This window comes from Limimaricola sp. G21655-S1 (assembly GCF_027213785.1).
In the GTDB taxonomy this organism is placed as follows: Bacteria; Pseudomonadota; Alphaproteobacteria; order Rhodobacterales; family Rhodobacteraceae; genus Limimaricola.
Window position 1 is genome coordinate 1 of the sequence record NZ_JAPWGO010000021.1, and the last position, 56673, is coordinate 56673.

Annotated in this window: 53 protein-coding genes and 2 pseudogenes; 23 read left to right on the forward strand and 32 right to left on the reverse strand. The window is 66.9% G+C overall.

Annotated elements, in window-relative coordinates; translation table 11 throughout:
* Positions 1-74 precede the first annotated feature (74 nt).
* The 14 genes and pseudogenes from O4G76_RS16965 to O4G76_RS22085 all read right to left on the reverse strand — a co-directional run.
* Positions 75-1103: an IS5 family transposase gene (locus O4G76_RS16965; protein ID WP_269398433.1), complete on the reverse strand. Its 1029-nt coding sequence runs from the start codon at positions 1101-1103 to the stop codon at positions 75-77.
* 249 nt (positions 1104-1352) lie between these two features.
* Positions 1353-3137, reverse strand: a complete 1785-nt coding sequence (locus O4G76_RS16970; protein WP_269398434.1) for an ABC transporter ATP-binding protein — start codon at positions 3135-3137, stop codon at positions 1353-1355.
* Positions 3134-4093: an acetamidase/formamidase family protein gene (locus O4G76_RS16975; RefSeq protein ID WP_269398435.1), complete on the reverse strand. Its 960-nt coding sequence runs from the start codon at positions 4091-4093 to the stop codon at positions 3134-3136. The genes O4G76_RS16970 and O4G76_RS16975 overlap by 4 nt, the downstream gene beginning before the upstream one ends.
* 1 nt (position 4094) lies before the next feature.
* Entirely contained in the window at positions 4095-5723 is a 1629-nt protein-coding gene (locus tag O4G76_RS16980; protein WP_269398436.1) for an ABC transporter substrate-binding protein, read from the reverse strand.
* A gap of 45 nt (positions 5724-5768) precedes the next feature.
* Entirely contained in the window at positions 5769-6689 is a 921-nt protein-coding gene (locus O4G76_RS16985; protein ID WP_085895489.1) for an ABC transporter permease, read from the reverse strand.
* Positions 6689-7600, reverse strand: a complete 912-nt coding sequence (locus O4G76_RS16990) for an ABC transporter permease (protein ID WP_269398437.1) — start codon at positions 7598-7600, stop codon at positions 6689-6691. Before O4G76_RS16990 ends, O4G76_RS16985 begins: the two co-directional genes overlap by 1 nt.
* On the reverse strand, positions 7593-8207 hold the full coding sequence (locus O4G76_RS16995; protein WP_269398438.1) for an ANTAR domain-containing response regulator: 615 nt from the start codon (positions 8205-8207) through the stop codon (positions 7593-7595). The genes O4G76_RS16990 and O4G76_RS16995 overlap by 8 nt, the downstream gene beginning before the upstream one ends.
* A complete protein-coding gene (locus O4G76_RS17000) occupies positions 8204-9277 on the reverse strand; it encodes a transporter substrate-binding protein (protein ID WP_269398439.1) in 1074 nt (357 codons plus the stop codon). The genes O4G76_RS16995 and O4G76_RS17000 overlap by 4 nt, the downstream gene beginning before the upstream one ends.
* A gap of 407 nt (positions 9278-9684) precedes the next feature.
* Positions 9685-10328 (reverse strand): annotated as a pseudogene (locus O4G76_RS17005) (IS5 family transposase).
* The gene (locus O4G76_RS22080; protein ID WP_373568049.1) at positions 10268-10615 is read right to left on the reverse strand and encodes a transposase; all 348 of its coding nucleotides are present in this window, start codon (positions 10613-10615) and stop codon (positions 10268-10270) included. The pseudogene O4G76_RS17005 and the gene O4G76_RS22080 overlap by 61 nt, the downstream one beginning before the upstream one ends.
* Before the next feature lie 210 nt (positions 10616-10825).
* Entirely contained in the window at positions 10826-13084 is a 2259-nt protein-coding gene (locus O4G76_RS17010) for a xanthine dehydrogenase family protein molybdopterin-binding subunit (protein WP_269398440.1), read from the reverse strand.
* Complete coding sequence (locus tag O4G76_RS17015; RefSeq protein ID WP_269398441.1) at positions 13084-14085, reverse strand: xanthine dehydrogenase family protein subunit M; 1002 nt, start codon at positions 14083-14085, stop codon at positions 13084-13086. Before O4G76_RS17015 ends, O4G76_RS17010 begins: the two co-directional genes overlap by 1 nt.
* Positions 14086-14088: 3 nt before the next feature.
* Positions 14089-14538, reverse strand: a complete 450-nt coding sequence (locus O4G76_RS17020) for a (2Fe-2S)-binding protein (RefSeq protein WP_269398488.1) — start codon at positions 14536-14538, stop codon at positions 14089-14091.
* 72 nt (positions 14539-14610) lie between these two features.
* Positions 14611-14703 (reverse strand): annotated as a pseudogene (locus O4G76_RS22085) (twin-arginine translocation signal domain-containing protein); the annotation flags it as partial.
* A 362-nt stretch (positions 14704-15065) separates the two neighbouring features.
* Between O4G76_RS22085 and O4G76_RS17025 the strand changes: the two are divergent.
* From O4G76_RS17025 to O4G76_RS17035, 3 genes are all read left to right on the forward strand, one after another.
* Entirely contained in the window at positions 15066-15932 is an 867-nt protein-coding gene (locus O4G76_RS17025) for an XdhC family protein (RefSeq protein WP_269398442.1), read from the forward strand.
* Positions 15933-16353: 421 nt separating this feature from the next.
* Complete coding sequence (locus O4G76_RS17030) at positions 16354-16968, forward strand: glutathione S-transferase family protein (RefSeq protein ID WP_269398443.1); 615 nt, start codon at positions 16354-16356, stop codon at positions 16966-16968.
* A 30-nt stretch (positions 16969-16998) separates the two neighbouring features.
* Positions 16999-17595 (forward strand): SDR family oxidoreductase, encoded by a 597-nt coding sequence (locus O4G76_RS17035; RefSeq protein ID WP_269398444.1) that lies wholly within the window; start codon positions 16999-17001, stop codon positions 17593-17595.
* Between the two features lie 278 nt (positions 17596-17873).
* On the opposite strand, the gene O4G76_RS17040 is transcribed toward O4G76_RS17035, so the two are convergent.
* From O4G76_RS17040 to O4G76_RS17055, 4 genes are all read right to left on the reverse strand, one after another.
* On the reverse strand, positions 17874-19574 hold the full coding sequence (locus tag O4G76_RS17040) for a S9 family peptidase (RefSeq protein ID WP_269398445.1): 1701 nt from the start codon (positions 19572-19574) through the stop codon (positions 17874-17876).
* A gap of 67 nt (positions 19575-19641) precedes the next feature.
* A complete protein-coding gene (locus O4G76_RS17045) occupies positions 19642-20766 on the reverse strand; it encodes a C4-dicarboxylate TRAP transporter substrate-binding protein (RefSeq protein ID WP_269398446.1) in 1125 nt (374 codons plus the stop codon).
* A gap of 31 nt (positions 20767-20797) precedes the next feature.
* Complete coding sequence (locus O4G76_RS17050) at positions 20798-22108, reverse strand: TRAP transporter large permease subunit (RefSeq protein ID WP_269398447.1); 1311 nt, start codon at positions 22106-22108, stop codon at positions 20798-20800.
* Positions 22105-22617: a TRAP transporter small permease subunit gene (locus tag O4G76_RS17055; RefSeq protein WP_269398448.1), complete on the reverse strand. Its 513-nt coding sequence runs from the start codon at positions 22615-22617 to the stop codon at positions 22105-22107. The genes O4G76_RS17050 and O4G76_RS17055 overlap by 4 nt, the downstream gene beginning before the upstream one ends.
* 155 nt (positions 22618-22772) lie before the next feature.
* On the opposite strand from O4G76_RS17055, the gene O4G76_RS17060 reads away from it, so the two are divergent.
* The 11 genes from O4G76_RS17060 to O4G76_RS17110 all read left to right on the forward strand — a co-directional run bounded on the left by O4G76_RS17060 (position 22773) and on the right by O4G76_RS17110 (position 35299).
* Positions 22773-23675 (forward strand): LysR family transcriptional regulator, encoded by a 903-nt coding sequence (locus tag O4G76_RS17060; RefSeq protein ID WP_269398449.1) that lies wholly within the window; start codon positions 22773-22775, stop codon positions 23673-23675.
* A gap of 89 nt (positions 23676-23764) precedes the next feature.
* The gene (locus O4G76_RS17065) at positions 23765-24505 is read left to right on the forward strand and encodes a carboxylesterase (protein WP_269398450.1); all 741 of its coding nucleotides are present in this window, start codon (positions 23765-23767) and stop codon (positions 24503-24505) included.
* Positions 24506-25119: 614 nt separating this feature from the next.
* Complete coding sequence (locus O4G76_RS17070; protein WP_269398451.1) at positions 25120-25269, forward strand: hypothetical protein; 150 nt, start codon at positions 25120-25122, stop codon at positions 25267-25269.
* 71 nt (positions 25270-25340) lie between these two features.
* Positions 25341-25994: a DUF6639 family protein gene (locus O4G76_RS17075; RefSeq protein ID WP_269398452.1), complete on the forward strand. Its 654-nt coding sequence runs from the start codon at positions 25341-25343 to the stop codon at positions 25992-25994.
* A 435-nt stretch (positions 25995-26429) separates the two neighbouring features.
* Entirely contained in the window at positions 26430-27218 is a 789-nt protein-coding gene (locus O4G76_RS17080) for an ABC transporter ATP-binding protein (protein ID WP_269398489.1), read from the forward strand.
* Entirely contained in the window at positions 27212-29581 is a 2370-nt protein-coding gene (locus tag O4G76_RS17085; protein WP_269398453.1) for an ABC transporter permease, read from the forward strand. The genes O4G76_RS17080 and O4G76_RS17085 overlap by 7 nt, the downstream gene beginning before the upstream one ends.
* A 4-nt stretch (positions 29582-29585) precedes the next feature.
* Positions 29586-30797, forward strand: coding sequence for an efflux RND transporter periplasmic adaptor subunit (locus tag O4G76_RS17090; RefSeq protein ID WP_269398454.1), 1212 nt, complete (start codon positions 29586-29588; stop codon positions 30795-30797).
* Positions 30798-31072: 275 nt separating this feature from the next.
* Positions 31073-32185 (forward strand): ABC transporter permease, encoded by a 1113-nt coding sequence (locus O4G76_RS17095; RefSeq protein ID WP_269398455.1) that lies wholly within the window; start codon positions 31073-31075, stop codon positions 32183-32185.
* Between the two features lie 14 nt (positions 32186-32199).
* The gene (locus tag O4G76_RS17100; RefSeq protein WP_269398456.1) at positions 32200-32976 is read left to right on the forward strand and encodes an ABC transporter ATP-binding protein; all 777 of its coding nucleotides are present in this window, start codon (positions 32200-32202) and stop codon (positions 32974-32976) included.
* A 3-nt stretch (positions 32977-32979) separates the two neighbouring features.
* The gene (locus O4G76_RS17105) at positions 32980-34665 is read left to right on the forward strand and encodes an MlaD family protein (RefSeq protein ID WP_269398457.1); all 1686 of its coding nucleotides are present in this window, start codon (positions 32980-32982) and stop codon (positions 34663-34665) included.
* A gap of 10 nt (positions 34666-34675) precedes the next feature.
* A complete protein-coding gene (locus O4G76_RS17110) occupies positions 34676-35299 on the forward strand; it encodes an ABC-type transport auxiliary lipoprotein family protein (protein ID WP_269398458.1) in 624 nt (207 codons plus the stop codon).
* A 2-nt stretch (positions 35300-35301) separates the two neighbouring features.
* On the opposite strand, the gene O4G76_RS17115 is transcribed toward O4G76_RS17110, so the two are convergent.
* Together O4G76_RS17115 and O4G76_RS17120 are read right to left on the reverse strand one after the other, a co-directional pair.
* Complete coding sequence (locus O4G76_RS17115) at positions 35302-36129, reverse strand: universal stress protein (RefSeq protein WP_269398459.1); 828 nt, start codon at positions 36127-36129, stop codon at positions 35302-35304.
* Positions 36130-36143: 14 nt separating this feature from the next.
* On the reverse strand, positions 36144-37034 hold the full coding sequence (locus O4G76_RS17120) for a universal stress protein (RefSeq protein WP_269398460.1): 891 nt from the start codon (positions 37032-37034) through the stop codon (positions 36144-36146).
* 101 nt (positions 37035-37135) lie between these two features.
* On the opposite strand from O4G76_RS17120, the gene O4G76_RS17125 reads away from it, so the two are divergent.
* On the forward strand, positions 37136-37549 hold the full coding sequence (locus O4G76_RS17125; RefSeq protein WP_269398461.1) for a cytochrome c: 414 nt from the start codon (positions 37136-37138) through the stop codon (positions 37547-37549).
* Positions 37550-37551: 2 nt separating this feature from the next.
* Positions 37552-38289: a VIT1/CCC1 transporter family protein gene (locus tag O4G76_RS17130; RefSeq protein WP_269398462.1), complete on the forward strand. Its 738-nt coding sequence runs from the start codon at positions 37552-37554 to the stop codon at positions 38287-38289.
* A gap of 11 nt (positions 38290-38300) precedes the next feature.
* On the opposite strand, the gene O4G76_RS17135 is transcribed toward O4G76_RS17130, so the two are convergent.
* The gene (locus O4G76_RS17135) at positions 38301-38528 is read right to left on the reverse strand and encodes a TCP-1/cpn60 chaperonin family protein (protein WP_269398463.1); all 228 of its coding nucleotides are present in this window, start codon (positions 38526-38528) and stop codon (positions 38301-38303) included.
* Positions 38529-38659: 131 nt separating this feature from the next.
* Positions 38660-40561: an ATP-dependent zinc metalloprotease FtsH gene (gene ftsH / locus O4G76_RS17140; RefSeq protein ID WP_269398464.1), complete on the reverse strand. Its 1902-nt coding sequence runs from the start codon at positions 40559-40561 to the stop codon at positions 38660-38662.
* A 167-nt stretch (positions 40562-40728) separates the two neighbouring features.
* Here ftsH and O4G76_RS17145 point away from each other — a divergent pair, with 167 nt between their 5' ends.
* Positions 40729-41034 carry a hypothetical protein gene (locus tag O4G76_RS17145; protein ID WP_269398465.1) on the forward strand — a complete coding sequence of 102 codons (306 nt, stop codon included), beginning with the start codon at positions 40729-40731 and terminating at the stop codon, positions 41032-41034.
* A 63-nt stretch (positions 41035-41097) separates the two neighbouring features.
* On the opposite strand, the gene O4G76_RS17150 is transcribed toward O4G76_RS17145, so the two are convergent.
* The 3 genes from O4G76_RS17150 to fnrL all read right to left on the reverse strand — a co-directional run bounded on the left by O4G76_RS17150 (position 41098) and on the right by fnrL (position 43771).
* The gene (locus O4G76_RS17150) at positions 41098-41532 is read right to left on the reverse strand and encodes a universal stress protein (protein WP_269398466.1); all 435 of its coding nucleotides are present in this window, start codon (positions 41530-41532) and stop codon (positions 41098-41100) included.
* 464 nt (positions 41533-41996) lie between these two features.
* Entirely contained in the window at positions 41997-43004 is a 1008-nt protein-coding gene (locus tag O4G76_RS17155; protein ID WP_269398467.1) for a zinc-dependent alcohol dehydrogenase family protein, read from the reverse strand.
* A 41-nt stretch (positions 43005-43045) separates the two neighbouring features.
* A complete protein-coding gene (gene fnrL / locus O4G76_RS17160; protein ID WP_269398468.1) occupies positions 43046-43771 on the reverse strand; it encodes a transcriptional regulator FnrL in 726 nt (241 codons plus the stop codon).
* Positions 43772-44013: 242 nt separating this feature from the next.
* Here fnrL and O4G76_RS17165 point away from each other — a divergent pair, with 242 nt between their 5' ends.
* From O4G76_RS17165 to O4G76_RS17175, 3 genes are all read left to right on the forward strand, one after another.
* Positions 44014-45018, forward strand: coding sequence for a 2-hydroxyacid dehydrogenase (locus O4G76_RS17165; protein ID WP_269398469.1), 1005 nt, complete (start codon positions 44014-44016; stop codon positions 45016-45018).
* Positions 45019-45267: 249 nt separating this feature from the next.
* Complete coding sequence (locus O4G76_RS17170) at positions 45268-45717, forward strand: TadE/TadG family type IV pilus assembly protein (protein ID WP_269398470.1); 450 nt, start codon at positions 45268-45270, stop codon at positions 45715-45717.
* Positions 45714-47231, forward strand: coding sequence for a pilus assembly protein TadG-related protein (locus O4G76_RS17175; protein WP_269398471.1), 1518 nt, complete (start codon positions 45714-45716; stop codon positions 47229-47231). Before O4G76_RS17170 ends, O4G76_RS17175 begins: the two co-directional genes overlap by 4 nt.
* A gap of 349 nt (positions 47232-47580) precedes the next feature.
* On the opposite strand, the gene O4G76_RS17180 is transcribed toward O4G76_RS17175, so the two are convergent.
* Positions 47581-48486 (reverse strand): LysR family transcriptional regulator, encoded by a 906-nt coding sequence (locus O4G76_RS17180; RefSeq protein WP_269398472.1) that lies wholly within the window; start codon positions 48484-48486, stop codon positions 47581-47583.
* A 105-nt stretch (positions 48487-48591) separates the two neighbouring features.
* Here O4G76_RS17180 and O4G76_RS17185 point away from each other — a divergent pair, with 105 nt between their 5' ends.
* A complete protein-coding gene (locus tag O4G76_RS17185; protein ID WP_269398473.1) occupies positions 48592-49674 on the forward strand; it encodes an NAD(P)/FAD-dependent oxidoreductase in 1083 nt (360 codons plus the stop codon).
* 15 nt (positions 49675-49689) lie between these two features.
* On the opposite strand, the gene O4G76_RS17190 is transcribed toward O4G76_RS17185, so the two are convergent.
* The 3 genes from O4G76_RS17190 to O4G76_RS17200 form a co-directional block, all read right to left on the reverse strand.
* The gene (locus O4G76_RS17190; RefSeq protein WP_269398474.1) at positions 49690-50202 is read right to left on the reverse strand and encodes a hypothetical protein; all 513 of its coding nucleotides are present in this window, start codon (positions 50200-50202) and stop codon (positions 49690-49692) included.
* A gap of 74 nt (positions 50203-50276) precedes the next feature.
* The gene (locus tag O4G76_RS17195) at positions 50277-51224 is read right to left on the reverse strand and encodes an SDR family oxidoreductase (RefSeq protein ID WP_269398475.1); all 948 of its coding nucleotides are present in this window, start codon (positions 51222-51224) and stop codon (positions 50277-50279) included.
* Positions 51225-51294: 70 nt separating this feature from the next.
* Positions 51295-52320, reverse strand: coding sequence for an aldo/keto reductase (locus O4G76_RS17200; protein WP_269398476.1), 1026 nt, complete (start codon positions 52318-52320; stop codon positions 51295-51297).
* Positions 52321-52440: 120 nt separating this feature from the next.
* On the opposite strand from O4G76_RS17200, the gene O4G76_RS17205 reads away from it, so the two are divergent.
* Positions 52441-53037: a TetR/AcrR family transcriptional regulator gene (locus O4G76_RS17205; protein ID WP_269398477.1), complete on the forward strand. Its 597-nt coding sequence runs from the start codon at positions 52441-52443 to the stop codon at positions 53035-53037.
* Positions 53038-53233: 196 nt separating this feature from the next.
* On the opposite strand, the gene O4G76_RS17210 is transcribed toward O4G76_RS17205, so the two are convergent.
* The 3 genes from O4G76_RS17210 to O4G76_RS17220 all read right to left on the reverse strand — a co-directional run bounded on the left by O4G76_RS17210 (position 53234) and on the right by O4G76_RS17220 (position 55531).
* A complete protein-coding gene (locus O4G76_RS17210; RefSeq protein WP_269398478.1) occupies positions 53234-54220 on the reverse strand; it encodes a zinc-dependent alcohol dehydrogenase family protein in 987 nt (328 codons plus the stop codon).
* Positions 54221-54330: 110 nt separating this feature from the next.
* Positions 54331-55125, reverse strand: a complete 795-nt coding sequence (locus tag O4G76_RS17215; protein WP_269398479.1) for an SDR family NAD(P)-dependent oxidoreductase — start codon at positions 55123-55125, stop codon at positions 54331-54333.
* Between the two features lie 37 nt (positions 55126-55162).
* A complete protein-coding gene (locus tag O4G76_RS17220; protein WP_269398480.1) occupies positions 55163-55531 on the reverse strand; it encodes a DoxX family protein in 369 nt (122 codons plus the stop codon).
* A gap of 130 nt (positions 55532-55661) precedes the next feature.
* On the opposite strand from O4G76_RS17220, the gene O4G76_RS17225 reads away from it, so the two are divergent.
* A complete protein-coding gene (locus O4G76_RS17225) occupies positions 55662-56567 on the forward strand; it encodes a LysR family transcriptional regulator (protein ID WP_269398481.1) in 906 nt (301 codons plus the stop codon).
* Positions 56568-56673 lie beyond the last annotated feature (106 nt).

A 56673-nucleotide genomic window follows, 5' to 3' on the forward strand; every position in this document is an offset into this window, starting at 1 on the left:
GGGCTACGCCCGCCCTCCGGCTGGAGACAGCGGCCATCTTGGTTGTCGATGCCGGACAACTTGGTTGTCGGTCATCACTTTCGGTGCTTGAGGGACAGCTCGTAGCCCTTGTGTCGGGTGGTGCGCCCATCAATCGCTGAATAACGCGATTTCTGTGCGACATGCGGTGTCACGTAGGCTTGGCGTAGGTCAGCAACGAACTCGGCGGCGTCATATCCCTTGTCAGCCCCGAGGGTCAGCTTGCGGGTCGATCCCGGGGAGTGGCGATGAACCATGCCGAGGGCGGCACGCCGTTCAGCATGGCCGTCCGCTTCGGTCAGATCACCCTGGACGATCAGGCCGCTGCGGTTCTCCATCAGAGCATGGCCGATGAAGCACAGCATCGCTCCGGTGCCAGGCGACTTCTTGTAGAGCCGGGCGTCTGGATCGGTGGTCGAAACATGGGTGGCGTTCGAACGCTTCTTGCCCCGGAAATCGACCTCGGCGTTGCGGTGCTGGCGGGTGGGGCGGGGCATCGGATCGGTCTCGGATTGGGGTGGTTCAGGCTGGTCGGTAGCGGTCGCGTCTGGCGAGGGCGGGTCGCTCGGTCCCTCGTCATCAGGGGGTGCGATGTCTGGCTTCGGCTGAAAGCTCTTCATCGAAGCCCAAGCTTTGACCAGCGTGCCGTCGACCGAGAAATGCTCGTCCGACAAGAGTGGCGCGACCTCTCGGTGCGCCAAGATCGCCGCCATCACCTTGCGCGACATCTCGGTCGTCAGCAATCGGTCACGGTTCTTCGTGAATACCGTAGGGACCCAGACTTGGTCGTCGATGCCCAGCCCCACGAACCAGCGGAACAGCAGGTTATACTGCATCTGCTCCATCAGCTGCCGTTCAGAGCGAACTGAGAACAGGATCTGGAGCAGGCTGGCCCGGATCAGCCGTTCTGGCGCGATCGAGGGACGCCCGAAATCAGCATAGAGCGCTGCAAACTCGGCATCCAAGCTGACAAGCGCGTCGTTTACCACTTGCCGGATCTTGCGCAGCGGGTGACGTGCCGGGATGCGCGCCTCCAGATCAACATAGCTGAAAAGCGAGCCGCTCGTCTCGTCCATGCCGCGCATCACCACCCCCGCCCTCGTCGCCCAGAGAGATGAATCATGTTCCTCAAATCAGGTCGAGGGCCGACTTCTTCAGCGGCCTGTTAGATGCCTTCAAGCCCTAATTTTATCTGCCGTTCGAAGCCGATAGGCGACCGCATCTCGCTTAAACTCGTCGCTGAACCCGCTGCTGCCTATCAGGGCCTTCTTGTCTCGAGATAAGCGAAGAAGGTGTCCATAAAACACGGGGCTATTCATACCTCGCGCGTCGCCTCACTCGAAACTGGCCACCATGTGCCCTCCCCCGATGTCGGCCAGCGCTTCGATTTGAGGCTCCGTGCCACGCCGCAATACGGGACTCGGCACCTCGCCCTGTGGCCTGGAGAACGGTGGCAGTACCCGGGTCGGGTCAGGGACCGGCACGGCGGCGATAAGCTGGCGTGTATAGGGGTGTCGCGGGTCGCCAAACAGTTGCGCACGCGTGCCCATCTCGACGATCTGACCCAGTCGCATTACCGCAACCCGGTCGGAGACGTTCTCGACCACGGCCATGTCATGACTGATGAATAGATAGGCGATGCCGAACTCGGCTTTCAGAGTCTTGAGCAACTCAAGAACCCGGGCTTGCACGCTGACGTCGAGCGCCGAAACGCTTTCATCAGCGATGATCAACCGCGGCCGCAGAGCCAGCGCGCGTGCGATGCAGATACGCTGCCGCTGTCCGCCCGAGAATTCGTGGGGATAGCGGTCGAGTTGGTCGCGCTCCAACCCCACGCGCTCGAAGAGCGTCTCGACCTCAGCGCGCTGCTCGTGAGCGGAGCCGATGCCGTGGATCACCAGCGGTTCAGCCACAAGGTCGCCTACCCGCATTCGAGGGTCGAGCGAGGCCATCGGGTCCTGGAAGATCATCTGAACACCGCGGCGAAAGGCCTTTTCGGGCCGCTGCCCGCTCTCGAGCTTGCGCCCCGCCACTTCCAGTAGACCCTCGAACGGCACCAGCCCGGTAAGAGCCTTGGCAATGGTCGACTTGCCGCAACCGGATTCACCTACCAGCGAAAAGGTCTCACCGGCACGGATCTCGAAGCTGACGCCTGCCACTGCATGAACCGCGTGGATGGGTCGATTTAAGATGCCACCTCGAATGTCGAAGCGCACCCGCAGACCCTCGACCCGTGCTACCGGCACTGCCGTGCTGGGTGCGCCTGCCCCTTCCCCGCGCCCCATTCGGGGCACTGCTGCCAGCAGCGCGCGGGTATATGGTTCTTTCGGTGCTGCAAAGATCTCTTGCACCGGCCCCTGCTCGACCATGCGGCCCGCCTGCATGACAACCACGCGGTCAGCCATCTCGGCCACCACCCCCATGTCGTGGGTGATCAGGATAACGGCGGTGCCAAGGTCCCGCTGTAGATCGCGCAGCAGCTCCAGCACCTCGCGCTGCACCGTCACATCGAGCGCAGTGGTCGGCTCGTCAGCGATCAGCACATCGGGTCTGAGCGCGATCGCCATGGCGATCATGACCCGTTGGCGCATACCGCCCGATAGCTCGTGTGGATACTGTTTCAGTCGCGCCTCGGGCTGCGACATTCGTACCGCGCGTAGCGCCTCGATCGCCCGAGCCCGCACTTCGCGCCGCGACAAGGTCTCATGCGCCTCGATCGCCTCGATCAGCTGGCGACCAATGGTCAGCACCGGGTTCAGCGAGGTCATCGGCTCTTGGAAGATCATCGCGACGCGCGCACCACGCAGAGCGCGCATCCGCCGCTCAGACAGACTCAGAAGATCGGCTTCTCCGAGTCGGATGCGACCGCCCGAGACATGGACGGCAGGCGGCGGCAAAAGCCCCATGATCGCCAGCGAGGTGAGGGACTTCCCTGACCCACTCTCACCCGCGATGGCCAGCGTCTCGCCACGCGCCAGGTCGAATGAGAGATCCTGCACCAGTACGCGCGGGCCCTCGCTGGTGCGCACCGAGATCTCGAGTTCCTCTACGGAGAGCACCGACGGCTTGGTATCCGGGGCCCTTTCGGCCCCGGACAGCTTCGTGACAGCGGCGTTCATTCGAACACACAGCGCGGGAAGTAAAAGCTCACCACCCAGTTCGGCTGGTCAACGATCTCCGAAATCCTGAGATCCCCACAAGTTGAGACCAGCATGTAGGCATCGACTGCCGCCATCTGCCGCGTAGCGCAAAGATGGTCGACCATCCCCGCCACAGCATCACGCGAGGCGCTCATCAGATCCGGCCCGATGCCGGTCGTCACCTCGTAGCCCTTGGCATCGAGATGCCGCGTCACCGGCCCCGGCGTGACGAAGCGCGGGAACTTCAGTTGCGCGTCCTTTACCAGGTCGATGGTGAGCACCGCATCCATCGGGCTTTCAATTGCGGTGCCGCAGACTTCTCCGTCACCCTGCGCCGCATGGGTGTCACCAACGGAGAACAATGCCCCCGCAACCTCGATCGGCAGATAGAGCACGGTGCCAGCGGCGAGGTCGCGGATGTCGAGATTGCCGCCCACTCGGCGCGGCGGCACAATCGAATGCGCCCCCGGCTCGGCCAGCGCGTTACCAATAGTGCCGCAGAACGGCTTGAGCGGCACCTGCCCATGTTCGCCAAACAGCGCCGGCTCCAGCGTTCTTGCGTCGTATTTCCAGATCGTCAGCGCCGGGTCGGTAAACTGGTCCGCCAGCAGGCCGAAGCCCGGAATGTTGGCGGTCCAGCCCCAGGCCGAGCCCTCGGCCTCGCGCGGAGCGAAACTGTCGATGGTGATCTTGAGCGCGTCACCCGGTTCGGCACCCTCGACATAGATGGGCCCGGAGACAGGGTTGATCTTACCGAAGTCGAGAGTCTCCACATCTTTGACCGTGCTCGACGGGCCAAGCTGGCCCGCCGATGAATCCATGCAGTGGAAGGCGATCTGCGCGCCGGGCTCCACCCTTTCGGCCGGGGCGATGGAATTGTCCCAGCCGAAATGATGCTGCGCACCGTGGATCGTGTAGTCGCAGTTCTGGCACATCTTACTGCTCGGTCACGTAGACGTAGTCATAGTTCACCGGAATCGAGACCGGGTCGACATAGAGCGCGTCATCGCCGCCCATGCGCTCGGACTTCATGGTGTAGCGCTGCTCGTTGAATACCGGCACCCAGGGCGCGTCCTCCATAACCTTCATGTAGACGTCGGACCACTTGCCCAGTCGTTCCTCGGCCTGCTCGGGATCGGCCATGGAATCCGCCTCGGCGGCCATCGCGTCGAGCTCCTCGTTGCAGTACCAGGACCAGTTCCAGCCGCCCGGGACCGCCCCGGCGCAGCCGAGGATCGGGCCGTAGAAGTTCGACGGGTCCGGGAAGTCGGCGATCCAGGCCATGCCGCCCGACCAGATCATCGGCGCCTGCTCCTTCTCGCCGCCCGCGGCGATCACGTTGGCCTGCGCGAGGCTTTGGATCGAAGCATCGATCCCGATTTGCTTGAGATCCTGCTGGATTGCCTGCGCGATACGCGGATTGGGATCGGTATTCATCACGAACAGCTCGGTCTCGAAGCCGTCCGGGTGACCTGCCTCGGCCAGCAGTGCCTTGGCCGCCTCAATGTCGTATTGGTAGCCCTCGTAGTTCTCGGTGTAGCCCGGCATGGAAGGCGGCAGCGGTTGATTGGCTGGTACGGCGCGACCGTTGATGATCTGGATGATCCGGTCCTTGTTGATCGCCATGTTCACCGCTTGGCGCACCTTCACATCGTCAAACGGCGGCATCTGGGTGTTTATGGTGATGTAACCGGTGTGCAGCTGGCCGCCTTCGACCACGCGCTCGGCCTGGGCCGGATCGTTCATCACTTCGACAAACTTGGCAGGCGGGATGCCGTCACCGGGCACGTCGACCTCACCGTTCTGAAGGCGCAGAAGCGCCACGATGGGCTCCTGTCCGACCTCGAAGGTTATCTGGTCGAGATAGGGCACGCCTTCGCGCCAATGGTCCTCGAATTTCTCGAAAACCAGCCGCTGGCCGATCGTCCACTCCCCGAGCTTGAAAGCGCCGGTGCCGACAGGCTCCTTGCCGAAATCACCGCCTGCTGCCTCGACCGCCTCTTGCGGCACGACGGAGGCGAAGTTCAGCGCCATCACGTGCAAGAAGGTGGCATCGGGCCGGGTCAGGGTGATCTCGACGGTCTGGTTGTCGATCACCTTCACGCCCGACAGTCCCTCGGCTTCGCCGGAAGCAGCGGCGTCATAGCCCTCGATCGCTCCGAAGAAACCGGCGCCGGGCGACTGGGTCTCGGGGTCGGTGACGCGGTCGAGCGAGTACTTCACGTCCTCGGCCGTCATCTCGCGACCATTGTGGAAGGTTACGCCATCGCGCAGCTTGAAGGTATAAGTTAATCCGTCCTCCGAGATCTCGTAGCTCTCGGCAAGACCCGGGCGCAGCTCGGTGGTGCCGGGGATGTAGTCCATCAACCCGTCGAAGATCGACTTGATCATCGACCAGTTCTGCCAGTCATAGCCGATAGCCGGGTCAAGCGTGGCGACATCGTCCTTGTAGGTGATGGTGATAGCCCCACCCGGCTGGGCGTTCGGGTCGGGCGTGTAATCCTGCGCGATGGCGGGCATGGCGAGCGCGGCGATCAGCGCCGTCGAGGTCAGCAGTCGTTTCATTCTCACTCTCCTGTTAGGTCTTTTGTTGGTTGGTCGTGCGGGGTCTCAGCGCAGCTTGATGCGCGGATCGATGAGGGGGGTGACGAGATCGGCCAGGAGGTTGCCCAGCACGATGGCGCAGGCCGAAACCAGCGTGACGCCCATGATGATCGGGATGTCGACGCGCTGGATCGCCTGCCAAGCAAGCTGTCCGATGCCTGGCCAGCCGAACACGCTCTCAACCACGACGATGCCACCCATGAAGATGCCGATGTCGATGCCGATCATTGCGATGACCGGTAGGATCGCATTGGGCAGTGCATGGCGCAGGATCACCCGGCGCCGCGTCAGTCCCTTCGCGCGAGCGGTGCGGATGTAATCGGCGCGGAGCACGTCGACCATCGAGGAGCGCATCATACGGCTGTACCAGCCCGACCCCATGATGCCGAGCGTGAGGGAAGGCAGAACCAGATGCGCCCAGGTTCCGTAGCCACCGATCGGAAACCAGCCAAGCTGCACCGCGAAGACGTAGAGAAGCAGAAGGCCGACCACGAACTGCGGCGCAGAGACGCCGACGAAGCTCGCGATCATCAGCGACTGGTCGGTGGCGGTCCCGCGCTTCAACGCAGCGATCACACCCATCGTGAGCCCCAGCACCAGCTCGCAGCCGATCGCGCCCGCCATCAGCAGCAGCGATGCCGGAAGCCGTGCCGCGATCAGTGTGCCGACATCGGTGCGCTGCAAGTAGCTGCGGCCGAGATCGCCCTGCACCAAGCCAGTGAGGTAGCGCCAATACTGCACCAGAAGCGGCTGATCGAGACCGAGCTGCTGGCGGATGTTTTCGACCGTCTGCGCAGTGGCCGAACGCCCGGCGATCTGGCGCACCGGATCGGCGGGCAGCGCGTAGAGCAGGAAAAAGGTGATGAAGGATACGCCGAGCAGGATCAGCACCGAGACGATCAGGCGGCGGAAGACGTAGGCGGCCATCAGTCACGCCCCCTTTGCGTCGGGTCGAGCACGTCGCGCAGCGCGTCGCCCAAGAGGTTGAAAGACAGCGCCAGGATCAGGATTGCGGCGCCGGGAAAGAACACCAGCCAGGGGGCAGCCTGGAAATAGGTCTGGTTCTCGAAGATGATGTTGCCCCAGGACGGCGTCGGCGGCTGCACCCCGATGCCGAGGAAGCTCAGCGTCGCTTCGAGCAGCACTGTGGTGGAGATGCCGAGCGTGCCCCAAACGATGATCGTCGGCACCAGGTGCGGCAGGATATGGCGTAGCAGGATGCGTGCATGGCCCGCGCCCAGCGTCTTCTCGGCCGCGATGAACTCGCGCTCGGCCAGTGAGGTGGTCTCGGTGTAGAGCACCCGTGCGGTCTGCACCCAGTTCACGATGGCGATAACCATCGCGACGATCCACAATGAGGGCTGGAAGATCGCGGCGAGGCAGATGGCGAGCAGCAGCGCCGGGAAGGCCATCATCAGGTCGGTGAAGCGCATCAGCACCGCCCCGAAGATACCTCGGAAATAGCCCGCCGAGACCCCGATCACCGTGCCGATGACGAGCGCGATGCCATTGGCCACTACGCCAATGATCAACGAGGTCCGCGCGCCATAAAGGATGCGGGTGAGTAGGTCGCGACCGAGCAGATCGGTACCAAGCCAGAAATCCGCATTGGGCGGCAGCGGCGCTCCAGTGATGGTGAGCCCGTCGAACATCTGCTCATTGGGATCGTAGGGCGTGAGCCAAGGCGCCAGCACCGCCCCCGCAATGGTAAGCAGGATCAGCATTAGGCCAAACAAAGCCAGCTTGCGTCTCATCAGTCGCGCCAACGCCCCACGCGGCGCGCGGCGCGCGACCGGCGGCGGCGCGCCCGGCGGCAGAGTTCCGGTCGTGTCAGACATCGCGTCCCCTCTTCGTCGCCAGCGTTGGTCCGCCGGTCTCTCCGGCCGCGCAAATACGCCGCGCGGCCTGCTCAATCGTTTCCTGCCAGGCCATCGCCATGGCCCTCAGCTGGGCATATGCCTCTGCTTCAGAGCGCCCACGCCCCATCAGCGCCAGCACCGCGCGGACGACGGTTTGCCGTTCGGAAAGCCGGGCGCGCAAAGTAGCGATCTCATCGGCGGCGGCCCGGCGCGCCTCGAATCCTTGTCGTGCAATCAGGAGCGCGGAATAGACCCCACCGGCGCCAATCGGCTTAAGCAAATGTGCATCAGCGCCCTGCCCCAGCGCCCATTCGATCCGACCTGGCGCTTCGGAACCGATCAACGCGATCATCGGCATTGGTGCTTCACCCGGCCGCCAGGGAAACATTTCGTCGTGGCATTGGTCCGCATCGAAGAAAACGAAATCCGCGCTAAGCGCAGCTGCATCCAGATGGGGCCAGCAGGGTAGAGCACGCAGGCCGATCGCGGCGAGCTGCCGAGCGAGAGCTTGGGTCGTCGCATGCGGCCGATGCAGAAGCAGCGCCGTGGCGCCACCCAGTTCCGGCGTCGCGATACGGCGGCTCATGTCACCACCCGAAGCGCCGGATGACGCGCAGTGGGCCAGCGCTCACGCCGCGCCAGATAGGGATCGGCCTCAACCGCACCGCTATGCTCAAGAACCTTGAACAGGCCCTCCTCCACCCGAGCAATCAAGACCGGCAGCGCCATGTGACGCGTCTCAGGATCGACACCGCAGCTCCTCAGCCGCGTTCCCGGGTCGCCCGTCCTTTCCTCGAGGGCTGCAAGCGTTGCCACCGCGACATAGGCCGCTGCTTCGAAGGAAGAGGCAGCCTCTGCGCCGTGCCCGGCCCCCCAAAGCGGTGCTCCGGCAAAATGCGGCCCCGCCGCGATCACCCCCTCAGCCGCGGCGCCAAAACCCGGAAGCTCACATTCTGTGAGGTTGCATGACAGCACCGGGCAGCTGCCCTCGGCAAAGGCCGGGTCCTCTTCGCGCAGCACCCGCATCGCATCGAGGAAGGCGCGCGAGGACTGGCCAATCAGGTTGTTGAGAACGAAATCGGGTCTCGCCGCGCGCAACTCATCGATCAGACGTCCTACATCGGCATCGCCCAAGGCCTGATGGCGCTCCCCGGTCACCGAACCGCCTGCGGAGGCAATAACTTCCCGGGCGACCCGGTTCATTTCCCAGCCCCAGATGTAGTTGGAGCCAACAAGATGGCCGCGCCGACCGTATCGACCGAAGGCCCAATAAAGTAACGGCAGCAGATGTTGGTTCGCGCAGGCATGGGTGTAAATCACCCGATCCGAGCATTCGAAACCTTCGTAAGGACAGGCATACCACAATGTGCCACCTGCCTTCTCCAACGCTGGGATCACTTCCTTTCGGCTCGACGAGGTGACGCATCCCACAACGTGGCGCACACGCCCCTCGCGCAGCATTTCCGTGCAGAGCGGCTCATAGTGATCGAGGTTCCCCCCCGGATCTCGTTCGATCACTATGAGCCGGACGCAGCGCTCTGCATCGGCATTGATCGCAGCTACCGCGTTCAGCGCACCACGCCGGCATGCCGCTGCAATCGCAGCATAATCGCCGGACTGCGAATAGAGCAGGCCGATCTCCACATCACGTCGCATGCGCCGCTCCCAACGAAAAAAGCCCGCACGAGAACGCAGCAGAGCGTTTCGATGCGGGCGCGAATGCCATCCGGGCGAACCGGTATTTGCGGCTAACCTGCGACGACACCTACCGACAGGTCAAGGCTTATGAGCAACGGAGCATCTTTCTTGCCCGTATTTCGTGCATCATCGGAAAGTGGTGAGTGAAAAATTCGCAACATTCACAAGCTCTCCCATTTCAGAATGAGCAGCGGCCGGACTTGCGGATCTTTCGGGTAAGACTTGAGACGCGTTTTAAGACGCGCTCAGGCACGCCTTCCCCGGCTCGCTATTAAATGTCTAAAGGTCTCGGTAGCTCACGCCCCTGCATCGGAGTTGTTGCAGAACTCCGACTTGAGTTGGAGTTGCCCCTTTCCCGGATAAAGTCACGCCACGCGAACGATCTCGGCGGTGCCGAGAGCTGAGAAGCGGTTCATGAGGGCGATACGGATGTGGACTTCGGCGGTCTGGCGGTTGGGATCTCTCGCAGCGATGCGCTCCCCGAACGCCTTCAGGCACCGCATCTTGGCGTCAATGCGGCTGCGGAGATGATAGCCTGTCCACCGCTTCCAGAACGCTCGACCAAAGTGCCGTGTCGTCCGAAGGATGTCGTTGCGGGCCGCAGCGGCCGGCCCATTCTCCTTCCAAGGTCGCCCGTTCTTGCGGATCGGAATGATCGCCGTGGCCTGACGCTCGATGATCGCGGTGTGGCAACGGCGCGTGTCGTAGGCCCCATCGGCGGTCACGGTGCCGATCGCTTCTTCCTCGGGGATCTGTTTGAGCAGTTCGGCAGGACCGGGCTGTCACCGTCACGGATGGGAGTGAACTCCACGGCACGAATATCGGAGGTGGCGGTGTCCATTGCCAGGTGGATCTTCCGCCACTGGCGACGGCCCTGCGCCCCATGCTTGCGCGCCTGCCATTCGCCGTCGCCCAGGAACTTGATCCCCGTGCAGTCGACGAGCAGGTTCAGCGGGCCGTCGGCTCGGCGATAGGGATCTGGACGGCCAAGCTCTTTTGCCTGCGGCACAGCGTCGAGTAGTCCGGTACCGGCCAGTCCAGCCCTGCCATCCGCAGCAAGCTGGCCACCATTCCCGCCGTCTGCCTCAGCGGCAGCTTGAACAGGACCTTGATCGAGAGACAGAACTGGATCGCGCCCTCAGAAAAGACCGGGGGACGCTCCGGCCGTCCCGCATGCGGTGCGAGCCATGTCGTCTCCCGGTCCAGCCAGATCAGCAGTGAGCCACGCTTTCGCAGCGCCGCGCTGTAGGCGGACCAGTTCGTCGTGCGATAGCGGGCAGGTAGAAGCTTCGTCATGCCACCCACCTAAGCGGCGGCTTCGCTGTGTAAACCGTAAGGCTGGGAGTTCTGCAACAACGCCTGGGCATCGGCTCGTCGTGTCATTCCGCGCAAGTGGACACTTCTGTCCGTTTGCGCAAGACTTGGCGGACAATTTTGTCCGTAACAGCTTTTTCTACAGGCGCATGGACCCCATGCGATCCGATGAGACCTCAAGGCACCCGCTCGTCAAACCAGATCCGACATCCGCAGCGGCAGCTTCCGGAGGCGCTTCCCGGTCGCGTGGTGAATCGCGTTGCCGATCGCGGCAGCGGTGCCGACAATGCCCAGCTCGCCGATGCCCTTGACCCCGAGCGGGTTCACGTAGTCATCCTGCTCCTCCAGCATCTCGACCCGCACCTCGCGCACATCGGCGTTCACCGGCACGAGATACTCGGCGATGTTGGCGTTGAGAAACCGCGCCCGGGCATGGTCGATCTCGGTCACCTCGTGCAGCGCCGAGCCGATACCCCAGACCATGCCGCCCATGAGCTGGCTGTGTGCGGTCTTGCGATTGAGCCAGGTTCCCGCGGCGAAGGCGCCATGTAGACGCGGCACCCGGATCTCGTGGGTCCAGCGGTGAATGCGCACCTCGGCGAACTCGGCCCCGAAGGCGAACATCGCCATTTCCGGGGTGACCGGACCAGCGACGCCGTAGCCGCCTTGATAGGTCAGCTTCAGGGCCTGATCGGTCAGCGCCGGGTGGCGGTACTCGCCCTCCGCCGTGGCCTCGCCGCGCGGGGTCGCGGCCAGCGCCTCGAGAAGCGGCTGGCTCTGGCCGTCGGGGCCGCGCAGCACGCCGTCCTCGAGTGTGATCCGCTCGGGATCGACGCCGGAAAGCGGGCCGTCCGACATCTGGCTCACCTCGCGCGCCACTTGCGCCGCGAGGTTGAGGCAAGCCAAGTGCACGGCCGAGCCCGCCGAGGCGGCGGTGGTCGAGCCGCCGGAGATCGGCGCAAGCGGCAGATGTGCCTCGCCCATCACCACGTCGCAGGCCGAGACCGGCAGGCCGAGCCGGGCCGCGGCGATCTGCGCGAAGATGGTGTAGCTGCCGGTGCCCACGTCATGCGCGGCCAGCTCGATGAAGGCATGGCCGGTCCCCTGCATCCGCACCCGCGCCGCCGAAGGCGAGATGTTGGTCGGATAGGTCGCCGTGGCGCAGCCATAGCCCACCAGCCAGTCGCCGTCGGTCATGCCGCCCACCTCCGGGTTGCGATCGGCCCAGCCGAAGCTCGCCGCCGCCGCGTCGTAGCACTCCATCAGTGAGCGCGAGGAAAACGGCACCTCGGCCACCGGGTGGGTTTGCGCGTCGTTGACGCGGCGCAGCTCGACCGGGTCCATGGCGAGCTTCAGCGCCAGCTCGTCCATCGCCGATTCCAAACCGAAGAAGGTCTGCATCTCGTTGGGCGCGCGCATGAAGCCGCCGGTGTTGGTGTCCGAGCGCGACAGTCGTTGCTCGGTGTGGATGTTGGGGCTGGCATACATCGCCCGCGTCATGTGGGTGCCGGGGTTCACCACCTCGTCGAACTGCGAGGTCTGGGCGATCTCGATGTGCTCAAAGGCGGTGAGCTTGCCGGAGGCATCGGCGCCGATGCGGAACTTCTGCACGCTTTCAGGCCGGAAGGTTGCCACCGTGTACATCTGCGGCCGCGTCACGATCAGCCGCACCGGCGCGCCCACCGCTTTGGCGGCAGCGATGGTCAGCATGGTGTAGGGGGTTATCCCGGCTTTGGAGCCGAAGGCGCCGCCGACGAAGGGCGAGACGACGCGCACGCTGGTCTCTGGCAGGCCGTAGGCCCTGGAGATGCCGTGCCGCAGCGTGCGCACCGATTGCGAGGGCATCCAGACCGTCAGCCGGTCGCCGCGCCATTCGGCGGTGGCGGCGAACATCTCCATCGGGTTGTGATGCTGGAACGGCGTGACGTATTCCACGTCGACCGACTGCGCCGCCTCCGACAGGCCCGCCGACACGTCGCCCTTGGTGACGGTCATGCCCTTGCTGTCCTCGCCCGCGCCGACGATGAAGCTGTCGGACGGGTCCATGGCGATGTTGGCCTCGCCCTCCTCGTAGGTGGGCTCGACCAGCTGCGCGCCGCGCCGCGCCGCCGCTGCCGTCTCGGCCACGACATAGGCCACGGGCTGGCCCGCATATTTGATCTCGGTCCCCTCCATCGGCCAGAAGCTCGCCGAGCCGGGGCCACCGGCATAGAAGCCCTTGACCGTCTTGTAGTCGGGCAGTGTCTCATGGGTGAACACCGCAACGACGCCGGGCTCGGCCTCGGCCTTGGAGATGTCGATCCCGGTCAGCGTGCCGACCGCGATGCGCGAGGTGACGAGCGCGCCGTGCAGCATGCCCGCCGGCGTGAAGTCGGCGGCGTAATGCGCGGCCCCGGTCACCTTGCGCGGCGCGTCGGTGCGGGTGACCTCCGTGTTGATCGTCTGGGCCATCAGTTCTCTCCCTTCGCGCGGGCATGGGCGGTCATCAATGCGCCTGCGACGACATCGGCGCCGAGCGGGATCTTGTAGGCGGAATGCTCCAGCGGTGTGGCCTCGGCAAAGGCCACTCGGCCCGCCTCCCGCGCCAGATCCTCGCTGAAGGTCTTGCCGCGCAGCACGTCCTCCGCGGCAGAGGCACGCCACGGCACCGAGGCGACGCCGCCCAGCCCGATCCGCGCATCGCTGACCGTGTCGCCCTCCATCTCGAGCCCCACCGCTGCCGAGACGTTGGCGAAGGCATAGCTCTCGCGATCGCGCGCCTTGAGGTAGTGCGAGGCGCGCATCGCGCCGATCACCGGTATCTCGATCGCGGTGATTATCTCGCCCTTCTCGAGGATCGTCTCGATCTCGGGCGTGTCGCCGGGGCGAAGGTGCAGGTCGGCGATGGGGATGGTGCGGGTGCCGCCGGGTCCTTGGGTCTTCACCTCGGCGTCGAAGGCGATCAGCGCCTGTGCCCAGTCGCCGGGATACATCGCCACACAGGCCTCGGAGCCGCCCAGGATCGCGTGGAGCGAGGTGACCCCACCATCGAGCGCGGCGCAGCCCGAGCCGGGCTCGCGCTTGTTGCACTGCACGTAGGCGGTATCCCGGAAATACGGGCAGCGGGTGCGCTGCAGCACGTTGCCGCCCAGACGGGCGGCGTGCCGCAGCTGCGGGCTGGCCGCCTTCCATAGCGACTCCGTGAGGGCCGGACAGGCTGCCGCGAGATCGGCATCGTCGCCGACCTCGGCCATCCGCGCCAGCGCACCGAAACGCAGGCGGTCGGCGCCGATCTCGTAGCCCTCCAGCTCCGGCAGCCCCGTAATGTCAACCAGCCCGTCGGGCCGTTGCACGTCGAGCTTCATCAGGTCGACCATGGTGGTGCCCCCGGCGAGGATGTCACGTCCCTCGGCGCTGGCCTGATCGATCGCCTCGGACAGAGAGCCGGGTCGAAAATAGGCGAAGTTGTCCATGTCTCAGCCCCCCTGCCCGTCACGGACCGCCTCGATCGCGGCGACGATGTTGGGATAGGCGCCACAGCGACAGAGATTGCCGCTCATATATTCGCGGATCTCGTCGGGCGATCCGGCATGGCCCTCCTCGATGCATCCGATGGCCGAGAGGATCTGCCCGGGCGTGCAGTAGCCGCATTGAAAGGCGTCCTTCTCGGCGAAGGCGGCCTGCATCGGGTGTAGATTGCCTTCCGGATCGGCGAGTCCCTCGACCGTGGTGATCTCGGCGCCCTCGACGGTCAGTGCCAGCGTCAGGCAGGAGTTGATCCGGCGGCCGTTCATCAGGACCGTGCAGGCGCCGCACTGGCCATGATTGCAGCCGATCTTGGTGCCGGTCATGCCGATCGTGTCGCGCAAGGCCTCGACCAATGTGGTACGCGGCTCGACGGTGATCGTGCGCTTCTTGCCGTTCAGGGTGAAGCTGACCTTGGGCTGCGCGTCGGGCGCGACGGCGGGCGTTTCTTGTGCCTGGGCCTTCGCACTGCCGGCAAGGCCCGCACTGGCCGCGGCAAGGCCCGAGGTCCCGAGGAAGCTTCTTCGCGACAGACCAGGCCGCGGAGGTGTCGAAGATCGTGCCATGTCGGGCCTCCCGTCACTGCTGGCTGGGGAACGAGTTAGCCCTGGCGTTCAGAAAGGCCGGAACTTTCTGAGGGGAAAGGAGCACGACCCGCGCTGGCCAGCTCAATTTTCCAAACAAACAGCCCGATTTCGACGCGCTTTCTATACAAAAGAAGTCCAGAAACCCTGCTGATCCTTTCAGTGAGCCGGTTCGCCCAACGTCGAACTCAGTATCTTGTCTCATGCAGGGCAGACGGGAGGCAGTCTTGGCCGAGCAACACTGAGGACAGGTGGAACCAACTCCGCTCCCGCGCGCTGAGCCGCGGCGAAGGTCGTCGTGGGAACGTACCGCCTGCCAGATCACCTAATCAAAAGGTCAATTTATGCCCGGTCAGCCCTTCATCGTTGAGCCGGACATCGCGGCACCCACCCCCCTCTGCGCCGCCGAGGCCGTGCCCGCGCTCGCCGCCCTCGCCCGGCGCGGCGGCGTACTGGCGATGCTCACCGGCATCGACGGCAGCTTCTACCGCCCGCTCGGCGCGGTGATGGCCTTTCCCGACGGCGCGGCCCCGGTCGGCCAATTGTCCTCGGGCTGCATCGAGGGCGACCTCGCGCTGCACGCCGCCGAGGCCCGTCGCAGCGGTCGCTCCCGAACGCTGCGCTACGGCCGGGGCTCCGAGTTCATCGATATTCGCCTGCCCTGCGGCAGCGGCATCGACGTGACATTGAAACCGGTCGACCCCGGCCCGGCGCTCGACGCGCCGCTGGCCGATCTCGAAGCCCGGCGCGAGACCCTGCTGCAACTCGACGGCCTGCCCGCGCTGCCGCTCCGCCCCGATCCGCGCATGCTGGTGGCGGGCGAAGGCACCGAGGCCGCGACCTTCGTCGCGCTTGCCCGCGCCGCCGGCTTTCCCGCCGAGTTTGCCGACCGCATCGACCCCGCCGCGATCGATCGCTTCACCGCCGTGGTGCTGTTCTTCCACGACCACGACCGCGAACCGGATCTGCTGTCGGCGGCGCTCGACAGCCCGGCTTTCTGGATCGGCGCGCAGGGCAGCCACCGCGCGCAGGCGCGCCGCCGGGCGGCGCTGGCGGCGGCGGGCTTCGGCGCGGCGGCGCTCGACCGGCTGCGCGGCCCGATCGGGCTCATCCCCGGCACCCGCGATCCGCGCGCCCTCGCCGTCTCGGTGCTGGCCGAGATCGTCGAGGCCGCCGGGTGCATCCCCGGCAATGCCCGGCCTTTCCGTTGACCGGACGGGCCATAGCTCGTCCCGCAACCGCAGCCGACCGCCCCCACGGGCGGCGCCACGAGCAGCAGGCGAGCTGCCATGCAGGACATCAAACCGGACGACCCGATGAGCGACGAGACTGCACCCAGCCCGCTGTCGAGCACCGAGCGGTTGAACAACATGCACGAGCAAATCGAGAAAAGCGTCTCTTGGGACGCCGTCATAGCCGGTGGTGGCGAAGCGCCCGGCCGTATGGGGCACCACTGCCAAGCCACGGCGCAGCCGGTCCCGGGGTGCCGTTCGGTGGTGTCGAGGATTCGGATTCAGGATGCGAGCATGGCGGTTTCGCCGTGGAGAAGACCGTCGATGCGACGGCCGACTTTGCATCTCGACCTCTTAGGTACCGGCTGCCGAACCCACACCTCCAACGAAAGGAGTTTTCATGCTTACCCTGCACTGCCTCGCGTACTCTCGCGCAATCCGCGTGGCGTGGCTTCTCGAAGATCTGGGACAGCCCTATGATCTTGTCACCTACGATCGCACTGCGGATTTCCGTGCGCCCGAGGCGCTACGTCACGTTCATCCGCTGGGCAAGTCGCCGGTGATACAGGACGGCGATCTGCTGCTCGCAGAGTCTTCGGCCTGCCTGCGCTACATCGTCGATACCTATGGCACTGGTGCCCACCGGCCCCCTCGGGACTCGGTCGATAGAATCCGACATGAGGAGATGCTCGACTACGTCGAGAGTTCGTTTGCCGGGGTGGCCATGGGCGTCCTCCTCCCTGCGTTGCAAAGCAAGGAGCCGAGCGAAGGCGCACGCAAGAGGCTCGATACCCATCTGGCCTACATCGCGGGAAACTTGACGCCGGACGCACTGCTTTTCGGCACTGACGTTACCTTGGCCGACATCCAGTTCTCCTACCTCCTGGCCAACCTCTCGCGCATGGGCTTCCTCGAGAGCGCTCCGCGGATCGAAGCCTATTGGGCCGCGCTGCAAACCCAGCCGGGCTACAAAGCCGCGGTCGAGAAGACCGGGCCGATGGCGCCCGAAGCCTGAAACTCCGCGACGAACCAAAGGAGTGACGTCATGAACATTCTCATCGCCGGCGCGACCGGCAAGACCGGCCTGCGTCTCGTCAAAGAGCTGATCTCGCGCGACCACACCCCCATCGCGCTGGTGCGCGAAAGCTCGGACACCTCCAAATTGCCCGAAGGCGTCACATTGCGCCATGGAGATCTGACCGACCTGCAAGAGGGCATCTGCGACGGCTGCGAAGCCGTGATCTTCGCCGCCGGGTCGGGCGGCGACACCGGCCCCGAGATGACCGACAAGGTCGACCGCGACGGCGCAAAGTGCCTGATCGACATGGCCGCCAAGGCCGGCGTTAGCCGCTTCGTCATGCTCAGTTCGGTTGGCACGGAAGACCCCGACCCCGAGCACGAATTGGGTCATTACCTCCAAGCCAAACACGAGGCTGACGAGCATTTGAAAGCATCCGGTCTGACTTACGCGATCGTTCGTCCCGTGCAGCTGACCGATGAGGATGGCGACCGGAACATTGCTCTTGGCAACAACGTCGATCCCAAGGGGAAGGCCGCGCGCGGAGATGTTGCCGCTACCCTGGCTGACGCGGTCGAAAGTAGCGATTGGATCGGCCAAGTGCGCCTGATGCAGTCGGTCTGATCCGGCGTGCAGGGAACGGGCGCCCGACCACGTTCCCTGCATGTATTCCGTGCCGCACAGCTGCCGTTCGGGCGCCCCGCGGCGAACGGCATTTACCGGCCAAGAGTGTCAGCTCCCGGCCCAAAGCGGCCCTTGGCTGTCACCATATGCTCCTGCATTGCTGCACAGAATACCGGGCATTCACTGCAACATGGAAAGCCATCTTCGGCACCATACCTGCCTATGGGGCTTCTGGGGCTTCCGACGTCCCGCCAAAGGACGCCGGAACCGAAGACGCATCAGTAGGCGTACTGCGTCGCCTGTCCCGCCACCACGTACCAGCTGACGAACAACGCATTGATCAACGCGCCTGGCACATAGCTCGCAGTACGGCGATAGGTGTAGGTGCTGATCAAGGCTGCGATCAGCAGCAATGGCACGAACTGGAACATGACGATGGTGTTCAGCGGCTCGGACGGCGTCAGAAGCTGGCCGGTAGAGAACAGAACCCCGTATTGCAGAGACAGGAACACAAGGAATCCGCCCATCAGTGCCAGCGCATTAAGGAGGTATTCCGCCGCCGCACTCTGCCCCGCGACCGACAAACCACCATGCAGCGCCCGCATCGCCAGAAGGAAGTAGAGGCCGAACGGCACGAGGTAGACCAGCGCGATTCCGAAGCGCTCGGCGGTCAGCGGCCGCAGCCCGACGAACCAGAAGCGTGGATCGGTCTTGAAGAAGAAGTCGAGCACAAGGACCGCGACGTAGGCCACGAAGATCGTCGCGAGGGCCAGGGCTACGGCGCGTGGGGTATCATGTTCGAACTCCACCCGTGCCCCGCGGATCACGAAGCCGAGGCCCCAGACGATCACGCCGTTGATGACCGCCCACAGCGCCACCTGCGTGGTGATGGTCTGCGGCAGCAGCCAGCTCGCCGGGAAGATCGTCTCGGCCAAGGTAAAGATCGGGTAGTAGTCGAGCACCGGGATCACCGCCCCCAGCGCGAAGATGAGCCACCACTTGCCACCGCGTCGCTCATGCGCGGCGTCGACCACCGGTGCGCGTAACGGCGCGAAGGACGGCAGACTCAGCAGCAGACCGATCGTGCCCAGCACCAGCACGACCCAGCCCACCAGCGAGACCAGCGTGCCGATTTCCTTAGCGAACCAGATCTGGTCGTCCGATGGCAGCGCCGAGCCGCCGTCGAGCGTCTGTGCGAACCAGTCGATCGAATGGCCGATCGCGGCGTGCGAGATGTGGTCGCCCGGATGCGTCACCGGCGGCTGCCACAGCACCCGTGCGGTGCCCGCCTCGATGTCGCCGTAGACCCGACCTTCCTCAACCGGGCCCTCGGCCCCGAACAGCGCCTGCAACTTCGGGCTCTGCTCGGCGTCGTCGGCATTGGCCACGCCCCACATCAGCTGCGAGAACTCGTCATAGGCCGAAAACACCACGGAGACGTTACGCGGCCAGTTCGTGTCGCCCTCGGCTGCAAAGGGCGCGCCGGTGCTCGATCCTTCGAGAACGATCGATCGGTAATCATCTGGATGGGCCTTCGCAGCCGCCAGAACTGTCCAGCCGCCCATCGAGTGGCCTTCGAGGCCGATATTGTCGGTATCAACGATATCGAGGCTGCGAAGGTATTGCAGCGCCGCCGGCCCGCCGAAGCCAGCCGAGAAGGCCGGGCCTTCGGACGCGCCATGTCCTGTCTGGTCGAGCGACAGAACAACGTAGCCCCGCCGCGCATACTCTATCGCGAAGCCCGATTGCACCTCGCGTGAGTTGATGTAGCCATGCACCGCAAGGATCGCTGGTGCCGGATCTTCGGCGCTTACTCCCTCGGGTACATAGAGCAACCCGCTCTGTAGATTGCCGTTCGCTCCCATGAAGCGGACGTCCTTGATCTCTGTACCGCCTGCCGTCTGCACCAGATGGGCAATGATCGCTCCGGCCAGCAGCAGCGCCCATCCCAAGCCGAACAGGCCCCAACGCGTCTTCATTCCCTCGACCTTCCCTCAAAAAAAGGGAGAGGCGCGCCGCCTCTCCCCATGCATTTCTGCGCCAAACTCAGTCGAGACCGTAAGTCTCGGCATCCAGCGGATCATAGATCTCCGACTTCGCCAACGCGGCGAGCGCGTCGACATCGGTGCGGTCGACGCCCTCGAGCATCTCGGCCCAACGATCGACGATGCGCTTGTAGTCGGCGAGGATCTGCTCGGGGTTCTCGACCCCGCGCTCGGTCGCATTCTCGATCAGCACGGCCTCGTCGGCCACGACGAACTCGGCCAATGCATCGCGCAATGCCTGGTCCGGCTCGTGGATCGTCATGCCGGCAGCTCGTGCGGCCTCGACCGCGACATCGACATCTGCGTCAAACTCGACCCGATGGCGGGCGAGGTCGTAGGCCATCTCATCGAACAGCACGCGCCGGTTCTCGGGAGAGAGCCCGGTCCAGAATGCTTCGTTGTAGCCCCAGCCGAAGCCTGCGTAGTAGTTGCCAATGGCGAGCGTGTTGAGATCGGTCACCACGTCCTTGAGGCTGAAGCTGTCGAGCGCGTCGGCCGCGGCCACGGCGCAGTCGAGCGAGCCGGTGTCGAGACCGGTGTACATCTCGCTCGAGGGGATCGAGACAGGGATCGCGCCGACATGCTCGGCGAAGCGCGACCAGGCACCGCCGGCCATCCGCAGCCGCTTGCCGGCGACGTCCTCGAGCGTCTCGACCGGCTGGTTGCACATCATCACGTATTCCGAGGTCGAGTAGCCGCCGCCGAAGACGATGCCGTTCTCGTCCCACTCGGCCAGCGCCGCCTCGTTGGTCAGGCCGAACTCGGTCGAGGCGAAGGCCATGACCATCGGGTCGGTGTTGTAGAACGCCATATTGCCGACGAGGTTGGCCACCGGCAGTTCGGAGGGGGTGTAGGTGCCGGCGTGATAGCTGACCTGTGCCACGCCGTCGCGCAGGCCCTGCAACGACGACGCCGGAGGCAGCAGCGAGCCGCCCGAGAACACCCGGAACTCGACCTCGCCGCCGGTAGCCTCGGCGACCCGCTTGGCGAAGTCGACATAGGGTCCGCGCACCATCGAGTGGCGTTCGGCGAAGAAGTGATTGGCGTTGTACTGCTCGGCCTGAACCGCGCCGCCCAGCAGCGCCAGCCCGATCGCGGTTCCGGCCGCCATCCTTGCGATAGTCATGGTCATCCTCCCTGTGAATGTGGTCGTCGTGTCAGTTCGCCATCAGCGATGGCAGGAACAGGCTGATCGCGGGAAAGGCGATCAGCAGAATCAGCGTGAGCAGGTCCATCGCGATGAACCACGACGTCCCCGAGATGATATGGCCGAGCCGCACCCGGCCCGAGAGCGCGCCGTGCAGCACGTAGAGGTTCAGCCCGACCGGCGGCGTGACGAGGCCGATCTCCAAGAGCTTGATCGCGATGATGCCGAACCAGATCAGGTTGACGTCCGCGGCCTCCAGCACCGGCAGCAGCACCGGCAGGGTCAGCAGCATCAGCCCGATCGAGTCGATCACCATGCCGAGGATCACGTAGAGGCCGGCGACCATCAGGATGATCACCACCGGCTCATCGGATACGGCGAGCATCATGTCCGACAGCGCCCGCGGCACGCCCGACAGCCCCATGAAGCGGGTGAACATGATCGCGCCGATCGACAGGAAGAAGATCGACGAGGTGGCGAGCGTGGTCTGCCGGATCGCCCCGGTCAGCGCCGCCACCGTCAGCCCGCCGCGCAGCCCGGCGATGACCAGCGCGAGAAAGGCACCCACCGCCCCCGCCTCGGTCGGGGTGAAGAAACCGCCGAAGATGCCGCCCAGAACGCCGAGGATCAGCACCGGGAAGGGCCAGACCGACCAGATCAGCCGCAGCAGCTGCGCCGTCTCGAACCGGTCGGCCACGCGCGGTGCGAGGCCGGGGCGGGCGGCACAGCGCAGGGTGATCATGCCCATGTAGATCAGCGCCGAAATCACGCCGGGCAGCACCCCTGCTATGAAGAGCTGGCCGATCGACTGCTCGGTGAAGATGCCGTAGAGCACCATCAAGATTGAGGGCGGGATCAGCGAGCCCAGCGTGCCCGAGGCCGCGACCACGCCGGTGGCCAGCGACGGATGGTAGCCCGCGCGCAGCATCTCGGGCACCGCGATGCGTGACATGGCTGCGGTGGTGGCGATGCTCGAACCCGAAGCGGCGGCGAACAGCCCGCAGGCCCCGACGCTGGCCGAGGCCAGCCCGCCGGGCACCCGGGCCAGCAACAGGCGCAGCAGGTCGAAGGCCCCCGCCGTCAGGCCGGTGTTGGCGGCGATGAAGCCCATCAGAAGGAACATCGGGATCGCGGTCAGCGACCAGTCGCCGATGAAACTGAAAGGCAGCGCGCTGACGATGCCGAAGGCAGCGGTGGCGTTGGTCATCATCGTGATGCCGCCGATCGACACCGCCATCAGCGCGACGCCGATCGGAACCCGGATTGCCAGCAGGCCGAACAGCACCGCGATACCGGCCCAGCCGGTCATCAGCATGCTCACGCCGCGCCCTCCACCGCCTGCGCCTTGGCCGTCTCGCGGCCGCGCAGCGCCATCACGGCGCGCAACAGTGCCGCGAGCGCCGCCAGGCCGAAGCCCAGAGGCAGAAGGCAACGCGCCGGCCAGACGATCACCTCGCGGCTTCCCATCACCACTTCGCCCACGCGGAAGGCGCGCACCGCATCGAGCCCGGTACGCCAGGCGATGAGTGACAGCACGCCCGCGGTGATCAGGAAGGTCAGCAGCAGGCAGGCCCGGCGCAGGAGCGGCGGAAACCGCGCGAAGAGCAGGTCGACGCTGATCTGCTCGTCCTCGTATTCGACCAGCGCCATCGGCAGCATCACGACGGCAACCATGTAGTAGTAGGACGAGATCTCGATCGTGCTCTGAATCGGCGCGTTGAACAGGTTCTTCAGCACCACGTCGAGCGTGACATGCGCCATCATCAGCACGATGCCCGCCCCGCCGATGAGCATCAGGGCCCCGGTCAGCTTTCGAAATACCGCGTCCATGCGTCCTCCCCGGTTCGGCATGCCCCCTCCCGGGCAACGCCGCCTCGTCCCGCGGCCGACTGTTCCGCGCAAGGCCGTGCCGGCACAAATAGCAATGCTTGATCGATTGATCGCAAATGGTTATCGCCCAAGCGGTTCGGCGGGAGGGACAGTTCATGCGACAGTCGCGTATAGGGATCAGGCATCTGCGCTGCGCCATCGGCGTCGCCGATGCGGGGGGCTTCCGGGCTGCCGCCGAGATGCTGGGCATCGCGCAGCCGGCGATCACCAAGACGATCCGCGACATGGAGGAAGATCTCGGATTCGAGATCTTCGAGCGGGGCCCGAAGGCGGTCTCGCTGACGGCCCCGGGCCGGCGCTTCATCGAGGATGCCCGCCAGAGCCTCGCCCAGTTCGAGCGCACGATCCGCGCCGCCCGTCGCAACGAGACCGGCTCGCATGGTCACGTCATCATCGGCTACTCGGCCCTGGCCAGTTCGGGCCATATCTCGGACGGGCTGCGCGGGTTCGAGGCTCTTTGCCCCGGAGTGCAGATCGAGATGCACGTGCTGTCGACGGACACGATGATGCGGCAGCTGGCCGGCGGCGAGATCGACGCGGGTTTCCTGCTTTCTCACGAGACCGTGGCACACCCGGCGATCAGCCAGCAGCCGGTCTGGAGCAGCCCGATCGGGCTGGTGCTGCCGCGCGACGCGCCGGACCCTGACTTCGAAACGCTCTCGGGTGCGCCCTTCGTGATGGGGTTGCGCGAAAACTGGCGCGCCTATCGCCTGCTGCTCGACAGGCTTTGCGCAGAGGCGGGCTTGGTCCCGCAAGTGACCGAGGAAGTCTGGGACGTGCAGGTGCTGTTCCAGCGCGTGGCCGAGGGGCGGGGCTACACGCTCTACCCGATGGACGCGGCTCCGGCCCTGCCGGCGTCGTTGCGCATGCTGGCCCTGTCCCGGTTGCGGGGAAGCCTGACCATCTCCATGGCGTGGAACCATGTCGCAGACACCGCGCTCCTGCGCAGCTTCCGCGCACAGTTCGGCCGCGAAGAGACCGCCCATATGGCGCGATAGCGGTTTGCGATCATGCGATCGCGCATCGCGATTTGCGTTTCCCCGGCGATCCCCGGAGTTCTTGAACCCGGCTCGAGGGGGAGGACGCGATGGACGACGAATGCTGCGAACCGTTCGAGTTGGCCGGGACGGGCGCGGCCGTCCTGCTTCTGCACGGCTTCACGAGTACGCCTCAGAGCATCCGCCATGTCGGACACGCGCTGCATGCACGCACGGGCTGCACCGTCGCGGCGCCGCTGCTGGCGGGGCATGGCACCTCACCCGAGGATCTCGCCCGCACCACACATCGGGACTGGATCGCCTCGGCCGAGACCGCGCTCCGAGAGCTGGAGGGCAAAGCTGATCGGGTGATCGTTGCGGGCCTGTCGCTCGGTGGTACGCTCGCGCTCAATCTCGCCATCCGCCACCCAGATCGGATCGCGGCCGTTGCGACAATTAACGGCTCGACCGGCATCTATCGCCCCGAACAGGCTCGCGCTGTCTTCGACACGCCGTTTGGGAGCTATTGCACCGGAATCGGCTCCGATATCCGCCATCCCGGCCGGCACGAGGTCTGCTACGATCGGATACCCACTTCGACCCTGCATGAGCGCTTCCTGCTGACCACAGCCACGGGGCTGATGCTGCCGCTTCTTCAGCAGCCTCTTTTGATCATACAGTCGCGCGTCGACCATGTTGTGGAGCCTACTAACGCGCATCGTATCGCGAGGGACAGTGGCTCTGCCTCGATCACTATGCGATGGCTGGACAACTCCTACCATGTCGCCACACTTGACTACGACCGCGAGATGATCGTGGAAGAGTTGGCGAGATTTGCTGCGTCAATTTAACTGGCCACAGCCGGCTATTCTATTCACCCAGACGAAGGCGCATCGGGGCCTCGCTGATCGAGATCAGCAGTCAGTCTCGATCTGTAGTCCGTCACCTCGCTCCTCGGACGGCGCTCCTCAAGGGTGCGGTCCGCGCTTGCACCTACGGCCATCGCCCGCCGTCATCCTCGCCCTGGCCTGACCGTGGCTCAGGCAATCGAGGCGCTGTGACACAGCTTGGGACACAGAAGGCATTTTGCCTGTCCGGCGGTTGACACCATATACTTCCTTATGCCATAATTATAATAATAATCAGTAACTTAGATCAGAATCCTACCACCCCAGCCAGGTTTTCACAAAAACCCAATGAAATCAGAGCCTCACTCCGCTCTGAATCGAATCATGTGCTACACCCGCCCGCGGCTGTGACACCGCGTGTGACACATGATGTGACACCGCCCCGGTCCTCCCGCCCCTTCAAACGACGCCGACAGGCCAGCCGCTACGCCGGGCCCCATCTGCTCCGCCGGGGGCGGGTCTTCTACTTTCGAAAACGACTCCCGCAGGTCGACCCAAACCATGGATCAAACCTTTTTCTGTGCCTCTCCCTGCGGACCGAAATCCGGCTCGACGCCGTGAAGCGCTCTGCCGCGCTGCTCACGGTCTACGAGACAGAGGGACAGAAGATCGTGGACGCACTGAAGAACAACCTGCTCGCCCCCGCCGATGCCAAGAGCCCCCTCATGGAGGGGGCGACCATGACGACGGCGGACATCAAGGCCTGATCATCGCGCGCGCACCGTGATACCTTTCGCATGACTCGCCAGAGGAGGAGGATGTGCTCAGGTCCGCCGGAGTGATCGCCGGGCTTTTGGCGGCAACCGCAAGCGTCGCAGGCGAGGAAGAGACCATCTGCCAGACTGCGGGTCTTATCGTCGAGGGTGGGACGTCAGAGACTCGTGCTCGCATCTGCCGGATTGCCACTCGTGAGATTCCGAAGCTTGCGGCCTGCAATGTTGCTGTGCCCGAGGGGGTCACGCTCAGGTTCGTGGATACTCTTCCCGAGGGTTGCATGGGCATCTTCCATTGCGGCGAAGCGCTCATCAGATTGCTGTCGCCGGAGCTCATGGCCAAGCGCCGCGATCCGGACCGCGCCTTTGCCAGCGTGCCGGATGAGCCCTATTTCGATAGCGTGGTCGTACACGAATTGACGCACGCCGCCTACGACAGTGCAGAATGCCCGTTCGTCGATTGCCCGGCGACCGCCGAATACGCCGCTTATGCGATGCAGATTCGGTCGCTGCCGACCGAGGCGCGCGAGGCATTCGAGGCGACCTCCGCCTTCGATCACCGCGTCTCGCGGGACGAACTGAGCGCGATGTATCATGCCTTCGCTCCCGACCGCTTTGCGCAAAAAACGTGGCTGCATTTCACCCAGCGCGATGACGGCTGCCAACTCATTGGACGGATCATGGGCGGCGCGGCATTCTTTGACCGGGAACGCTTCTGACGAGGATGTCGGACCGAGGGGTTCCCCGATCCCCGGCCGGGATCTGGTGATTTCCAAGCTACTCCTGGCTGCCGCCAATCGCGGTGAGATGTGGAATCCCACTGCCCGGCCTGGCGTTCATGAACGGCAAAGGGAGCCGCCGGTTGTGGCGCCGGCAGATGATCAGCGTCATCCCGTCGCCAGCCAGCCTGTTGTTAACGAAGCGGTAGATCGAGACGCTGGTTCGGTCGGATCTGTGCCGGGGGTCGTTTGACGTAGATCAACGCGGCCTCGGGCCGATGGCCGCAGCATCGGGCGAGACATTGGTTCAACCGCGAAGCCCATGATGACGGCTGATGTCGTGACGGGCGAAACGCCTGCGGGCTGAACGGGATCGTCAGGCGTCCTTCGGATAAAGAATTCGGGGCGCGCTCGGAACAGGGGGCCCGGATGCCCATGGATCATCTCGGCGACCGACAGCGCAACCTCTCGGCGCGATCGAAGACCGGCGCGCCGGCCGATGACACGGGTACGGACCGCCAGGCCGCGTTCCGCACCGAAGGGCTGAGCAAGACCTACGGCGCCGGAGGCCCGAACGAGGTCCGCGCGCTCGACGGCGTCGATCTCGAATTGCCGAGCGAGGAACTCGTGGTGCTTCTCGGACCATCGGGCAGCGGCAAATCCACCCTTCTGAACATCCTCGGCGGTCTGGACCACGCGACGCGCGGGGCCGCGTGGTTCCGGGAGATGGAGCTCACCGCGATGACCGACCGGCAGCTCACCCGCTACCGGCGCGACCATGTCGGCTTCGTGTTCCAGTTCTACAACCTCGTGGCCAGCCTCACCGCACGCGAGAACGTCGAGCTGGTCACCGACATCGCCATGGACCCCATGCCCGCCGCCGAGGCCCTGTCGCTGGTCGGGCTCGATGCACGGCTGGATCACTTTCCCGCCCAGCTTTCGGGCGGCGAGCAGCAACGCGTCGCCATCGCGCGGGCCATCGCCAAGCGCCCCGAGGTGCTGCTCTGCGACGAGCCGACCGGCGCGCTGGACAGCCGCACCGGCGTCGCGGTGCTGTCGGCGCTCGAAGCGGTCAACGCCCGGTTCGGGACCACCATCCTCGTGATCACCCACAATGCCGACATCGAACGGATGGCGCATCGGGTGATCCGTTTTCAGGATGGCCGGGTCATCGACGTCGCGCGCAACCGTAACCGCGTCGCGGCCGAGGGCATCCGATGGTGAAGCCGCGCGCCATCGACCGCAAGTTGCTGCGCGACCTGCGCCGGCTGTGGTCGCAGGTCGCGGCGATCGCGCTGGTACTGGCCTGCGGCGTGGCGATCCTGCTGACGGCCTTCGGCATGATCCGGGCGTTGGACACCACGCTCAACGACTATTACGGCCGCCAGCGCTTCGCCGAGATGTTCGCCTCGGTGCGCCGCGCACCCGGCAAGCTGGTCGAGGAAATACGCGCGATCGAGGGCGTCCGCTCGGCCGAGGCGCGAAAGGTCGGACCGGTCACGCTCGACCTGCCGGATCGACCGGCACCGGGATCGGGCCGGCTGATGTCCCTGCCCGCCGGTGCGCCGCTCCTGAACATGCCCCTGCTGGTCTCAGGGCGGATGCCGGACCCCGACAGCGACCGCGAGGTCGCCGTCAACGCCCGCTTCGCGCAGGCCAACGGCTTTCGCCCCGGTGACGGCCTTGCGGCGATCGCCAATGGACGGCGGCTCGACCTGACGATCACCGGCATGCTCCGCAGCCCGGAATTCCTCTACAGCCTGCCCCCAGGCGGGCTGATGCCCGACGATGCGGGCTTCGCGATCATCTGGATGCCTGAGCGGGCCGCGGGCGCGGTGCTCGACCTCGAAGGCGCCATCAACGACGTCGCCCTGACCCTGCACGCGACCGCCGTCACGGCGGAGGTCGCGGACCGGGTCGATGCGCTGCTTGCGCCTTGGGGCGGCACCGGCGTCCGCCTGCGCGATCAGCATCCGAGCCATGCCTTCATCGCCGCCGAACTCCAGCAGCTGCGCAACATGACCGTCGTGCTGCCGCCGATCTTCTTCGTGATCGCGGGCTTCCTGGTCAACATGCTCTTGGGTCGGATCGTGGCGTTGGAGCGCGCCGAGATTGGCCTGCTCAAGGCGTTGGGCTACCGCAAGTCGGAGATCGCGCTGCACTATCTGCTTCTCGCGATGCTGGTGGCCTGCATCGGCATCGCGATCGGCTGGCTTGCCGGCAGCTGGCTGGCGGGCGGCATGGCGCGGATCTACGCCCGGTTCTTCGATTTTCCATGGCTGATCCGACCGGATGGTCTCGACGTCTACGCGATTTCGGGGCTTCTGGCTCTCGTGGTGGCCGGGCTGGGGGCCGCACGGGCCGCGCTGACCGCGGCGCGGCTGGCCCCGGCGGTGGCCATGGCCCCGCCTGCGCCCCCGAACTTCGGCAAGGGGCCGCTCGACCGGCTGGCGGCCGGGCGGTGGCTGTCGCAGCCCGCGAAGATGGTGCTGCGCGGGCTGCTGCGCTGGCCGGTCCGTGCCGCGATGACGATGCTGGGGCTCTCGGCCGGGGTCGCGATACTCGTGGCCTCCAGCTTCATGATCGACGCGATGGACGTGGTGATGGACAGCGCGTTCTACCGGGCGAACCGCCAGCACGCGACGCTCGTCCTCGGCGCGGAAGCGCCGGCCGGGGCGGCCTTGCAGGCCCGTGCCCTGCCCGGCGTCCTGCGGGTAGAGCCGCAATTCGATCTCGCGGTGACGCTGCGCAACGGGCATTTGTCCAAGCGGCTTTCGATCACCGCCCAGCCCCCCGGCGGCGACCTGGTCCGGATCCTCGACACCGAGGGCCGGATCGTCGCGGCTCCGGAGACGGCGCTGATGTTGTCGCGCCAGCTGGCCGAGCAGCTACAGGTCGGCCCGGGCGACATGGTCGAGGTCGAGGTCGCCGGGGACCGGGAGCGCGACTTCAGCGAGCCGGTCGCGGCGGTGACGCGGCAATATCTCGGCCTCGGGGCCTACATGGACCACGACGCGCTCGCGGCGCGGCTGGGCCGGGCGCCGCGGGTCACCGCCCTGCATCTGGCGCTGGACCCCGCCGCGTTGCCCGAGTTCCAGGCCGCGCTCAAGACGCTGCCCACGCTGGCGGCCAGCGTCATGCTGACCGAGGTCCGCGACAGCTTTCGCGAGACGATCCGGCAGAACATCCGCTGGAACACGATCCTGTTCCTGACGATCTCCGGGCTGATCACGGCCGGCGTCGCCTATAACGGCGCCCGCATCCAGCTCTCCGAGCGGGCGCGCGAGCTGGCCAGCCTGCGAATCCTCGGCTTCACCCGCACCGAGGCGGCGTCGATCCTGCTGGGCGAAACCGCCGTGCTGGCGCTTTTGGCGCAGCCGCTGGGCTGGGGGATCGGCGCGCTGATCGCGCAAGGCATGGTCTCGGGCTTCGACAGCGATCTCTACCGGATTCCGCTGGTGCTGACCCCGGCCAATTTCGCGCGCGCGAGCCTGCTGACGCTGACCGCGATCCTGGCCGCCGCGCTGCTGGTCCGGAGGCGGTTCGACCGGCTGGATCTTCTGGACGTCCTCAAGACGAGGGAATGAAACCATGGCCCGCCCTATCCGCCTGATCGCCCTGTTCGCCATCCCGGCGCTGATCGTCGCGAGTCTCCTCTGGATCGCGTTTCGACCGATCCCCGTCACCGCCGAGCTGGTGGAAGTTGCGCGTGGGCCGATGGAGGTCACGCTCGAGGTGGAGGGAAAGGCGCGGATCCGCGAGGTCTGGGAGGTTTCGGCGCCGATCACGGGCACCGCCCGACGTTCGCCCGTCCGGGTCGGCGACGCGGTGGTGGCCGGCGAGACGCTGGTCGCCGTGGTCGAGCCGATCGAACCCAGCCTGCTCGACCGGCGCAGCCGGGTCGAGGCCGAGGCCGCCACGCAGGAGGCTCAAGCAGCCTTTGCCGCCGCCGAAAGCCGGTTGCAGCAGGCCCTGCAGGAGCTCAGCTACGCCAAGTCGCGCCACGACCAGGCCCGGACGCTGGTCGAGCGCGGCGCCGCCCCTGCGGACCGGCTGGAGGAGGCGACGCAGGCGCTCAAGGTCGCGCAGGCCGCCCGCGACACGGCGCTGTCGACGCGCATCATGGCACAGGGCGCGCTCGACCGGAGCCGCGCCGCTCTGATCGGTCCCGGCGACGGGACCGGGGATGGCGGTGGCTGCTGCGTCGAGATCCGCGCCCCGGCCAGCGGTGTCGTCCTTGCCATCGACCAGCTCAGCGCGCGGCCGGTCGCCGCCGGCCAGCGGCTGCTCGACATCGGCGATCCGAACGATCTGGAGATCGTCGCGGACCTCCTGTCGCGCGATGCCGTCCGCCTTCCCGAGGACGCCCTCGCCCGTGTCGCGCGCTGGGGTGGCGCTGGCGAGCCGCCTGCCCACCTGCGCCGGATCGAGCCGTCAGCGCGGACCGAGGTCTCTGCGCTCGGGATCGAGGAGCAGCGGGTCGAGGCGATCTTCGATTTCACAACGCCCGACGCACCGCCCGTCGGGCTCGGGAACGGCTATGCCCTGCGCCTGCGCATCGTGCTGTGGCGGTTTCCGGACGAGTTGCAGGTGCCGATCGCCGCGTTGTTCCGCCATGGCCAGAACTGGTCAAGCTTCGTGGTCGAGGAGGGTCGCGCCCGCCGCGCCGTGCTGGAGATCGGCCGGCGCAACGACACGGTCGCGCAGGTGCTGGGCGGACTGGAGATCGGTGACGTGGTCATCGTGCATCCCGGCGAGAAGATCGCCGAGGGCGTCGCGGTCCGGGCAGCCGAGCGCGAATGACCCCGAGACCGCCGACCCGACAGGCGCCGCCGCATCGCGGGGCGGCATCATATCGACCCGTGGCTCCCGTGCCTTGATCCAGATCAGGGCCGGGTTGTCCACGGGCGGCGATACTCGCCCCACCTCTGCTGGAAAGGCCGCTCCATGATCCTCACCGCGATCGAATGCCCGGCGGCGCGTCCCGTGCCCCGCGCGGCTGGCCCCACACTTGCCCCCCTGCGCGGGGAAGGCGCGGCTGGCTGGTCCGAGGCCCGCGCGTCGCGGCGGCCCGACCGATGAGCATCAAGATCGGCACGACGGCCGGACGGCCAGAGATCGAAATCTCGGGTTCCCTCGGCCTGCCCGAACTCGAACAGGCCCGCCGCCGTTTCGCGCAGATCCCCTTCGCCCCTCACGCCACGCTCGACCTCTCGGCGCTGCAGCGCCTCGATTCCGCGGGCGCGTGGCTGCTACTGACCGAGCAGGCGCGGCTGCGGCAGGAGGGGACGGATCTCACCATCGCATCGGTGCCGCCACACGCCTTGCCGCTCGTGGAGGTCGTGCGCGCGAACCTCGAGCGGGCCGAGCCCGCGACCCGGCCGCCGCTCACCGTCGCCACGCTGCTCGACCGGCTCGGCAGGCAGGTCGCCGGCGCCGGGACCTTCCTGCGCGACCTGCTGGGATATCTCGGCATCTTCACCGCGCGGCTGCTCGGAGCGCTCCGGCGGCCGCGCGGGTTTCACCTGACCTCGCTCGTGCATCACTGCGAGGAGGTCGGGCTGCGCGCGGTGCCGATCGTCGCGCTGATGGCATTCCTGATCGGCGTCGTGCTCGCCTTTCAGGGCGCGACCCAGCTGCGTCCCTTCGGCGCGGAGATCTTCGTGGTCGAGCTGATCGCCATCTCGATCCTGCGCGAACTCGGCGTCCTGCTCACCGCGATCATCGTCGCCGGGCGCACCGCCTCGGCCTTCACCGCGGCGATCGGCTCGATGAAGATGCGCGAGGAGATCGACGCCATGCAGACCCTGCGCATCGACCCGGCCAGCGCGCTGATCCTGCCGCGCATCCTGGCGCTGGTGATCACCCTGCCGATCCTCGGGCTGGTGGCCGATCTGAGCGGGCTCTTGGGCGGGGCGCTCATGTCATGGGCCGAGCTCGGCATCTCGCCCGCGATGTTCCGCACCCGGCTGATCGAGGGCGTCGAGCCGATCCATGTGGTCGTCGGGCTGGTCAAGGCGCCGGTCTTCGCGCTGATCATCGGCATCGTCGGCTGTCGCGCCGGCATGCAGGTCGGCAACAGCGCGGAGTCGCTCGGGCGGATGACCTCCAGCGCCGTCGTCACCGCGATCTTCGCGGTGATCGTCACCGACGCGCTGTTCTCGATCCTCTTCGCGCAGGTCGGCCTGTGACCGGGAGCGACGACATGGTGATCCGCATTCGCGGGCTGGAGAACCGCTTCGGGCCGCACCGCGTCCATGAGGGGCTGGATCTCGACATGCGGCGCGGCGAGGTACTCGGCGTGGTCGGCGGCTCGGGCACGGGCAAGTCGGTGCTGCTGCGCAGCATCGTCGGTCTGCGGCGACCCAATGCCGGACGGATCGCGGTGTTCGGCGAGGAGATGACCGGGATCGACGAGCATCGACGAGCCGCGCTCGCGGCGCGGTGGGGGGTCATGTTCCAGGACGGGGCGCTGTTCTCCTCGCTGACGCTGCGCGAGAATGTCGAGGTGCCGCTGCGCGGCGTCGAAGGCCTCGACCCGGACACCCGCCGCGCCTTGGCCGAGCTCAAGATCGCCATGGTCGGGCTGCCGCTCGACGCGGCCGAGACCTATCCGGCCGAGCTTTCGGGCGGCATGCGCAAGCGCGCGGGCCTCGCGCGCGCGCTCGCGCTCGACCCCGAGATCGTCTTTCTCGACGAACCGACCGCAGGGCTCGACCCGATCGGCGCCGCGGCCTTCGACCGGCTGATGCGCGATCTCGTGCAGGCGCTGGGGCTCAGCGTGTTCCTGGTGACCCACGATCTCGATACGCTCTACGCGCTGTGCGACCGTGTCGCCGTGCTGGCCGAGCGCCGCGTGCTCGCCACGGGCACGCTCGATGACATGCTGGCGGTCGAGCACCCTTGGGTGCGCGACTATTTCCACGGCCCCCGTGGCCGGGCCGCCCGCAGGTCCGGCCCGGTCGCACCGCAAGGGAGGTGACACATGGAGACCAAGGCCAACTACGTGCTCGTCGGCGCCTTCACCCTCGCGGGTCTGCTCGGCATCCTCGCCTTCCTGCTCTGGTTCGCCCGGGTCGAGCTGGACCGGCAGTTCGCCACCTACGAGATCGAGTTCGACAGCGTCTCCGGGCTCGGCCGCGCCTCGGAGGTGCGCTTCGGCGGGCTGCTGGTCGGTCAGGTCACCGACCTCGCCCTCGCCCCCGACCAGACCGGCGCCATTAGGGTCGTGGTGCAGGTTCAGGCCGATACCCCGGTCCGAGGCGACAGCATCGCCCGGATCGAGGCGCTGGGCGTGACCGGCGTCTCCTATGTCGCGATCGAGGCGGGATCGCCCGACTCGCCACTGCTCTCGTCCGCCCCCGGCGAGCCGTTGCCGCGCATCGCCGCCGGTCCCTCGACCCTGCAATCGCTAACCCGCAGCGCGCCAGAACTGCTCGACGAGGCGCTCTCGGTCATGCAGCGCCTCGACACCCTGCTCGACGAAGCGAACCGCGACCGCGTCGTGCGGATCCTCGACAACACCGAACGGGCGAGCGCGGCGCTGGCCGATACGCTCGACGAGCTGTCCGGCACGGCGGAGGCGATCACCGGCGTCGCGGCCGAAGCCGGGCGTTTCAACGACACATGGGACGATCTCGCCGATGGGCTCCTGCGCCTCTCCGACCGGGCCGAGACCACCATGGCCCGGATCGATACGCTGACGGAGACCGCCGGGGAGACGATGCGAAGCGGCTCCAAGACCCTTCAGGCGGCGCAGGATCTCTTGGCCGAGACCGACCGCTACATGGCCGAGGAGGCAAGCGCCGCCAGCACCGCCCTGCAGCAGATGCTCGAGGATTTACGGGCCGAGATCGGGGCGCTGGGCCCTGAGGCCCGGCGCATGATCGACACGCTCGCATCGGCGGGGGACGCGGCCGGGGCCCGCCTCGACGAGGCCGCGGAACTGCTGAGGAGCGCCACCGATGCCGCGGCCCGGCTCGGCCCCGCGATCGGAACCACCGAGCGCGAGATCGCGGCCCTTTCGGGCTCCGCGCGCGACCTGGTGGCGCGGGCCGAGCGGCTGGTCGACGAGGATCTCGCGCCGATGATATCGGAGTTGCGCGGCACCGGGCGCGCGATGGACGATCTCGTCTCGACGCTGGGTCCCGATTTCGCGAGCGCCACCGAAAGCGCCGCCCGGCTCGCCGGATCGGCCGAAACCCTCGTCACGGGGGCGGCGGACGGGCTTACGGCCGCGCAGAACGCCATGCGATCTCTGGAGACCGCCATGCAGCGCGGCGAAGCCGCTTTCGCCTCGGCCGAACGCACCTTCTCGGAGACGGCGCGGATCGCGGAAGAGGAGATCACGCCGCTGATCTCGGACGTCCGGGGCGCCGCTTCGGGCCTCGAAGAGGCCATCGGCACGGTCTCCGCCGAACTGCCCGGGATCGGCACGGATCTGCGGCGCGCGAGCCAGGCGGCGGCGACCGCCTTCGAGACCTTGGCCACCACGGTGGCGCGGTCGGGAACCGCGCTGGACGGCTTCACGGCCGAGGCGCTTCCGGGCTATGCTCGCCTCGCACGGGAGGCGCGTGCCCTGGTCGGGAACCTCGACCGCATGGTCGGCCGGATGGATCGGGACCCCGCCCGCTTCCTGCTGGACGACCGGGCCCCCGCCTTCCGCAGGTGAAGGGAATGGAATGCTTCGGGTTCAGGGTGCGGCCGGTTTAGGGCTCTTTCTGCTGCTGTCCGGCTGTGGCGCGCTGGATGTCTTGGACCGGGCTTCGGCGCCGCTCGAGGTCTTCGAACTGCGCTCGCCGGAGATGGCCGCGCCCGCGGTCGCGCCACGCCCGCTCGACGTGATCGTCGAATTACCCGTGGCCTCCGGCAGCATCGCCACCGACCGGATCATGATCCGCCCCGATCCGCTCCGGGCGCAGTACCTGCCCGATGCGCGCTGGGCCGACCCGGTGCCGCAGATGGTCCAGACGCTGATGGTGCGCAGCCTCGGCGACAGCGCCGCGCTGCGATATGTCGGCCGCAGCCCCCTGGGTGTGGGCGGCGATTACGCGGTGCTGACCGAGATCATCGGTTTCCATGCGGAGGCCTTCACCGCCGAGGGCGCGCAGGTCGAGATCGAGCTGCTGGTCCGGCTAGTACGCGAAAGCGATGCGGCCGTCGTCTCGACTCGCCGGATCGAGGCGGTGGCCAAAACGCCTTCGACCGACAGCGCAGCGCTGGCCGCGGGTTTCGATCGGGCCATGCGCACGGCCCTTGGAGAGTTCACCGGCTGGGTGCTCGGCGAGGTCGGCGCCGGCAGCTGAGGTCACTTGGAGAACAACACCGGCCGCCTGGCGTGGCGCAGGAGGCTCCACGTCACCGTCCCGAGCACGAAGTCGTAGGCGCGCGAATGGCCGAAGGCTCCGGTGACGATCAACCCCGCCCCCGTCTGGAACGCCTCGCGCTCGAGAATTTCGCTGATCTTCGATGACTCGGCCTCGCGATGCACGACCCTCGCTCTCAGGCCATGGCGGCTCAGCATCGTGGCCATGTCCTGCGCCGGGTAGTGGTGCGCGTCACGGTCGGGCAGCTTTGCCACGCTGAGCAACGTGACCTCCGCCCCCTTCTCCAGCAGATCGACGGCGTCGTGCGCCGCACGCGCGGCCTCGCGGGTCTCGCTCCAACCGATCACCGCGGCGCGCCCCAGCGGCGCGGGCTCCCATCCCGGCGGGATCATCAGAACCGGTCGACCGGAGGCACGGATGATCTCCGCCTCACCGCGGCCAGTGCGATCTCCGTCGGGGCGCCCCACCATCACCAGGTCAGCGGCGCGCACGCTCTCGACCATCCGTTCGGCGGGGGTGATGTATTTCGCCCCGAGGCAGCGCCACTCCCCCGCGACACCCTCAGCCGCGACGCGCGCATCGAACAAGGCCTGCATCTCGCGGGCGGCGTCGCGCTGGCGGTCGCGGAGTTGCGACAGGACCTCGCCGGTCATGTGCGACGAGACGGCCGGGTAGATCTGCGGATCGGGCATCACGTGGAGGCCAAGCAAATGCGCGCCCTTCTCGCGCGCCAGCGCGGCCCCGGCCCGGATGAGCGTCTCGGCCTGTGCCGCGTCGGTGAAGCACAGGGCTATGGTCCTGATTGTCATGGCTCAATCTCCTTCTATCCGGCGGTTCGGAACGGCGGCGGCACGGCGAGCAGGTCGCAGGGCGGGTCCGCCATCAGGCCGCGCGCCACGCTGCCCAGCAGCGCTTCGGACAGCCGTGGCCGCGCATGGGTGCCGATCGCCAACAAATCCGCCGGCTCGGTCGCCAGCGTGCGGCGGATCGCGGCCTCCGGCGCATCCTCGACGAAGATGCGCTCCGCGCCGGCCAGCCGCGTCTCCAATCCGCCGAGGAATGTGGCCATGTCGGTTTCGGCGGTCTCGCGCTGGCGGCGACGTTCGGCATGCAGCAGCGAGCGTCGGCTCTCGCCGCCGAGCAGGTAGCGGAAGCACACGCTGTGAGCATGTAGCAGGCGGGTGGTCGCATTCGGCGCGAGACGCAGCGCCGCCTCGAGCGCGGCGCGCGCGGCGAGCGAGAAATCGGTGGCCGCGAGCAGCGAGCCGTAGGGGCTGACCGGGTCGCCACGCACGACGAGCAGCGGCATGTCGCAGGCCTTGGCGACGCGCTCGACCGTGGTGCCGCGGAACAACTCCGCGATCCCGGCATGGCGGTGCGCCCCCATCACCAGAAGATCCGCCTCGGCGGCGGCGTCGAGGATCGTCATCCAGGGCGTGCCGAACTCGAGCCGGCTCCGGACTCGACCGTTCAGCCGAGCGCGCAGGGCCGCGACCTCCGTCGCGAGCCGCCCGCCCGCGACGCGTTCGAACTCGGCCCGCAGATCGTCCGGCAGATCGTCGCGCAGGACATGCAGGACTTCCAGCCCGGCGCCCAGCGCCTCCGCCAGCATCGCCGCCCGCCGCAACGCGCGGGCGCCCTGCCCCGTCAGATCCGTCGCGACCAGAACCCGCTCCATGCCTTCCATCTCCCCCGGGAACGCGTTTCGCCCCATGTCGGCCAGCTTGGTCCGGCACCCCCGGGGCTGCCTTGATGCAGGTCAAGGCCCATGGCGCGTTCACCGGCCAAGCTGGGGCCGCAGCAAAGGAGCCGATCATGCGACCGTTACTCCCTTTCGTTCTTCTCATCGCCGGCACGACGCAGGCGCAGGAGGTGGAGGACCCGCTTTCGATTGAGGCGGGCCACGATCTCTACATGGTGTTCTGCCAGTCCTGCCACGGCCCGGAGGCTCGCGGTGACGGGCCCTTCGCCGAGATGCTCAGGCGCGCGCCGCCGGATCTCACCCGCCTGTCGGAGCGCAATGGCGGCAGCTTTCCGGTCGCCCGCGCCACGCGCCAGATCGACGGCCGCGATCCCCTGCTGGGCCATGGCGGCGAGATGCCGGTCTTCGGACCGGTCTTCGACACCGATTTCGGCACGCTTTCGACCCAGTCCGGCCAGCCGGTGCTGACCAGCCAGTCGATCACCGACCTGATCCACTGGCTCGAGAGCATCCAGGTCGCAGGCTGAGCATGCTGCGTTTCGGCCAGCGTCCCGCCGATCATGGCCACGGCCGGGCCGAGATCGCGCAACGTCTGGCCCGCGCCGGGCAAGGCGGGCATCTGAAGGATGCGATCTACGGCGCGATGGACGGGGCGGTGACGACCTTCGCCATCGTCGCAGGCGTGCAGGGCGCCGGGCTGTCGCCCGCGATCATCCTCGCGCTGGGTGCCGCCAACCTCCTGGCCGACGGGTTCTCGATGGCGGCGGGCAACTATGCCGGCACCAAGGCCGAGCGCGACGACGCCGCCCGGCTCAGGGCGGTCGAGGAGCGTCACATCGATCTCTACCCCGAAGGCGAGCGCGAGGAGATCCGCCAGATCCTCGCGGCCAAGGGCCTCGACGGTTCGGTTCTGGAGCGCGCGGTGACCGCGATCTCGCGCGACCGCCGCGCCTGGGTGGAGCTGATGCTGGTCGACGAATACGGGCTGAGCCCGAGGGCCCCGGCCCCTCTGCCCGCCGCGCTGGTGACATTCGCGGCCTTCCTCACCGCCGGCCTGGTGCCGCTCGCGCCCTTCACGCTCGGCCTCGGGGCGGCTTTCGGTCTGTCGATCGCCATGACCGGGGCCGCCTTCTTCGCGATCGGCGCGCTGAAGAGCCGCTGGTCGCTGGCGCCGTGGTGGCGCTCGGGCCTCGAGACGCTGGCGATCGGCGGCACGGCAGCCGCGATCGCCTATCTGGTCGGATCGCTGTTTCGCGGGATCGGCTAGAGGATATCCGGCTATCGCAACCCGAACTCCGCGGGATGTCGCTCCTCCGCCGCGAGCGTAGCCACTTCGGTCATCGTGGCCTCGGTCAGCAGCAGCGTGCCCGCGACGGACACAGCGTTCTCCAACGCGACGCGAACCACCTTCGTCGGGTCGAGAATGCCTTCCCCCACGAGGTCCACGTATTCGCCCCTCGCGGCGTCGTAGCCGTGATGGCCGTTGCGCTTGATCGGCCCGGCCACCACCCCTCCATCAGCCGCGGAGCTCTCGGCGACCAGCCGGGCCTTTGGAGGACCCCGTATCTGGTGCGATGGAAACGGGCGCACCCGGTCGCCTCGGCTTCTGGCGGACCGATCAGGGCGCCGATCCCTCGTCAGGGACACGCCGCCACCTGCGGGGCGATCACGGTGGCTCTCCCTTCCGGATCGAGACAGCGGCGGATCTCGTCGGCATCGAGGGTTTCCCGCGCCTCCAGCGCCTCGACCAGGTTGTCGATCTCCGCGCGGTGCCGTTCGAGGATCTCGGTCGCCCGGCGCTCCGCGTCCTTGAGCAGCGCCATCACCGCCCGGTCGACCCGGGCCGCCGTCTCGTCGGCATGGCTGCACGGCTGCGCGATGGACTGGCCGATGAAGGGATGGTCTTCGCTCTGCTTCAGATCGACCGGGCCGAGCGCCTCGTCCATGCCCCAGCGCGACACCATGGCGCGCGCGAGCCCGGTGGCGCGGCGGATGTCGTCGTCGGCCCCGGAGCTGACCGACCCGAGCAGCGTCCGCTCGGCCGCCCGTCCGCCGAGCAACGCGACCAGCTGCCCGCGCAGATAGGCCTCGTCGAGCGTGTGGCGCTCCGCCTCGGGCAGCATGTGCGTGCCGCCCAGCGCGCGGCCGCGTGGAATGATCGTCACCTTGAACAGCGGGTCGGCGCCGGGTGTGTAAAAGGCGGCAGCGGTGTGCCCGGCCTCGTGAACCGCGAGCCGGTGCCGTTCCTCGGGGCGGATCGCCAGCGAGCGGACGGTGCCCATCATCACCTTGTCGCGCGCCTCCTCCAGATCGGCGCGGGTGATGCCCGTCCCGCTGCGCCGCGCCGCCATGATCGCGGCCTCGTTGAGCAGGTTCTTCAGATCCGCGCCGGAAAATCCCGGCGTGCCGGCGGCGATCGCATCGAGATCCTCCGCGTTCGTCAGCGGCAGGCGTCCGGCATGGATGTCGAGGATGGCGCGCCGTGCGGCCCGGTCGGGCAGTTCGAGCGTGACGTGCCGGTCGAAGCGGCCCGGGCGCAGCAGCGCCGGGTCGAGCACGTCGGGCCGGTTGGTCGCCGCCAGCACGACCACCGCCTCGCGCCCGCCGAAGCCGTCGAGCTCGGCGAGGATCTGGTTCAGCGTCTGCTCGCGCTCGTCATGCCCCCCGCCCAGCCCGGTGCCGCGGGTCCGGCCGATGCTGTCGAGTTCGTCGATGAAGATCACCGCCGGGGCTGCAGCCCGCGCGGCCTCGAACATCTTGCGCACCCGGCCAGCCCCCACGCCGACGAAGATCTCGATGAATTCGGAGCCCGAGGTCGAGAAGAACGGCACGTCGGCCTCGCCGGCCAGCGCCTTGGCCAGAAGCGTCTTGCCGGTGCCCGGCGGCCCGACCAGCAGCACGCCATGCGGCACCTCGGCGCCGACGCGCTGGAACCGGTCCGCGTCGCGCAGGAACTCGACAAGCTCGGCCACCTCGCGCTTGGCCTGGTCCTGCCCGGCCACGTCGTCGAAGGTGACCTCCTGCGCCGGTCGGCTGGGCTTGGTGAAACGGCCACCCAGCAGCCCGCCCGCGCCGAAGCCGCCCGCCCCCGGGCCGAGGCCACCGGCCATCCGCCCGATCAGGCGGCGCTGCAGCCAGAAATACGCTCCGAGGATCACGACCCATGGCAGCAGCAGGCTCAACAGCGAGATGTCTCGCGGCTCTGTCGCGCTCACCTCGACCCGCATCGTCTCGAGCAGGGGCAGCAAGCCGGGATCTCCCTGGACCGGCGTCACCGCCCGGTACCGCGTCTCGCCGCTGCCTGTGGTTCCGGGGGCGGACACGACGATGCCGTGCTCCTGCAATTCGGCGCTGGCGACCTCGCCCGTCTCGATCATGCGCTTGACGGCGCTGTAGGAGATTTCCTCGGGCACCTCGTCGGGCAGAAACCAGATCGCGCCCAGTATCAACACCGCCCAGAAGACCCCGACCCATAGCCACTGATTGGCCAGCGGCCAGCGCGGACCGGGCTCCGGAGATCGCTTGTCCCTGTCCGTCATCACGCCCCTCCCGCGTCCGATCGCGGAACGGGTCTACCGGATGGCCGGTTCTCCGGCCTTGATGCAGGTCAAGCCGGGCGATCGCGTCATGCCAGAGCCTGTTTGCGGGAGGTCAAGGCATCTCGATCCGGCTGGCGCTATGCCAACGGCGCGAAAGGAGACGGCCAATGTATGCAAGCCGAGCCGAGGCCGGGCAGCGGCTGGCGCCGCTCCTCGCGGATCTGCGCCTGCAACGACCTATCGTCGTCGCACTACCGCGCGGCGGAGTGCCGGTCGCCATTCCGGTCGCGCTGGCGCTGAATGCACCGCTGGACTTGTTGATGCTCCGCCAGATTGGAACGCCCGGCGCCAAGGAGGTGGCGCTCGGCATGGAGGTCGCCCTCCTGCTCGTGCTGGGAGTCAAGGCCTCTCATTGCGGCTTGCGGCCGAAGCGGGGCCTGCCGGGACGCGCCCGCGATCCCCCTGCGTGGTAAAGACCGGACTTCGGGCCGGTCGGTCACGGTCATGCCGTTTCCCGGCCAACGGGCCCTAGCCGCTCAGCCCGGCAAGGTCACATCCTCGCGCACCAGCAGGACCGATGCCGCGACATGCGTGGCGACGTGGCCGCCATGCGACGGCCAGAAGTAATCTCCTGCGCCGGGGCGGTGACTGGCCATGATCACCAGATCCGGATTCAGCCCATCGATCTCCCTCGAGAGGAAATGGTCGAGATCGCCGGACAGGTCGTTCACCACGAACATGTGCGAGGCGGCTTCGGCGCCGTCGACCTCCGAGCGGGAGGCGACGAAGGCGCGGAGCTTTCCTTCGAACTCCTCGGGGCTGCGGGCGATCGTGCTCGGGGCCGAAGGGGTCGCTGAAATGTAGGTGACCCTTGCCCCGTAATGGCGGGCCGCGTCCGCCGCGACCCGCAGCGCACGCTGCATCTGGTCCAGGTGCCGCAGGTCAACGGGCACCACGATATGTCTGAACATCCTAGCCTCCATTCGATTAGAAGCGCGGGAGCCGCCCCGCGCAGCTGCGGCAGGCCGGCCCAGGGGGGCAACGGCTCACGCTCCGGGGGCCGGAGCGCTCATGCGGCGACCACGAAACCGAGACGCGCGGGTCCGAGGCCGGAACCAGTGAAGTCGAGCAGGGCCGACTGGATCGTCGCTCAATCGGTGCCCCCTTCTCTTCGCCTTCGAGGTCGAAGCTGTGGCCTCGATCTAGCATCCACTGCCACCGTGCCTCACCGGCACTGTCGCTTCATGCCACGAACGGAGGGCCCCGGGTTTGACCGAGGTCAAGGATGGGCGATTTTCGCCATGATGTCTGCTACCGAGGGGCCTGCCCGGACCTCGCGATGCCTTCCGGTGCATGGGCCGCCGCGTGGCATGGCGACGCTTCAGCGATGGCACGTGGGGCTCGTCACGCCCTTGCCGCACCGGGCCCATCTGCTTCAGCTTTGCCTTAACGGCACAAGCACCGCCGCCCCCTGCAAGCGCCCGGATCTCAGATCCTCCAACGCCTCGTTCGCCGACTGCAGCGGATAGGCGGTAGCATGGGTCTCGATGCCCGCCGCGAGGGCGCGCGCGAGGAAGTCGCGCCCGTCGGCCCGGGTCAGATTGGCGACGGATCGGATGGACCGCTCCTCCCAGAGATCGGCATAGGGAAAGGCGGGAATGTCGCTCATATGGATGCCGCCGCAGACCACCGTGCCGCCCTTGCGCACCCTTCTGAGCGCCAACGGCACCAAGGCTCCCACCGGTGCGAAGATCAGCGCGACGTCGAGCGACACGGGAGGCGAACTGTCGGAATCTCCGGCCCAGACCGCCCCGAGACTGCGCGCGAAGGCCTGCCCCTCGGTGTCGCCGGGCCGGGTGAAGGCATAGACTTCCTGCCCCCGCGAGGTGCAGAACTGGCACAGCAGATGCGCCGCCGCGCCGAAGCCGTAGATTCCGATCCGCCGGGCGGGGCCGGCCAGCCGAAGCGTCCTGTAGCCGATCAGCCCGGCGCAAAGGAGCGGCGCCAATGCCACGGGATCGGCCGCATCCGGTAGCGGGAACACGAAGCGTGCATCGGCCACGCAATGCTCGGCATAACCGCCGTCACGGGTATAGCCGGTGAAAAGCGGCGCATCGCACAGGTTCTCGCGATCCTCCTCGCAATATCCGCAGCACCCGCAGCTGCGCCCGAGCCAGCCAATCCCGACCCTCTGGCCGATCGCCGGAACCGTCATGCCCGCCCCCAAACCCTCGACCCGCCCGACGATCTCGTGGCCGGGAATCAACGGCAGAACGGGGTCCGCGAGTTCGCCGTCGAGAATATGCAGGTCGGTCCGGCAGACGCCGCAGGCCTCCACCCTCAGGCCGATCTCGCCGGGTTCTGGTAGAGGACGCTCGACCTCGCGCCATTCGAGCGGTGTGCCCGGCCTCGCCAGAACCATCGCATGCATCGAACCGGCCATGGGCAGATTTCCCGTTGCAGGCCGCCCGACCGGGGGGCGCGTCAGGCCATGATCGCGTCGTCGCCGGTCTCGCGCTTCAGCCGGTCGAGATCGGGGATGAGGATACGCCGCCTGTCGTCGAGCGCGATCACCCCTTCGCGGCCGAGCTGGCTGATCTGGCGGCTCACCGTTTCGATGGTCAGGCCGAGATACTCCGACATCGCCTCGCGCGTCAGCGGCAGGTCGAGCCGCAGGTCGCCGGATCTCGGCACCATGTCGAAGCTCGCCTCGCGCCGGGCGACCGAGACCAGAAGGCTTGCGATGCGCTCGCGCGCGGTCTTGCGGCCCAGCACCATCATCCATTCGCGCGCCGCGTCCAGCTCGTCGAGTGTCATCTCCAGAAGCCGCCCCGCGACATGCGGCATCTCCGCGAGCAGCCGCTCGAACGGCGCGCGGCGAAAGCAGCACAGGGTCACGTCGCTCGCGGCCGCCACGTCGTAGGGCGCGATGTCGCGGCCCGGCCGGCCGATGAAGTCCGAGGGCAGCAGAAGCCCCACCATCTGCACCCGCCCGTCCTCGAGCGTCTGCGACATGGTGGCAATGCCCGAGACCACCGAGCCCACGAAGCTCAGCTCGTCGCCGGCCCAGACGATCTTCTGCCCGGCCTCGTAGCTGCGGTAGAACTTGACCTCTTCGAGCCGCGCCAGCTCGGTCTCGTCGCACCGCGCGCAGACGGCCCGATGGCGGATACCGCAATCGGCGCAGCGCAGGTTCAGTCGGGGCGTCATCCCGGTTCTCCTTGCTGGACCATCAAAGGTTACCACCGAACGACGAAGAGGAGTAGCGCGAGACGATTCGACCTCGCGTCTTCGGCACCGAAGCACCCATGGCCATTTTCGGCGGATGGCCCTCCGGGAGCATCTCGGTCCAAGAATCCCCGCCGACGGACCCGCGCGTGCTAGGCTGGGACAGGCTCGAGGCCCATGCATCAATTGAGAACAGCGGCGTTTCCCGAACCGGAGGGCAGATCATGCATGTCGCCGTCTTTTCGGCCAAGCCCTATGACATCGCCTATCTGACCGCGGCCAACGCGGCCGATCCCGGGCACGACCTGCGCTTCCACGCGGCAAGGCTCGCGCCCGGCACCACGGCGCTCGCGCGTGGGGCCGAGGCGGTCTGCGCCTTCGTGAACGACAGGCTCGACCGGCAGGTGCTGGAGGCGCTCGCGGCCGTCGGTGTTCGGCTGGTGGCGCTGCGCAGCGCCGGCTTCAACCATGTCGACCTCGCCGCCGCCAAGGCCGCCGGCATCGCCCTGTGCCGCGTCCCGGCCTATTCCCCGCACGCGGTCGCCGAGCACAGCCTTGCGCTGATCCTCACCCTGAACCGCAAGACGCACCGCGCCTGGGCCCGGGTGCGAGAGGGCAATTTCGAACTCGACGGGCTGATGGGCTTCGACCTGCATGGCAAGACGGTCGGCGTCGTCGGCACGGGGCGGATCGGATCGATCCTGGCGCGGATCCTGCTGGGCTTCGGCTGCCGCGTCGTCGCGCATGACCCGAACCCCGACCCTGACTGCCTGGCCCGTGGCGTCGCCTATCTCGAGCTCGCCCCCCTGCTCGCGGCAAGCGACATCGTCACCCTGCAATGCCCGCTGACCGCGCAGACCCATCATCTCATCGACGACCGGGCGGTGGCGCGGATGAAGACCGGGGCCATGCTGATCAACACCAGCCGCGGCGCGGTAATCGACACCCGCGCGATCATCCGCGGGCTCAAGAGCGGCCGGATCGGGAGCCTCGGCCTCGACGTCTACGAGGAAGAGGGGGAGCTCTTCTTCGAGGACCTGTCGAACCGGATCATTCCCGACGACGTCTTCGCGCGGCTCCTGACCTTCCCGAACGTGCTGATCACCGGCCATCAGGGTTTCTTCACCACCGAGGCGCTCACCGCCATCGCCGAGACCACCCTCGCCAACATCACCGCCTTCGAGCGCGACGGCGCCCCCCTTCATCCCGTTCCGGGTCCGCTGGCGTAGCCGGCCTGCGACCATCCGTCCGCATCCGAGCCTAGGATCGGGGCGCCCATGGATCAGCCCAATCTTCGAAGCGCGCGACCGGCGTCGCTTGATCGTGGCATAAACCGAAGCCCCACCACGTCAGACCCTCCCTCCGACAAACCACCTGACGAGGGAAACTGCGGCTTTCATTCCGCCCGGCCGAGGTCCGATCTCCGCCGCAAGGCTGAGGCAAGATCGGGGCTCAACGACCGACAACAAGCAGGTTCAATGGCACGACCCCTTCGCGCGCGTCGTCAGAATGACGGCACTTGCCCCCATCCGCAGAGGCCCCCAAGACTCCTCGCCTCCCTGGTCAGAAGCGACCAAGGCACAGCCACCGTCGAATTCGTCCTGTGGCTGCCGGTGATGGTGGTCGTCCTGCTCGTGGCCGCCCAGGGGGCCATGCTGTTCATGGTGCAGGCCGATTACGGATCGCTCGCGCGCGATACCGCCCGGCTGATCTCGCGACATGCGATGACCATCACCGAGGTGGATGCCTACATCGCCTCCCGCACCCTGATCGGGGGTGCCCCCGAAGCCACGGTCCAGATCGCCAATGGTCTCGTGACGGTCACGCTTACCAAGCCGGCCCTCGAAGTGGCGGCCATCGATGTCCTGAACCTCACAGAGGGCTTCGAGCTCACCGCCTCCGTCACCCAGAGCCTCGAGCCGAGATGACCCCCCGGCCCTTCCTGCGATGGTGGTCGAACGAGGATGGCTCGACCGTCTTCAGCCTGTTCTGGACCCTCGTCCTGATGGCTCTTGCCGGCCTCGCGGTCGATCCGGTCAATGCCTGGCGTCACAAGCAGTTCCTGAAGCAGACGGCGGACGTCTCGGCTCATGCCGCGGTGGTCGCCCTGGCCACCGGAGCCGATCCGGTCGGGATACGCAGCGCGGCCCGGCAGGCCGTATATACCAATCTCGACGCGGATCGTGTCGGCGAGGTTCTGGCCGATCCCGAGCGGGACATCGAACTGCTGAGCTACGATCCAGCCACCAACACCGCGCGCTCCGCCGCTGGTGATCCGGCCAATGCTGCGCTGGTGCGGCTCCAGCACAGCAAGGCCCAGGACAACGTCATTCCCTTCACCTTCCTGAGGGTGGCCTCGCTCTTCTCGGACGGCGACGGTTTGGCAGGCTGGGAGGTGACCGCCGAAGGCGTGGCGGCGCAGGTGCCGACAACGCGCTGCAAAGGGGCGGACATGCTGCTTGCCGGCGGCACGCTGCACCTATCGGCCAACAACAGCTTCGCGGCCGGCTACTGTGTGCATGCGCAGGAGAATGTCTGGATGCCGCAGAACAACAGCTTCGCGTCGGGGGCCAGTGTCAGCATGCCGAACCTGACCGACTGCAAGAACAAGTGCGACGACAGGTCCAATCCCGGAGCCGGTCAGGCTTCGAACGAAATGAACCTGCCGGTGCCCGAACTCGACCAGTTGATCGACCGCCTGGAGGACGCCTTCGTCTTCGAGGCGCGGAGCCCTGAGAAGACGGCCTTCTTCGACGGCAAGTCCGGTCTCGGCAGTCTCCTGCCTCTGGCGGAGATTGGATACCCGGTGACCGCGCTGACCCGGGGTGCCGTGGTTCACCTGTCACGCGACGACTTTCAGCTTCTGCCGGTGATACCGCCAGGTCTGGTCTATGACGTCGCCTGCGACGGGCGGATCGCCTCTCTCGGTCGTGCGACGCAAGGCAAAGGTGGCGGCAAGAACAAGATTTCCCTGCCGAACCCGGTAAACGGCGGTGGGAGCTCGGTATCGCTGAACTCGGTGAATGCCGGCAGCCTGCGCGACATCGCCCTCGTCACCGACTGCGAGATCGAGCTCGGCAACAAGGTCGACATCTCCGGCTCGCTGCTGGTCTCCACCCGATCGGGGTTGAAGGCGTCGAGCCAGTCGCGGATCGGCGCCGCCGCCGGCAACTGCGATCCCCGCGACCGAACCACCGTTCTCGTACGCGGCGATATCCACATCCCGGGCGGCTTCAGCGGCTCGAACACCTCGTTCCTGACCGCCGGCAGCCTGCACATGTCCGGGGCGGGAAACAGTGGCCGCCACCACGGCGTCAGCATGATGGCCCAAGGCGACATTCATATCACGGCGGGCCATGATTTCGTTGCTTGCAAAACGGAGCCAGCGCTTCAGCCGCAGGCCCTGATGATCCGGCATGTGGAGCCAAGGCTCGTCAGGTGACCCCCACCTCGGTGAAATGGACCAAGCCCATGCTTCGGCCCTTCCGGGTCGTGGGGGCTGACGAAGACCAATCCAGAGCTGCGGACAAGGACCTTGCCCTCCGTGGAGGCCTTGAACCGCTGGTGCGGACGATCAACGGCAAGGTGGATATCCGCATCAGGAATGACAGCTACGGCGCATCAACGAGGCCTGGTCCTCGCAGAGATGACACGCCCCGTATGTTGGCGACCATTCTGCCGGTTCGGATCGAAATTGATACGCTCCGCACTGATGGCGTCAGATCAGCCCTCGCACATTTCAGACAGGAAGGGGTTCTGACGCTATGGCCGATCAGGCATGAGCCGTGGTTTCAGCTCGGCCCTTCTGCCAACAGGGCGAACCCATTCCAGATGGCGGCGGCTACCGGGCCGGTGACGGGGCGGGCTTGGCGGAAGGCATAGACCCTGGTTTCGAAGGGGAGATGGGTGTGCGGAAGAGCGATTTCCTGCAACGCTCCCCGCTCGAGGTCGCCGGCGATCATGTGCTCCGGCAACCGACCCCAGCCGAGGCCGGCCACCAGCAGTGCCCTTTTGCTGTGCAGGTCGGCGACATACCAGCGGCGCTGACCCTTCTGCACGCCGATCTCGCGATCGAAAAGACCGGTGGCCTGCCCGCTGTCTTGCGCGATCACCTGGGTGAAGCGGCGCAGCTCCGTGAGCCGCCCGAGCGTCCCCATCGCCGCGATCAAGGCCGGCGCGGCGACATTGCGCATGATGACACGGCCGATGGGCCGGTGCTCGAAACCCTCTTCCTCAAGCATCACCGGCAGCATCGGGGCCACCGCCAGAGCCGCTCTGCCGGATTTCACCGCGTCGATGGCGCCCGACAGCACTTCGGCACGCAGAACGACCCGTGTTTCCGGAAAGGCGGTCTGAATCCGGCCCAGTACCGGCGTCACCAGATCGGGATCGGTGCCCGCGTCGATGGCGAGCGTCACCGTCTCTTCCCGCCCCTCCTCGAAATGTCGCACGAGTTGAGCGAGATCATCCGCCTCGGCCAGAACCCGCAGCGACTGCAGATAGACCCGCCGGCCGATCCTCGTCAGTTCGAGGCGGTAGCCGGAGCGGTCGAAAAGCTCGGTCCCGGTCTGGACTTCCAGCGCCTTGAGCGCCTGGCTCACGGCCGGCTGGGTGCGGTGCAGCCGCTCGGAGGCCGCCTTGACCGAGCCCGTCTCGACGACGGCCCGCAGAACCCTGAGTTGGTCGAGCTTCACCATGCGCCCTCGTGAAGAGATACTTATATAGATCGGTGAAAAGTATAAATATTAATACAGACCTGTTGCCCTTATCTCAGTCCCGACACCGCAGAAAGGCATCCTTCCATGACCCAGCACATCGCGATCGTCGGCGGCGGCTATATCGGCGCCGAGCTGGCCAAGTCCCTCGACACCAAGGCCGAGGTGACGCTGATCGAGGCGCGCAGCCATTTCGTCCACGCCCCGGCGATGATCCGCGGCGTGGTCGATCCCGCGCTGCTCGACCGGGCGCTCATCCCCTATGACGGCCTGCTGAAGCGGGGCCGCGTCGTACGGGCCCGCGCCGCCTCGGTGGACGCCACCGGCGTCATGCTGGAGGACGGGCGCCGCATCGCTGCGACCCAGGTGGTCGTGGCCACCGGCTCCGGCAACGCCGCGCCGTTCAAACCCAAGGGGGACGACATCGCCGCCTTCCGCGACGAGAATGCGCGCGTCCATGCGCAACTGCAGGCCGCGACGAGCGTCGCCATCGTTGGCGCCGGGGCCGTCGGCACCGAGCTTGCCGGCGAGATCGCCCATGCGATGCCGAACAAGCGGATCACCCTGATCTCGGGCCAGCCGCGCCTGTTTCCAGACAAGCCGCCAGCATTCGGCGCCAAGCTGGCCCGGAAGCTCGAACGGGCCGGCGTCCGGCTGATCCTCGGGCAGCGTGCCGAGGGCCTTGAAAACCTGACCGATCCCCATGCCGGCAGCCTGCGGCTCGCGGATGGATCGGAACACGAATTCGACCTGATCTTCCCCACCCTCGGTTCGCGCGCCAATTCGGACCTTCTGCGGAGCTTGCCGGGGGCTGAATTCGGCTCCGCCGGGCGCATCAGAGTCGATCCTTGGCTTCGGCCCTCCTCCCTGCCCAACGTCTTCGCCGCGGGCGACGTGGCGGATGCCGGCGATGCGATGACCATCGTGGCGACGAGCCGCCAGTTGCCATGGCTGAAGAAGGCCCTGCTGAGCCTTGGCAAGGGTACGCCGATCGAGCGGATCAAGCCCTATGCACCATGGGGCGAGAGGGCGCCTCTGCTGCTTCCGCTCGGGCCGAGAATGGGCAGTTCTTTCCTTGGCATCATGACCGCCGGCGATTTCCTGACGCGCAAGATGAAGGGCGAGGGCCTGTTCGTGAAGAAATACCGCAAGCTGCTCGGGCAGGTCTAAGGTTATTGGACGCGTTCAGGGGTGCCCAAACCCCTCCGCGAGGGACAGTTGCGCCCGGTAGGCCCCCAGCCGGGCGTGGGCGGTGCTGTCGACGAGAATGAGAGCCGTGACCATGGCGATGGCGGTGATCAGGCTGGCCCGCCAGAGCGGCCCATCGAGGAAGGGGATCGCCATCGCGCAGAGGGCGATGATCGCCGGAAAGACCCGGAACACCGCGATGCGGTAGTCGTTCAGCACCTTGTCGGCGCGGGCGATCTCGGCGGCGACGAAGCCCGCGGGATCGCCTCCCAGGGCCGTCGGGACGGTCGCCAGCCGGGCTTGGGCTGGAAAGAACAGGCCCCCGCCGAGGATCAGGAGCAGCCCGCCTGCGACCAGCATCGGGATCACATAGGCCCGGGCCATATCGGTCGTGCCGAGCTGCCGGAAGCCCAGACCTGCCAGCGCGAAGGCCAGCCCGAAGGCAATGAAGACGGCGGCAGAGTGCAGTTCGAACCGTGCCCAGTCGGATGCGGTCTTGGCGATGTCCATGGGGTGACCTTTCTGTCGCGTGGCGGGCATGGGCGGCGGGACCGATCATCCCGGCTCCGCCGCCCGGCACCAACTCACAATTGCCAGCTGAAGCCGGTGTCCTTCTCCGAGCGTTCCCAGAGCCTGACCATGACCGGCTTGTCGTAAGCGTGAGCGTTCAGCGTGCCACGGCCGACCGGGCCGACAACCTCCAGACGACCGGTGGGGCCATAGAGGGCGCGTTGCTCCAAGCCATCCTCCGTCGCGCACATGACCTCAGGGTAGGAGCCTTGTTCGGCGGTTTGAACCAGCGGCGTCTTGGTCATGATGTGGAACATCAGCCGCATGAACCGGCTTCCGCTCGTCGTGATGAGCGACGTGGCTGACGAGCCGGGGTGGCAGACATAGACCTCGACGTTCCGCCCGGCGGTCTTCAGCCGGTCCTGAAGCTCGTAGGCGAACATCATCTGCGCCAGCTTGCTCTGGGAATAGGCGGTGTTCGGACCATAGCCCTCGTTCCAGTTCATGTCGTCGAAGCGGATCGTCTTGAGCCCCATGTTGTAGCCGAGGCTGGCGACGACGACGATCCGGCCCTTCGCTTCCTCGATGCGGTCGAACAGCATCCCGCACAGCGTGAAGTGGCCGTAATGATTGGTGCCGAGTTGGCTCTCGAAGCCGTCGGGGGTCAGCTTGCGCGTCGGCACCTGGGCGATGGCGGCGTTGCAGATCAGCGCATCGATGCGTGGGGTGGTCTTGAGCAGCTCTTCGGCCGCCATGCGGACGGAGGCCTGCTCCGCGAGGTCCATGCGGATGAAGCGCACGGGTGCGGCGGCACCGAATTCCTCGCGTAGCTCGTTCACGGCGGCGGCGGATTTCTCGGCGCTGCGGTTCAGCATCACCACTTCCGCACCCTTGCCCAAGAGGATGCGCGCGGCCTGAAAGCCCGCGCCGGCATTGGCGCCGGTGATGACATAGGTCTTGCCTGCGAGGTTGCCGAGGCGTTCGGGCGTCCAGCCCTTGGGTCCGAAACTCGTGTCAGCCATCTGCCTGATCCTTGATATGCGTATATGGGGGAGAAGCGCCCGGCCCTGGACCGGGCGCCATGTCATTCGCTCAGTCGTGGAGCTGGCCGAACAGCGTGTCACCGCGCCGCCAGACCGGCAGGTAGCCGGGGTATTCGGGCTTGAGCGCGCTCACCTCGTCGAGCCGCGCCATCTCCTCGTCACTCAGCACGATGTCGGCGGCACCGAGGTTGTCGATCAGCTGCGCTTCCTTGCGGGCGCCGACGATGACGCTGGTGACGCCCGGCTTGTGCAGCAGCCAGGCCAGGGCGATCTGCGCCACAGAGGCGTTCTTCTCCTCGGCGATCGCGGCCAGCGCATCCACCACGTCATAGCCCTGGTCCTTGTTGACCGGCGGGTATTCAAAGGCGGCGCGGCGGCCCGAGACCTCGCTGTCGCGGGTGTATTTTCCGCTCAGGAAACCACCGGCGAGCGGGCTCCAAATGAAGGTGCCAAGGCCAAGGTCCATCGCAGCCGGCAGGATCTCGCGCTCGAGCTCGCGGCCGACGAGGGAGTAGTAGGACTGCACCGAGGCAAAGCGCTCGGTGCCCAGAAGCCGCGCGACCCCGTCCGCCTTGGCGATCTGCCAGGCAGCGAAGTTCGACAGGCCGATGTAGCGCACCTTGCCCTGCCGCACGAGATCGTCGAGCGCGCGCAGCGTCTCTTCCAGCGGCGTGGTGACGTCGAAGTTGTGCACCTGGTAGAGGTCGATGTAGTCGGTGCCCAGCCGCTTCAGGCTGCCTTCCACCTCGCGCATGATGGCCAGACGGCTGGTGCCCAGGTCGTTCGGGCCGGTGCTCATGGTGTTGTAGAGCTTGGTGGCGATGAGGTTGTCCTGACGCCGGTCACCCAGGGCCACGCCCAGCATCTCTTCCGATACGCCGGAGCTGTAGACATTGGCGGTGTCGAAGATGTTGATGCCCGCCTCGATGGCCAGATCGACCATCCGGGTGGCGAGGCCTTGACCGGTGGCACCGATCATCCCGGCATAGCTGCCGCCCTCATTGTCGAAGGTCATGGTGCCGAGCGTCAGCTCCGAGACGTAGAGACCGGTATGTCCGAGTTGCTTGTACTTCATCGTGGGGCCCTCCGGCGCCGCAGCGCTTGCGTTTGTAAACCGTGGTGTTTACATAGGTGAAGGCAGCGGGCGATGTAAACCACTGTGTTTACAAAATCGCGGCGCGGCGGGACGGGATCGATGAAACTAACTGATAAAAAACGAAAAGATATTCTGGAGGCGGCGATCCAGGAGTTCCGCGAGCAGGGCTTCCCGGCCGCGCGGGTGAACCGGATCGCGGAACTGGCCGAGGTATCCAAGCGCACGCTCTACAAGCATTTTGAGAGCAAGGAGCTGCTGTTTCAGGCCATCACCGATATCCTGCTCGAAGAGATCGCGGCCATGCCGAAGCTGCGCTACCGACCCGACGCGCCGCTACGCGAGCAATTGGTCGCGGCGGTTCGGGACTACATCGGCCATCTGACCGGCGAGCAATATATGGGCCTGAACCGGCTGGTGATGTCCGAACTCCTGCGCGATCAGGATCTGGCGCAGGCCTTCTTCGCCAAGGCCGCGATGCAGGACGGTCCGATCTCCGGGCTGATCGGCGAGGCGATGCAGGCGGGCGTGCTGCGCCAAGCCGAACCCGGTTTTGCCGCGGGCCAGTTGCTGTCGATGGTGAAGCACTTTCTGGTCTGGCCGCAGTTCCTGATGGGCGCCAAGGCGGAGGTCGACCCGGATGTCGTCATCTCCGACTGCGTCGACATGTTCCTCGCCCACTACGGCCCGGAAAGCTGAGGGCGCCCTTCCCGAAAGGGACGCCATGCCCCTGCGGGACCAGAGGCTTCGGAGAGCACAGGCGGGGCCCGTCGGTTTCCGCCCGGTGGCCGGACCAGCGGGACGGTGGCCGCGGACCGACACGCAGCAGCAAAGCCGAAGATCAGCGTGACCGGGCGCCGCAGACCGGCGCCCGATCGATGGCCCGATCGGAGGATCAGACCTCCACGACCACCTTGCCCATGGCCTCGCCGCTCTTCAGCCGGGCATAGGCTTCGCCGACCTCGGCCAGGCCGAAGCGCTGCTCGTCCAAGAGCGGCTTCACGGCCCCCGCATCCACGAGTTTGGCAAGGTCGGCCAGTATCGCGCCATGCGCCTCGCGACCGACATCGTGAAGCATCGGCAGCAGCATGAAGACGACATGCAGCGACAAGCCCTTGAAATGCACGGGCGAGAGGTCGAGGGCCAGCAGCGCGACGGTCGAGACGACCTGTGCGTTCAGCGCCGCCGCCGCGAAGGAGTTGGTCATGTTCTCACCGCCGACCGTGTCGAAGACCACGTCGAACCCGGCGCCGCCGGTATGGGCGGCGACATAGGCCTCGACCGTCTCGGTCTGGTAGTCGATGGACATCGCCCCGAACTCTTCGATCGCCGCCAGCTTGGCCGCGCCGGTGCCGGTCGACCACACGTCCGCCCCGAGATGCCGCGCAATCTGTACGGCGAGATGGCCGACGCCTCCGGCCCCGCCCTGTACGAGCACCTTCTGACCACGGCCGACCCCGGCGCGGTGCAGGCCCTCCCACGCAGTGATGCCCACCAACGGAAGCGCCGCGGCCTCGCGCATGCTCAGCGATGTCGGCTTGGGCGCGATCAGACGCGCATCGGCCAGCATGTATTCGGCCAGCGCGCCCTGCAGGTCGGCGAGGCCGCCGGCGCAGCCATAGACCTCGTCGCCTACAGCAAAACCTGTGACGCCCTCACCCAGTTCCTCGACGATGCCCGCAAAGTCCATGCCGAGAATGGCAGGCAGATCGGGCGACAGCGGAAGATCCTTGCCCATGTCCCTGATCATCGTGTCGACGGTGTTGATGCTCGTCGCCTTGACGCGAACGAGGACATGCCCGGGCTTCACGGACGGACGCTCGGTCTCCGCCGGGGTGAAGGCGGCGTCGGGTCCGTAGTCGTTCAGGATCATCGTCTTCATCGGGAACTCCGGATGATGGTTGCGTTGATCCCCAGATACGACACTTGGCTTCTGGCTATAACGGAGGCAATTCCAGCTTCAGTTTTCGGCCCAAGAATATAATTCGAAGATCAGGCTCGCCCCTCTTTGCCCGCGAGTTCGCGGATTGCCGCCATCACCTCGGCCACCTGTGCCGCGTCTCGCGCCGCCGGATGGGGCTCGGCGAAGTCTCCGCTGTCATTGTCGAAATAGCGGCCCGACGCCTCCGCGAACGTCTCCGACAGCGCCGCACGGCGCAGGATGTCGGCCCCGATCGACAGGTCGTTGCCCGCGACACCGAAGCCTTCCTTGACCATCTTCGAGGCCAGCAGCGACCCGGGATTGACGGCGATGAAAGCGGGCCCGTCGGGGTGGTCCTTCGCCATCTCCCGCGTCCAGATCGTGATCGCCAGCTTGCTCTGCGCGTAGGCCCCCATGTGGTCGAGGCCCCGTTCGCCGCGCAGCGCCGCGACCTCCACAGGTGCCTGCGCCGCCGAGGACAGGTTCACCACGCGACCCGATGTCGGGATGATCGGCAGCAGTCGCCGCGTCAGCAGATAGGGCGCGATGGTGTTGACCACGAAGCGGGTGTCGAGGCCCTCCGGCGTACGCGCCTGCGCGGTCTTGAAGACGCCCGCATTGTTGATCAGCACGTCGAGGCGGTGGTGGCGCGCGAGGATTTCCTCGGCGAAACCCTCGACCTCGTCCAGCCGCGACAGGTCCGCCCGGTAGGTTTCGGGCGTGCCCCCCACCTCCTTGGCCGCAATCTCGAGCTTCTCGGCGCTGCGCCCGTGGAGCAGGACGGTGTGACCCTCGCCGGCAAGCGTCTTGGCGGTCAAAAGGCCGATGCCGTCCGTCGCGCCGGTGATCAGGATGGTCTTGGACATCGCATGTCTCCTCAAGCTAGGTGGGGGTCGCGCCCGCTCAGGTCCGATCAGGGGCGGCTAGCACCGCGCCGTGGCCCGGCCAAAGCAGGATCGCAGGGAGCGTGGCTGTTACCATCGCCGGAACGCCTTTCTTCCAAGTGTCCCAAGCAAGGTGGCAGACGATCGCGCCGAGCGAAGTGCCCAGCAGCGCCAGCCCACCAAGCGGCCCGAGCCAGCTCGACCGGTCCCAGATGGCGACCGCGCCGAACAGCTCCACGAGACCGACAAGGGCCATGATCCGGCGATTGAGCCCGTATTTCACGAACATCGCGAGCTGGGTCTCGAAGATGAACTGCTGCCAGCCGAACAGCTTGATCGAGCTCGCGAACAGGAAGAAGGCCGACAGCAAGGCGATGATGACGATCATGAAGCGGAGTTCCGGGAATTGAGCCGATGGGCTTCGAATGCAGTCGGGGCACGGCCAAGATATAGCTTGCGAACGCCCGATGAAGCTGCGCCATTCGGAAATGATTTTTCTGTTTGGGTATATAATCCCGATGGACACCGACAATCTCCGCCTCTTCGTGATGGCGGCCGAGCGGCTCAACATCTCTGCCGCGGGGCGCGAACTGGGTCTCGCGCCCGCCGTCGCGAGCGCACGCCTTGCCAAGCTGGAGCAGGAGCTCGGCGCGGAGCTTCTGCGCCGCACCACCCGCAAGGTGTCACTGTCGCTGGAGGGGTCGGATTTCCTGCCCTATGCCCGCGAGATCCTCGCCCAAGCGGATGCGGCCCGTGCGGCCCTCGGAGGCAGCGACGCCGGTCCGAAGGGCACGCTGCGCTTCGCCGCGCCGAGCAGCTTCGCGCAGCTGCACATCATGCCGCTGCTGCCGGAGTTCCACGAACTCTACCCCGACCTCACGCTCGACCTGCGCCTGTCCGACACGCGTTTCGACGCGATCGAGGGCAGCTTCGACCTCGCGCTGCGCAGCGGCCCTCTGGCCGACAGCAGCCTGAAGGGGCGCAAGCTCGCCGACGACACCCGCGTCCTTTGTGCCTCGCCGGGCTATCTCGAGAGACACGGCAGCCCGGCCAGGCCAGCCGATCTGGCAGGCCACCAGCTCATCGCCTGGAGCAATCTCGAGCCACGGGAGCTGGTGAACGCCGCCGGAGAAACGGCCTTGCTGGACCCGGCCCGCATGATCTGCCGAACCATCATGGATGACGGCGATGCGCAGCGCGAGGCGACCCTCGCCGGGGCCGGGCTGTCGATGAACTCGCTTTGGAACGTCGCCCATGAGATCGCAACGGGCCGGTTGGTCCGGGTTCTTGCAGGATGGAAGATGAACGATCGCTCGGTGCTCTGGCTGGTCTATCCGCGCACCAACGTGCTGACCCCGAAGACGCGGATCTTCATGGACTTCCTGATCGAGCGGCTGGCCGGTCACGCGGGCTGGAGCGAGTGAGCGGCCACCACAATTTCCGTCCGGAGGCAGCGCGACATGGGTAGGAAACTTCGGCAGAACAGTTTCAGGGTGCAGTACTCGTCCCGTACCGAAGCTGCCATGCTCT

Bases quoted from the DNA above. Each gene is read 5' to 3' on its own strand.
- O4G76_RS16965 (WP_269398433.1), bottom strand. From the start codon at position 1,103: ATGCGCGGCATGGACGAGACGAGCGGCTCGCTTTTCAGCTATGTTGAT.
- O4G76_RS16970 (WP_269398434.1), bottom strand. From the start codon at position 3,137: ATGAACGCCGCTGTCACGAAGCTGTCCGGGGCCGAAAGGGCCCCGGAT.
- O4G76_RS16975 (WP_269398435.1), bottom strand. From the start codon at position 4,093: ATGTGCCAGAACTGCGACTACACGATCCACGGTGCGCAGCATCATTTC.
- O4G76_RS16980 (WP_269398436.1), bottom strand. From the start codon at position 5,723: ATGAAACGACTGCTGACCTCGACGGCGCTGATCGCCGCGCTCGCCATG.
- O4G76_RS16985 (WP_085895489.1), bottom strand. From the start codon at position 6,689: ATGGCCGCCTACGTCTTCCGCCGCCTGATCGTCTCGGTGCTGATCCTG.
- O4G76_RS16990 (WP_269398437.1), bottom strand. From the start codon at position 7,600: ATGTCTGACACGACCGGAACTCTGCCGCCGGGCGCGCCGCCGCCGGTC.
- O4G76_RS16995 (WP_269398438.1), bottom strand. From the start codon at position 8,207: ATGAGCCGCCGTATCGCGACGCCGGAACTGGGTGGCGCCACGGCGCTG.
- O4G76_RS17000 (WP_269398439.1), bottom strand. From the start codon at position 9,277: ATGCGACGTGATGTGGAGATCGGCCTGCTCTATTCGCAGTCCGGCGAT.
- O4G76_RS22080 (WP_373568049.1), bottom strand. From the start codon at position 10,615: ATGACGAAGCTTCTACCTGCCCGCTATCGCACGACGAACTGGTCCGCC.
- O4G76_RS17010 (WP_269398440.1), bottom strand. From the start codon at position 13,084: ATGGCCCAGACGATCAACACGGAGGTCACCCGCACCGACGCGCCGCGC.
- O4G76_RS17015 (WP_269398441.1), bottom strand. From the start codon at position 14,085: ATGGACAACTTCGCCTATTTTCGACCCGGCTCTCTGTCCGAGGCGATC.
- O4G76_RS17025 (WP_269398442.1), top strand. From the start codon at position 15,066: ATGCCCGGTCAGCCCTTCATCGTTGAGCCGGACATCGCGGCACCCACC.
- O4G76_RS17030 (WP_269398443.1), top strand. From the start codon at position 16,354: ATGCTTACCCTGCACTGCCTCGCGTACTCTCGCGCAATCCGCGTGGCG.
- O4G76_RS17035 (WP_269398444.1), top strand. From the start codon at position 16,999: ATGAACATTCTCATCGCCGGCGCGACCGGCAAGACCGGCCTGCGTCTC.
- O4G76_RS17040 (WP_269398445.1), bottom strand. From the start codon at position 19,574: ATGAAGACGCGTTGGGGCCTGTTCGGCTTGGGATGGGCGCTGCTGCTG.
- O4G76_RS17045 (WP_269398446.1), bottom strand. From the start codon at position 20,766: ATGACTATCGCAAGGATGGCGGCCGGAACCGCGATCGGGCTGGCGCTG.
- O4G76_RS17055 (WP_269398448.1), bottom strand. From the start codon at position 22,617: ATGGACGCGGTATTTCGAAAGCTGACCGGGGCCCTGATGCTCATCGGC.
- O4G76_RS17060 (WP_269398449.1), top strand. From the start codon at position 22,773: ATGCGACAGTCGCGTATAGGGATCAGGCATCTGCGCTGCGCCATCGGC.
- O4G76_RS17065 (WP_269398450.1), top strand. From the start codon at position 23,765: ATGGACGACGAATGCTGCGAACCGTTCGAGTTGGCCGGGACGGGCGCG.
- O4G76_RS17080 (WP_269398489.1), top strand. From the start codon at position 26,430: ATGGATCATCTCGGCGACCGACAGCGCAACCTCTCGGCGCGATCGAAG.
- O4G76_RS17085 (WP_269398453.1), top strand. From the start codon at position 27,212: ATGGTGAAGCCGCGCGCCATCGACCGCAAGTTGCTGCGCGACCTGCGC.
- O4G76_RS17090 (WP_269398454.1), top strand. From the start codon at position 29,586: ATGGCCCGCCCTATCCGCCTGATCGCCCTGTTCGCCATCCCGGCGCTG.
- O4G76_RS17095 (WP_269398455.1), top strand. From the start codon at position 31,073: ATGAGCATCAAGATCGGCACGACGGCCGGACGGCCAGAGATCGAAATC.
- O4G76_RS17100 (WP_269398456.1), top strand. From the start codon at position 32,200: ATGGTGATCCGCATTCGCGGGCTGGAGAACCGCTTCGGGCCGCACCGC.
- O4G76_RS17105 (WP_269398457.1), top strand. From the start codon at position 32,980: ATGGAGACCAAGGCCAACTACGTGCTCGTCGGCGCCTTCACCCTCGCG.
- O4G76_RS17110 (WP_269398458.1), top strand. From the start codon at position 34,676: ATGCTTCGGGTTCAGGGTGCGGCCGGTTTAGGGCTCTTTCTGCTGCTG.
- O4G76_RS17115 (WP_269398459.1), bottom strand. From the start codon at position 36,129: ATGACAATCAGGACCATAGCCCTGTGCTTCACCGACGCGGCACAGGCC.
- O4G76_RS17120 (WP_269398460.1), bottom strand. From the start codon at position 37,034: ATGGGGCGAAACGCGTTCCCGGGGGAGATGGAAGGCATGGAGCGGGTT.
- O4G76_RS17125 (WP_269398461.1), top strand. From the start codon at position 37,136: ATGCGACCGTTACTCCCTTTCGTTCTTCTCATCGCCGGCACGACGCAG.
- O4G76_RS17130 (WP_269398462.1), top strand. From the start codon at position 37,552: ATGCTGCGTTTCGGCCAGCGTCCCGCCGATCATGGCCACGGCCGGGCC.
- ftsH (WP_269398464.1), bottom strand. From the start codon at position 40,561: ATGACGGACAGGGACAAGCGATCTCCGGAGCCCGGTCCGCGCTGGCCG.
- O4G76_RS17145 (WP_269398465.1), top strand. From the start codon at position 40,729: ATGTATGCAAGCCGAGCCGAGGCCGGGCAGCGGCTGGCGCCGCTCCTC.
- O4G76_RS17150 (WP_269398466.1), bottom strand. From the start codon at position 41,532: ATGTTCAGACATATCGTGGTGCCCGTTGACCTGCGGCACCTGGACCAG.
- O4G76_RS17155 (WP_269398467.1), bottom strand. From the start codon at position 43,004: ATGGCCGGTTCGATGCATGCGATGGTTCTGGCGAGGCCGGGCACACCG.
- fnrL (WP_269398468.1), bottom strand. From the start codon at position 43,771: ATGACGCCCCGACTGAACCTGCGCTGCGCCGATTGCGGTATCCGCCAT.
- O4G76_RS17165 (WP_269398469.1), top strand. From the start codon at position 44,014: ATGCATGTCGCCGTCTTTTCGGCCAAGCCCTATGACATCGCCTATCTG.
- O4G76_RS17170 (WP_269398470.1), top strand. From the start codon at position 45,268: ATGGCACGACCCCTTCGCGCGCGTCGTCAGAATGACGGCACTTGCCCC.
- O4G76_RS17175 (WP_269398471.1), top strand. From the start codon at position 45,714: ATGACCCCCCGGCCCTTCCTGCGATGGTGGTCGAACGAGGATGGCTCG.
- O4G76_RS17180 (WP_269398472.1), bottom strand. From the start codon at position 48,486: ATGGTGAAGCTCGACCAACTCAGGGTTCTGCGGGCCGTCGTCGAGACG.
- O4G76_RS17185 (WP_269398473.1), top strand. From the start codon at position 48,592: ATGACCCAGCACATCGCGATCGTCGGCGGCGGCTATATCGGCGCCGAG.
- O4G76_RS17190 (WP_269398474.1), bottom strand. From the start codon at position 50,202: ATGGACATCGCCAAGACCGCATCCGACTGGGCACGGTTCGAACTGCAC.
- O4G76_RS17195 (WP_269398475.1), bottom strand. From the start codon at position 51,224: ATGGCTGACACGAGTTTCGGACCCAAGGGCTGGACGCCCGAACGCCTC.
- O4G76_RS17200 (WP_269398476.1), bottom strand. From the start codon at position 52,320: ATGAAGTACAAGCAACTCGGACATACCGGTCTCTACGTCTCGGAGCTG.
- O4G76_RS17205 (WP_269398477.1), top strand. From the start codon at position 52,441: ATGAAACTAACTGATAAAAAACGAAAAGATATTCTGGAGGCGGCGATC.
- O4G76_RS17210 (WP_269398478.1), bottom strand. From the start codon at position 54,220: ATGAAGACGATGATCCTGAACGACTACGGACCCGACGCCGCCTTCACC.
- O4G76_RS17215 (WP_269398479.1), bottom strand. From the start codon at position 55,125: ATGTCCAAGACCATCCTGATCACCGGCGCGACGGACGGCATCGGCCTT.
- O4G76_RS17220 (WP_269398480.1), bottom strand. From the start codon at position 55,531: ATGATCGTCATCATCGCCTTGCTGTCGGCCTTCTTCCTGTTCGCGAGC.
- O4G76_RS17225 (WP_269398481.1), top strand. From the start codon at position 55,662: ATGGACACCGACAATCTCCGCCTCTTCGTGATGGCGGCCGAGCGGCTC.